At 69.6% G+C, this 57,336-nt stretch carries 47 protein-coding genes (1 of these 47 cut by a window edge); 23 read left to right on the top strand and 24 right to left on the bottom strand.

Annotation, left to right across the window (positions count from 1 at the left end):
- A protein-coding gene (locus tag AB5S17_RS18785; protein WP_369242232.1) for a F0F1 ATP synthase subunit gamma crosses the window boundary here: on the top strand, nt 1-737 show its 3' portion. 118 nt of this gene lie to the left of the window's left edge; 737 of the gene's 855 nt are visible here — the last part of the coding sequence; its start codon lies beyond the left edge, outside the window; it ends in the stop codon at nt 735-737.
- A gap of 65 nt (nt 738-802) precedes the next feature.
- Here AB5S17_RS18785 and AB5S17_RS18780 read toward each other — a convergent pair whose 3' ends face one another.
- Entirely contained in the window at nt 803-2,464 is a 1,662-nt protein-coding gene (locus AB5S17_RS18780) for a PHA/PHB synthase family protein (RefSeq protein ID WP_369242230.1), read from the bottom strand.
- Between the two features lie 221 nt (nt 2,465-2,685).
- A complete protein-coding gene (locus tag AB5S17_RS18775; protein WP_369242228.1) occupies nt 2,686-3,699 on the bottom strand; it encodes an ABC transporter transmembrane domain-containing protein in 1,014 nt (337 codons plus the stop codon).
- A 296-nt stretch (nt 3,700-3,995) separates the two neighbouring features.
- Here AB5S17_RS18775 and AB5S17_RS18770 point away from each other — a divergent pair, with 296 nt between their 5' ends.
- The gene (locus AB5S17_RS18770; RefSeq protein WP_369242226.1) at nt 3,996-5,705 is read left to right on the top strand and encodes an HAD-IIB family hydrolase; all 1,710 of its coding nucleotides are present in this window, start codon (nt 3,996-3,998) and stop codon (nt 5,703-5,705) included.
- On the opposite strand, the gene AB5S17_RS18765 is transcribed toward AB5S17_RS18770, so the two are convergent.
- From AB5S17_RS18765 to AB5S17_RS18740, 6 genes are all read right to left on the bottom strand, one after another.
- The gene (locus tag AB5S17_RS18765) at nt 5,681-6,862 is read right to left on the bottom strand and encodes a Gfo/Idh/MocA family protein (RefSeq protein WP_369242224.1); all 1,182 of its coding nucleotides are present in this window, start codon (nt 6,860-6,862) and stop codon (nt 5,681-5,683) included. The genes AB5S17_RS18770 and AB5S17_RS18765 overlap by 25 nt on opposite strands.
- A gap of 17 nt (nt 6,863-6,879) precedes the next feature.
- Complete coding sequence (locus tag AB5S17_RS18760; protein WP_369242222.1) at nt 6,880-7,644, bottom strand: sugar phosphate isomerase/epimerase family protein; 765 nt, start codon at nt 7,642-7,644, stop codon at nt 6,880-6,882.
- A gap of 32 nt (nt 7,645-7,676) precedes the next feature.
- A complete protein-coding gene (locus AB5S17_RS18755) occupies nt 7,677-8,789 on the bottom strand; it encodes an ABC transporter ATP-binding protein (RefSeq protein WP_369242220.1) in 1,113 nt (370 codons plus the stop codon).
- 5 nt (nt 8,790-8,794) lie between these two features.
- Nucleotides 8,795-9,742, bottom strand: a complete 948-nt coding sequence (locus tag AB5S17_RS18750) for a carbohydrate ABC transporter permease (protein ID WP_369242218.1) — start codon at nt 9,740-9,742, stop codon at nt 8,795-8,797.
- Complete coding sequence (locus tag AB5S17_RS18745) at nt 9,739-10,602, bottom strand: carbohydrate ABC transporter permease (protein ID WP_369242216.1); 864 nt, start codon at nt 10,600-10,602, stop codon at nt 9,739-9,741. The genes AB5S17_RS18750 and AB5S17_RS18745 overlap by 4 nt, the downstream gene beginning before the upstream one ends.
- Before the next feature lie 103 nt (nt 10,603-10,705).
- A complete protein-coding gene (locus AB5S17_RS18740) occupies nt 10,706-11,950 on the bottom strand; it encodes an ABC transporter substrate-binding protein (protein WP_369242214.1) in 1,245 nt (414 codons plus the stop codon).
- Between the two features lie 116 nt (nt 11,951-12,066).
- On the opposite strand from AB5S17_RS18740, the gene AB5S17_RS18735 reads away from it, so the two are divergent.
- Nucleotides 12,067-13,101 (top strand): LacI family DNA-binding transcriptional regulator, encoded by a 1,035-nt coding sequence (locus AB5S17_RS18735; RefSeq protein ID WP_369242212.1) that lies wholly within the window; start codon nt 12,067-12,069, stop codon nt 13,099-13,101.
- A 303-nt stretch (nt 13,102-13,404) separates the two neighbouring features.
- Nucleotides 13,405-14,421, top strand: a complete 1,017-nt coding sequence (locus AB5S17_RS18730; RefSeq protein WP_369242210.1) for an LLM class flavin-dependent oxidoreductase — start codon at nt 13,405-13,407, stop codon at nt 14,419-14,421.
- 138 nt (nt 14,422-14,559) lie between these two features.
- Here the strand turns inward: AB5S17_RS18730 and AB5S17_RS18725 are convergent, their stop codons facing one another.
- On the bottom strand, nt 14,560-16,089 hold the full coding sequence (locus AB5S17_RS18725) for a DUF2235 domain-containing protein (RefSeq protein ID WP_369242208.1): 1,530 nt from the start codon (nt 16,087-16,089) through the stop codon (nt 14,560-14,562).
- A gap of 177 nt (nt 16,090-16,266) precedes the next feature.
- Nucleotides 16,267-18,159, bottom strand: a complete 1,893-nt coding sequence (locus AB5S17_RS18720; RefSeq protein WP_369242206.1) for a methyl-accepting chemotaxis protein — start codon at nt 18,157-18,159, stop codon at nt 16,267-16,269.
- A gap of 546 nt (nt 18,160-18,705) precedes the next feature.
- Between AB5S17_RS18720 and AB5S17_RS18715 the strand changes: the two genes are divergently transcribed.
- The 13 genes from AB5S17_RS18715 to AB5S17_RS18655 all read left to right on the top strand — a co-directional run bounded on the left by AB5S17_RS18715 (nt 18,706) and on the right by AB5S17_RS18655 (nt 34,320).
- Nucleotides 18,706-19,488, top strand: coding sequence for an ImuA family protein (locus AB5S17_RS18715; protein ID WP_369242204.1), 783 nt, complete (start codon nt 18,706-18,708; stop codon nt 19,486-19,488).
- Complete coding sequence (locus AB5S17_RS18710; protein WP_369242368.1) at nt 19,451-21,133, top strand: DNA polymerase Y family protein; 1,683 nt, start codon at nt 19,451-19,453, stop codon at nt 21,131-21,133. The genes AB5S17_RS18715 and AB5S17_RS18710 overlap by 38 nt, the downstream gene beginning before the upstream one ends.
- Complete coding sequence (locus AB5S17_RS18705) at nt 21,130-24,648, top strand: error-prone DNA polymerase (RefSeq protein WP_369242202.1); 3,519 nt, start codon at nt 21,130-21,132, stop codon at nt 24,646-24,648. Before AB5S17_RS18710 ends, AB5S17_RS18705 begins: the two co-directional genes overlap by 4 nt.
- Nucleotides 24,649-24,815: 167 nt before the next feature.
- Nucleotides 24,816-25,202 carry a metallopeptidase family protein gene (locus tag AB5S17_RS18700; protein ID WP_369242200.1) on the top strand — a complete coding sequence of 129 codons (387 nt, stop codon included), beginning with the start codon at nt 24,816-24,818 and terminating at the stop codon, nt 25,200-25,202.
- A gap of 189 nt (nt 25,203-25,391) precedes the next feature.
- Complete coding sequence (locus AB5S17_RS18695) at nt 25,392-25,970, top strand: NnrU family protein (RefSeq protein ID WP_369242198.1); 579 nt, start codon at nt 25,392-25,394, stop codon at nt 25,968-25,970.
- A gap of 126 nt (nt 25,971-26,096) precedes the next feature.
- Nucleotides 26,097-27,305 (top strand): tetratricopeptide repeat protein, encoded by a 1,209-nt coding sequence (locus tag AB5S17_RS18690; RefSeq protein ID WP_369242196.1) that lies wholly within the window; start codon nt 26,097-26,099, stop codon nt 27,303-27,305.
- Between the two features lie 47 nt (nt 27,306-27,352).
- Complete coding sequence (gene der / locus AB5S17_RS18685; protein WP_369242194.1) at nt 27,353-28,774, top strand: ribosome biogenesis GTPase Der; 1,422 nt, start codon at nt 27,353-27,355, stop codon at nt 28,772-28,774.
- A gap of 158 nt (nt 28,775-28,932) precedes the next feature.
- A complete protein-coding gene (locus AB5S17_RS18680; protein ID WP_369242192.1) occupies nt 28,933-30,075 on the top strand; it encodes a cell wall hydrolase in 1,143 nt (380 codons plus the stop codon).
- 134 nt (nt 30,076-30,209) lie between these two features.
- Nucleotides 30,210-30,854, top strand: coding sequence for a bifunctional 4-hydroxy-2-oxoglutarate aldolase/2-dehydro-3-deoxy-phosphogluconate aldolase (locus AB5S17_RS18675; RefSeq protein WP_369242190.1), 645 nt, complete (start codon nt 30,210-30,212; stop codon nt 30,852-30,854).
- Nucleotides 30,855-30,998: 144 nt separating this feature from the next.
- Nucleotides 30,999-31,142 carry an aa3-type cytochrome c oxidase subunit IV gene (locus AB5S17_RS18670; RefSeq protein ID WP_369242188.1) on the top strand — a complete coding sequence of 48 codons (144 nt, stop codon included), beginning with the start codon at nt 30,999-31,001 and terminating at the stop codon, nt 31,140-31,142.
- A gap of 156 nt (nt 31,143-31,298) precedes the next feature.
- Nucleotides 31,299-32,486, top strand: a complete 1,188-nt coding sequence (locus AB5S17_RS18665) for a Re/Si-specific NAD(P)(+) transhydrogenase subunit alpha (protein WP_369242186.1) — start codon at nt 31,299-31,301, stop codon at nt 32,484-32,486.
- The gene (locus AB5S17_RS18660) at nt 32,486-32,905 is read left to right on the top strand and encodes a proton-translocating transhydrogenase family protein (protein WP_369242184.1); all 420 of its coding nucleotides are present in this window, start codon (nt 32,486-32,488) and stop codon (nt 32,903-32,905) included. Before AB5S17_RS18665 ends, AB5S17_RS18660 begins: the two co-directional genes overlap by 1 nt.
- Before the next feature lie 14 nt (nt 32,906-32,919).
- On the top strand, nt 32,920-34,320 hold the full coding sequence (locus tag AB5S17_RS18655; RefSeq protein WP_369242182.1) for an NAD(P)(+) transhydrogenase (Re/Si-specific) subunit beta: 1,401 nt from the start codon (nt 32,920-32,922) through the stop codon (nt 34,318-34,320).
- A 121-nt stretch (nt 34,321-34,441) separates the two neighbouring features.
- On the opposite strand, the gene AB5S17_RS18650 is transcribed toward AB5S17_RS18655, so the two are convergent.
- From AB5S17_RS18650 to AB5S17_RS18635, 4 genes are all read right to left on the bottom strand, one after another.
- Nucleotides 34,442-34,993 carry a DUF992 domain-containing protein gene (locus AB5S17_RS18650; RefSeq protein ID WP_369242180.1) on the bottom strand — a complete coding sequence of 184 codons (552 nt, stop codon included), beginning with the start codon at nt 34,991-34,993 and terminating at the stop codon, nt 34,442-34,444.
- Nucleotides 34,994-35,180: 187 nt separating this feature from the next.
- The gene (locus tag AB5S17_RS18645; RefSeq protein ID WP_369242178.1) at nt 35,181-36,092 is read right to left on the bottom strand and encodes a tetratricopeptide repeat protein; all 912 of its coding nucleotides are present in this window, start codon (nt 36,090-36,092) and stop codon (nt 35,181-35,183) included.
- A 190-nt stretch (nt 36,093-36,282) separates the two neighbouring features.
- Nucleotides 36,283-36,510: a 30S ribosomal protein S21 gene (gene rpsU / locus AB5S17_RS18640; RefSeq protein WP_369242366.1), complete on the bottom strand. Its 228-nt coding sequence runs from the start codon at nt 36,508-36,510 to the stop codon at nt 36,283-36,285.
- A 225-nt stretch (nt 36,511-36,735) separates the two neighbouring features.
- Nucleotides 36,736-38,739 (bottom strand): FUSC family protein, encoded by a 2,004-nt coding sequence (locus AB5S17_RS18635; protein WP_369242176.1) that lies wholly within the window; start codon nt 38,737-38,739, stop codon nt 36,736-36,738.
- A gap of 257 nt (nt 38,740-38,996) precedes the next feature.
- On the opposite strand from AB5S17_RS18635, the gene AB5S17_RS18630 reads away from it, so the two are divergent.
- A complete protein-coding gene (locus tag AB5S17_RS18630) occupies nt 38,997-39,905 on the top strand; it encodes a hypothetical protein (protein WP_369242174.1) in 909 nt (302 codons plus the stop codon).
- A gap of 73 nt (nt 39,906-39,978) precedes the next feature.
- Here AB5S17_RS18630 and AB5S17_RS18625 read toward each other — a convergent pair whose 3' ends face one another.
- From AB5S17_RS18625 to AB5S17_RS18610, 4 genes are all read right to left on the bottom strand, one after another.
- Nucleotides 39,979-40,302 (bottom strand): YciI family protein, encoded by a 324-nt coding sequence (locus AB5S17_RS18625; protein ID WP_369242172.1) that lies wholly within the window; start codon nt 40,300-40,302, stop codon nt 39,979-39,981.
- 2 nt (nt 40,303-40,304) lie between these two features.
- Nucleotides 40,305-40,916: a glutathione S-transferase family protein gene (locus AB5S17_RS18620; RefSeq protein WP_369242170.1), complete on the bottom strand. Its 612-nt coding sequence runs from the start codon at nt 40,914-40,916 to the stop codon at nt 40,305-40,307.
- 167 nt (nt 40,917-41,083) lie between these two features.
- On the bottom strand, nt 41,084-42,253 hold the full coding sequence (locus AB5S17_RS18615) for a GTP-binding protein (RefSeq protein WP_369242168.1): 1,170 nt from the start codon (nt 42,251-42,253) through the stop codon (nt 41,084-41,086).
- A 93-nt stretch (nt 42,254-42,346) separates the two neighbouring features.
- Entirely contained in the window at nt 42,347-43,768 is a 1,422-nt protein-coding gene (locus tag AB5S17_RS18610; protein ID WP_369242166.1) for a D-alanyl-D-alanine carboxypeptidase family protein, read from the bottom strand.
- Between the two features lie 316 nt (nt 43,769-44,084).
- On the opposite strand from AB5S17_RS18610, the gene AB5S17_RS18605 reads away from it, so the two are divergent.
- Nucleotides 44,085-45,254 carry a M20 aminoacylase family protein gene (locus AB5S17_RS18605; RefSeq protein WP_369242164.1) on the top strand — a complete coding sequence of 390 codons (1,170 nt, stop codon included), beginning with the start codon at nt 44,085-44,087 and terminating at the stop codon, nt 45,252-45,254.
- Nucleotides 45,255-45,261: 7 nt separating this feature from the next.
- Here the strand turns inward: AB5S17_RS18605 and AB5S17_RS18600 are convergent, their stop codons facing one another.
- Nucleotides 45,262-46,422, bottom strand: a complete 1,161-nt coding sequence (locus AB5S17_RS18600; protein ID WP_369242162.1) for a GGDEF domain-containing protein — start codon at nt 46,420-46,422, stop codon at nt 45,262-45,264.
- A gap of 260 nt (nt 46,423-46,682) precedes the next feature.
- On the opposite strand from AB5S17_RS18600, the gene AB5S17_RS18595 reads away from it, so the two are divergent.
- Both AB5S17_RS18595 and AB5S17_RS18590 read left to right on the top strand, forming a co-directional pair.
- Nucleotides 46,683-47,471, top strand: coding sequence for a Crp/Fnr family transcriptional regulator (locus AB5S17_RS18595; protein WP_369242160.1), 789 nt, complete (start codon nt 46,683-46,685; stop codon nt 47,469-47,471).
- 130 nt (nt 47,472-47,601) lie between these two features.
- Nucleotides 47,602-48,261 (top strand): response regulator transcription factor, encoded by a 660-nt coding sequence (locus AB5S17_RS18590; RefSeq protein ID WP_369242158.1) that lies wholly within the window; start codon nt 47,602-47,604, stop codon nt 48,259-48,261.
- 31 nt (nt 48,262-48,292) lie between these two features.
- On the opposite strand, the gene AB5S17_RS18585 is transcribed toward AB5S17_RS18590, so the two are convergent.
- Nucleotides 48,293-51,763, bottom strand: a complete 3,471-nt coding sequence (locus AB5S17_RS18585; protein WP_369242156.1) for a NahK/ErcS family hybrid sensor histidine kinase/response regulator — start codon at nt 51,761-51,763, stop codon at nt 48,293-48,295.
- Nucleotides 51,764-51,923: 160 nt separating this feature from the next.
- Here AB5S17_RS18585 and mscL point away from each other — a divergent pair, with 160 nt between their 5' ends.
- On the top strand, nt 51,924-52,361 hold the full coding sequence (mscL, locus tag AB5S17_RS18580; protein WP_369242154.1) for a large conductance mechanosensitive channel protein MscL: 438 nt from the start codon (nt 51,924-51,926) through the stop codon (nt 52,359-52,361).
- A gap of 152 nt (nt 52,362-52,513) precedes the next feature.
- On the top strand, nt 52,514-53,689 hold the full coding sequence (locus tag AB5S17_RS18575; protein WP_369242152.1) for a pyridoxal phosphate-dependent aminotransferase: 1,176 nt from the start codon (nt 52,514-52,516) through the stop codon (nt 53,687-53,689).
- Nucleotides 53,690-53,975: 286 nt separating this feature from the next.
- On the opposite strand, the gene AB5S17_RS18570 is transcribed toward AB5S17_RS18575, so the two are convergent.
- The 4 genes from AB5S17_RS18570 to AB5S17_RS18555 form a co-directional block, all read right to left on the bottom strand.
- Nucleotides 53,976-54,398, bottom strand: coding sequence for a hypothetical protein (locus AB5S17_RS18570; RefSeq protein WP_369242150.1), 423 nt, complete (start codon nt 54,396-54,398; stop codon nt 53,976-53,978).
- A gap of 120 nt (nt 54,399-54,518) precedes the next feature.
- A complete protein-coding gene (locus tag AB5S17_RS18565; protein WP_369242148.1) occupies nt 54,519-55,736 on the bottom strand; it encodes a YihY/virulence factor BrkB family protein in 1,218 nt (405 codons plus the stop codon).
- Between the two features lie 122 nt (nt 55,737-55,858).
- On the bottom strand, nt 55,859-56,284 hold the full coding sequence (locus AB5S17_RS18560) for a DUF2794 domain-containing protein (RefSeq protein WP_369242146.1): 426 nt from the start codon (nt 56,282-56,284) through the stop codon (nt 55,859-55,861).
- A gap of 101 nt (nt 56,285-56,385) precedes the next feature.
- The gene (locus tag AB5S17_RS18555) at nt 56,386-57,156 is read right to left on the bottom strand and encodes a DUF1223 domain-containing protein (protein ID WP_369242144.1); all 771 of its coding nucleotides are present in this window, start codon (nt 57,154-57,156) and stop codon (nt 56,386-56,388) included.
- Between the last annotated feature and the right edge of the window lie 180 nt (nt 57,157-57,336).

Genomic DNA, 57,336 nt, shown 5'->3' with positions numbered 1-57,336 from the left:
TGGCGGCCGTCGACGCCTATGCCGGGACGATCGCCGAAAGCCTCGGCCGCGTGCTCGCCATGGCGCCGGCCGCCGGTTCTCCCGCCGGGCGGACCGAACGCTGCGCGCGCGTCGTCTTCTGTGCCGAACAGGGCTTTGCCGGCGCCTTCAGCGAGCGTGTGCTCGAAGCGATCGCCGGCGACACCGATCATGCCACGCTGCTGCTGATCGGGACGCGCGGCGCCGCGCTTGCCGCCGAGCGCGGCATCGGGGCCGACTACACCGCGGCGATGCCCTCGCATTCGGCCGGCGTGCCGAAGCTTGCGAGCGACATCGTCGACGCGCTGGCGGAGCGGATCGCGAGGGGCCACATCGACCGCGTCGAGGCGGTGTACGCCGAGACCGCCGGTGCGGCCGCGCCGGCCGTCGTGCGTCGCCCGCTCCTGCCGCTCGACCCGGCGACCTTTTCGCGGGCGGCGAAGGCGGAGCCGGCGATCCTGAACCTGACGGTGGGCGATCTCCTCGCCGGCCTAACGCTCGAATATCTCCACGCCCTCGTCTGCGAGGCGGCCCTTCACGCCTTCGCGGCGGAGAACCAGGCGCGGATGAATGCGATGGCCGCGGCGCACCGCGAGATCGACCGGCAGCTCGGCGTGCTCCAGGCGCGCTACCGTCAGGTTCGCCAGGAGCAGATCACCGCCGAGATCGTCGAACTCGCCGGCGGCGCGGCGGCGAGCCGGAGGGCCGCGGGGAGCTAGGGGCGGCGCTCCGGCCGGGCGGGCGCCACCGGCGCTTGCCGGCGGCCTCCCGCGGCGTCGGCGCCTCAATGCTCGTGAACGTAGCTGCCGGGCGCATCCTGAAGCGCGGGATAACGCGTCGACCCCATCGCCGGCGGCGCGACGCGGCTGCCGGACTGCCGGTCGAGCCATGCGAACCAGGCGGGCCACCAGGAGCCCTGCCGCTCCTCGGCTCCATGGAGCCATTCGTCCGGCCCGAGATAAAGCGCGTCCGCCGGCCGCTCGGCGATCTGGAAGTGCCGGTTGGGATGCCCGGGTTCGGAGACGATGCCGGCGTTATGGCCGCCGGAGGTCAGCACGAAGGTGAGGTCGGCATCGCTCAGGAGGTGGATCTTGTAGACCGAGCGCCAGGGCGCGACATGGTCGGTCTCGGTGCTGACGACGAACAGCGGCACGCGGATGTCGCGGACGGCGACGGGCCGGCCGCCGACGCGAAAGTGCCCCTCGGCGAGATCGTCGTCGAGGAAGAGGCTTCTGAGATATTCCGCATGCATCCGCGCCGGCATGCGCGTGCCGTCGGCATTCCACGTCATCAGATCGTTCGGATGCTCGCGTTCGCCGAGGAGGTAGCTGCGGACCAGCCGCGACCAGATCAGGTCGTTGGAGCGCAGGAGCTGGAAGGCGCCCGCCATCTGCCGGCTGTCGAGATAGCCCTGTTCGCGCATGACGTCGGACAGGAAGGCCAGCTGGTCCTCGGTGATGAAGAGCTGCAGTTCGCCTGCGTCGGAAAAATCGGTCTGGGCGCAGAGCAGCGTGACGCTGGCCAGGCGCGTGTCGCCGTCGCGGGCCATTGCCGCCGCGGCGATCGTCAGAAGCGTGCCGCCGAGGCAGTAGCCGCAGGCATGGACCCTGGCGCCGGCGCAGATGTCGGTGACGGCGTCGAGCGCCGCCATCACGCCCTTCTCGCGATAGTCGTCGAAGGCGGTGTCGCGGAACTCCGCGCCGGGATTGCGCCAGGAGATCGCGAAGACGGTATGGCCGGCGGCGACGAGGTGCCGGATCAGCGAGTTCTGCGGCGAAAGGTCGAGGATGTAGTATTTCATGATCCAGGCCGGCACGATCAGCACCGGCTCGCGGGCCACGGTCTCCGTCGTCGGCGCGTACTGGATCAGTTCGATGAGCGCGTTGCGGAAGACCACCTTGCCGGGGGTGACGGCCAGATCGCGCCCGACCACGTCGCCGCCGTGGCCGACCGGCCGGCCGCTCATCGTCTCCACCAGGTCGCTGGCGAAGTTGGCGGCGCCGTCGAGAAGATTTGCGCCGAGCGTCGAGAGGCTGGCCCGGATCACCTCCGGATTGAGGAACGGGTGATTGGTCGGCGAGGCCATGTCGACGAACTGACGCGCCGCGAAGGCAACGATCCGCTGGTGGCGCTTCTCGACGCCCGGCAACGGACCGGTGGCCTCGGCCCACCAGTCTTCCGCGAGCAGGAAGCCCTGCCGGAGAAGGTCGAAGGGCGGACGTTGCCAATCCTCTCCCGCGAAGCGATGGTCGCCGGGCGTCGGGCCGACGACGGTCTCCCCGGCCGCGGCACGAAGCAACCGCAGCCAGTGGACCCCGGCCGACTGCACGAGCTCCGCCTGGCGGGACGGCGCGTTGGCAAGGTGGACCGCCCAGTCGAGATAGGCGAGGCCGAGGCCGTAGGGCGAGAGGCCGGAGGTGAAGCGGCCTTCCAGCGCGTGCAGCAATCCGTCGCGGTCGGGGCCTGCCCCCGCTGCTCTCGCGGCGTCCTGCGCGCCCCACGACGGCCGCGACGGATCGGGGGCGCCGCCCGTAGCCGGGCTCTTCGCAGCAACACCGCCGGGCGGAGCCGGTTCGACGCGGCGATCGGCAGGCGGGCGGAGACGTGCGGGAGCCTTGGTCATGAGGGCATGATCGACCGCCGTCGCGGGCCGGTCCTTGATGGCGGTCAAGGCTGCTGCGAAACGGGGGCCTCGAGCGCCTCCAGGACGGTGGTGATCATCTGGTACTTCGTCCGGGTCACGCGCCATTCGCGGTACCAGTCGACGAGGTCGCCCCAGGGGGCGTTGATCTGCGCCAGGCCGGAGATGAAGGCGACGACCGTGCCGATCGCGATCACGCCCTCTACGACGTAGTAGCCGCCGAGCGCCAGCACCGCGACGACGCCGAGATGGTACATCAGGTTCATCAGGAAGTTCATCGAGAACTTCAGCTTGAACACGCCCATGTTCAGCCGGAACACCGTGTCGATCTCGCGGGCATAGGTACGCGCCGCCAGCGCCGCATCGTCCGGCTCCGCGATGATCTCGGCGCTGAGCAGGCGGAGCGTGGTGACGCGCTGGCTGACGCGGCGGTTGATGGCGTTCTGCATCAGCGGCACGAACACCGTCTGTGGCGAAAGGACGACGAGCGCGGCAAGCGCCATCATCGGTTCGAGAAAGGCGAGATAGCCGAAGGTCGAGACGAGGATGCCACCCTGCAGGAGCGGCTCCGACAGGCTGATCCCGACAAAGCTTCCGACCGGCTCCACCTCGCTGAGGATCAGCGACACTTCGACGCCCGGCGGGATCGCTCTCGCCTTGCCCGCCTGCGAGCGGCCGATGGCGCGCAGGATCGCGCCGCGCAGCCAGCGGACGGCGTTCTCGCTCACCTTGCCGCGATAGACGTTCATGCCGAGCTTCAGGAGGCCGAGCCCGACCGCCGTCAGGGCGTAGAGGCCCACCAGCCAGAGGATCTGCGGGAAGTCTCGCCGCTCGGCGGCGTCATTGACGATGCGCCGCTGCAGTTCGAGCGGCGCGATGTTGACGAGGAAGACGGAGACGGACAGGACGACGAGCCAGAGCTGCTCGAAGAAGCCGCAGCGCCAGACGATGCCGGACAGGTCCGCGGGGATGCGGACGCCGAAATCGCCGTCCCGGCAGTCCGAGACGTTGCTTTGAGAGTCGACCTCCGCTGCCGTCATCGCTCCCTTTCCACCGCCGGACGATGCGACAGGGGCTCCCATTGTTCCGAATCCGCGGAAACCCTGCGGCGGCAGTCGCGCGCGCGCCTTGACGTGCGTCAATCTCCGCAGGGCCCGCCGGCGGTCTGCGCAAGGTTGCGGACGGAAAAGGGGGCGGTCGAGCCGACGGCGGTCCGCGGCACCCTCCCTCTCGCGGAACGACGGGAGAGCGCGGCTTTGCCAAAGATCAAGGCAGTCGCGCGCAAGGCGAGACAGGCTCAGGGGAACGTCCCGATGATCCGCCGAGGTGTGGTCCCTTGTATTTCCTCGCTCTTGCCACCGATTTCGACGGCACTCTGGCGCATGACGGCGTGGTCGCGGCCGAGACCCTGGACGCGCTCCAGCAGCTGAAGGCGAGCGGCCGGCGACTGATCCTCGTGACCGGCCGCGAGCTTCCGGACCTTCGGCGGATCTTCCCGCAGATGGCGCTGTTCGACCGCGTCGTCGCCGAGAACGGCGCGCTCCTCTTCAACCCCGACACCGGCCTCGAGGAACTGCTCGCGCCGCCGCCGCCGGCCAGCTTCGTCGAAGCGCTGCGGCAGCGAGACGTCGGCCCGATCTCGGTCGGCCGCGGCATCGTCGCGACATGGGAGCCGCATCAGGGCGCCGTGCTCGATGCGATCCGCGAATCCGGGCTGGAACTGCAGATCGTCTTCAACAAGGGCGCGATCATGATCCTGCCGCCCGGCATCAACAAGGCTTCCGGCCTGCTCGCCGCGCTGCGCGACCTCGAACTCTCCGCGCACAACGTGGTGGCCGTCGGCGACGCCGAGAACGATCACGCGCTGTTTTCCGCCAGCGGCTGCGGCGCTGCCGTCGCGAACGCGGTGCCGGCGGTCAAGGAGAGCGCCGACCTCGTGCTCGCGGGCGACCACGGCGCCGGCGTCGCCGAACTCGCGGGCCGGATGATGCGCGACGACGCGGCGTTGGCGCCGATCCGGCGCCACGGCATCGTGCTTGGGACTGACCGGCAGGGGCGGGACGTGTGCCTGACGCCCTATTCCGGCAGCGTGCTGATCGTCGGCGGCTCGGGCTCCGGCAAGTCCAGCCTCGCCACCGCACTGACCGAACGGATGGCCGAGAAGCATTTCGAGTTCTGCGTGATCGACCCGGAGGGCGACTACATCGACCTCGACCATGCCGTCTTCATCGGCACGCTGCGCCTCGCGCCGCCGGCGGCGGAGGCGCTGAAGCTGCTCCACGACGATTCGGTCAACCTCGTGGTCAACACACAGGCGCTGCCGCTGCATGAGCGGCGATCGCTGTCGGCGGTGATGCTGACGCAGATCGCGCGCCTGCGCGCCCGCACCGGACGGCCGCACTGGCTGGTGGTCGACGAGGCCCACGAGACGTTCCCTGCGGGTGCCGAGGGCGAACGGGCCGCGGCGATGGAAGGCTCCGCGGGCACCATTCTCGTGACCGCCTATCCGCACGCTCTCGCGCACGATGCCCTGCGCCGGCTCGGCTCCGTCATCGTCTTGGGGCAGGACGTGAAGGACACGCTCGGCGCCGTCGCGGAAGCGCTCGGTGCGCCGCTGCCGGCCGAAATTCCGGCGGGCGGCGAGGGCGAGGTGCTCTACTGGCGCCCGGCCTCGGGCGAGCCGCCGGCCCGCGTGGCGGTGGCGGCGCCGGTTCAGATCCACCGCCGCCACCGGGGCAAATATGCCGTCGGCGATGTCGGCTCGTTCCGCAGCTTCTACTTCCGCGGCCCGCACAAGGCGATGAACCGACCGGCGCGCAACCTCTACCAGTTCCTCGACGTCGCGGCCGACGTCGACGATGCGACCTGGGACCATCACCTGCGGGCCGGCGACTATTCCGCCTGGTTCCGAAACGTGATCCGCGACGAGGACCTGGCGGTGGAAGCCGCCCGGATCGAAGGCGACAAGGCGCTGCCGCCGCAGGAGAGCCGCCGGCGCATGCGCAAGGCCGTCTGGCGGCGCTACGCGGCGCCGGCCGGGGCGTGACGGCCGTTCGGCGTGGCGGCCGGTTCCGCCAGCAGCGCGGCGGCGTCCGCCTGCGGGAGCGGCGCGGGCCTCTCGCAGCCTTCGGCGACGGCGACCGTGCGCCCCGTCGTCGCGGCCTCCAGGATGCCGGCCATCACCGCGAGGACGTGGAGGGCGACATCGCCATTGGCGCGGTGGGGCCGGCCCTCGCCGATCGCGCGGGCCATCTCGGCGAGGCCGGCGCCGCGGTAATTGGCGTGCTCCCGCCGTTCCGGGGGCCAGTTCGCGGCGCCGAGGACGCGATCCGCAACGTTTGTCTTCGTCCAGTCGCCGCGCTCGCGCGCCACTTCCAGTTCGCCGCCGAACCAGTTCGGATCGGGCACTCGCAGCGAGCCCTCGGTGCCGTGCAGTTCCATCGGGCGAAGGCCGTGGTTCCACACGTCCCAGCTGGCGAGGAAGGTCACCTGCGCCCCGCTCTTGAAGCTCAGCAGCGCCTGGACGGTGGTCAGCGTCTCGACCTTGATCGTCCGGCCCCGGATCGGCGATCCTTCGCTGGTCACCGTCCGTTCCGCAAAGCCCATCTGGCCCGTGGCCTGAATGCTTTCGACCGGGCCGAGGAGGTTGACCAGCGTCGACAGGTAATAGGGCCCCATGTCGAAGACCGGCCCGCCGCCCGGCTTGAAGAAGAAGGTCGGGTCCGGGTGCCAGTGCTCCATGCCGTGCGAGAGCACGGAGGCGAGGCCGAGGAGCGGCCTGCCGATCGCGCCGGTATCGATCAGCCGCCGCGCCTCCTGGATGGCGGCGCCGAGGACGGTATCGGGCGCACAGCCGACCCTAAGGTCCCGCTTGCGGGCGGCGTCGAGGATCGCGCGGCCGTCGGCGACGGAGGTTGCCAGCGGCTTTTCCGAGTAGACGTGCTTGCCGTTTTCGAGCGCGGCCAGCGACACCTCGGCATGCGCCGCCGGGACAGTCAGGTTGAGGACGATGTCGACATCGTCGCGGGCCAGCAACGCGTCGACGCTCGTCGCGGCGATCCCGTATTTCGCGGCCTGCCGCTCCGCCGCCTCGGTCTTGAGGTCGGCGCAGGCGACGAAGTCGATGTCGCGGAACCGCTCCGCGTTCAGAAGATAGATGTCGGAGATGTTGCCGCAGCCGATGAGGCCGATGCGCATGGACATGGGGAGGTTCTTCCTGTTCAGCCGTTCGCCGCGGCGAGGGCGGACATCTTCTTGGCGCTGACGCGGGCGAAGCGGGCGTAGTCCGACGGGTTGTCGTGTTCGGCGACCATCAGCGAGGCGCCGCAGCGAACCGAGAGCGGCCACAGCGCGTCCCAGTCGACGGTGCCTTCCCCGACATCGGCCCAGCCGTCCTCGGCGGCGTTTTCGCCGGCGGGCGCGATATCCTTCACATGCACCGCGACGATCCGGCTGGCATAGCGCGTGAGCCAGGTCGTGGGGGCGGCGCCGGCGCGCACGATCCAGGCGACATCGGCTTCCCACAGGACGCCGTCGGTCAGGATGTGCTCGATCGGCAGGCTCCCGTCGGGGAGGGGTTTGAACTCGAAGTCGTGATTGTGCCAGGCAAAGCGCAGGCCTTCGTCGGCGCAATTGGCGGCGAGGCCGGTAAGGCGCTCCCCCAGAGCCTCCCAGCCCCCCCGGTCCGTCGGCCGGTCCTCGGCCGGCAGGAAGGGCGCGACGACGATCTCGGTCCCGAGCGCCCGGCAGGTGGCGACGAGCCGGTCGAACTCGGTCTCGATCATCGCCAGCGAGAAGTGCCCGCTCCTGGCCGTCAGGCCGGCCTCGTCGAGGCGCCGGCGGAAGGCTTGGGGGTCCTCGTAGTTCGGCCCGAAGGTCTCGACATTGGTGTAGCCGGCGGCGGCGAGCGTGCCGAGGACGTCGGCATCCTCGGGCGCGTTGCGCGCCGAATAGAGCTGAAAGGAGAGGAGAGTGGTGAGTGCCATCGCGGAACAGGCCTTCGGTTGGAGCTGAAAGGTCAGAGACGGGCTTCGCTGGCCGCGTCGAACAGGCAGGCGGCGGCGGGGTCGAAGGAGAAGGTGATGGTATCGCCGGCGCGCACCCGGCTCTCGCCGTCAGTGCGGATGGTCAGCGGGTGGCCGGCATAGCGGGTCCAGACGATGGTGTCGGCGCCCATCGGCTCGACGATCTCCACCCGGCCGGTCGCCTCGACGTGCCCGGGGCGCGACTGCCCGATGGCGATGTGCTCCGGACGCAGACCGAAGGTCACCGGCCGGCCGGCTTCGACGGGCTCGGCAAAGGCATAGCGCTCGAGGTCGACCCGCTCGTCGGTGAGCGCGACGGCCAGCCCGTCTCCGGCCCGCACGATCTCGCCGTCGAAGAAGTTCATGCCGGGCGAGCCGATGAAGCCCGCGACAAAGCGGTTGACCGGGCGGCGATAGATCTCCTGCGGCGGCGCCAGCTGCTGGATCACGCCCGCCCGCATCACCGCGATCCGGTCCGCCAGCGTCATCGCCTCGACCTGGTCGTGGGTGACGTAGATCATCGTGTTGCCGAGCCGCTGGTGCAGCTTCTTCACCTCGACCCTCAGCTCGTTGCGCAGCTTGGCGTCGAGGTTCGACAGCGGCTCGTCGAACAGGAAGACGTCGACATTGCGCACCAGGGCCCGGCCGATCGCGACGCGCTGGCGCTGGCCGCCGGACAGCTCGGCCGGCTTGCGCTTCAGAAGCTCGGTGAGATGCAGGAGCGACGCCGCCTTCTCCACCCGCGCGGCGATCTCGGCTTTCGCCAGGCCGGCGATCTTCAGGCCGAAGGAGAGGTTCTGCTCCACCGACATGCGGGGGTAGAGCGCGTAGGACTGGAACACCATGCCGATGCCGCGGTCCTTCGGCTCGGCCCAGGTGACGTTCTCGCCGGAGATCCAGATCTCGCCGTCGGCGATGTCGATCAGCCCGGCGATGGCGTTCAGCAGCGTGGACTTGCCGCAGCCGGAGGGCCCGAGCAGGACCAGGAACTCGCCGCGGTCGATCGTGAGGTCGAGGCCGGAGATCACCTCGTGGGCGCCGAAGGCGATGGCGAGGTCGCGCACGGAGACGGAGGGCTCGGCGACGAACTGCTGCGTTGGGCTCATCTGGTTCATCCCTTGACGGCTCCCGCTGCGATGCCGCGCACGAACCAGCGGCCGGACACGAAGTAGACGGCGAGCGGCACCGCGGCGGTCAGCATGGTCGCCGCCATGTTGAGGTTGTAGGCCCGCACGCCGGTGGTGGAGTTGACCACGTTGTTGAGCTGCACCGTCATCGGCAGGTTCTCCCGGCCGGCGAAGACCAGGCCGAGGATGAAGTCGTTCCAGATGTTGGTGATCTGCAGGATCGCGGCGACGATCAGGATCGGCGTCGACATCGGCAGCATGACGCTCCAGAAGATCCGCCAGAAGCCGCCGCCGTCGACCCGCGCGGCGTTGAACAGTTCCAGCGGCAGGCCGGCATAGAAGTTGCGGAAGATCAGCGTCATGATCGGCAGGCCGAAGATGACGTGCACGGACACGATGCATCCGAGCGTGTTGTAGATGCCGAGGGTCGAGAAGGCCCGGACCATCGGATAGATGAAGATCTGATAGGGCAGGAAGGCACCGAGCAGGAGGATCGCGAAGAGGAGGTCGGCGCCGCGCACCCGCCAGAAGGACAGGGCGTAGCCGAGGATCGCCCCGGCGCCGATCGACAGCACCGTGCTCGGCAAGGTGATCGCGACGGAGTTCCAGAAGCCGACGCTGATGCCGCGGCAGTTGAGGCCGGTGCAGGCGCCGGACCAGGCCTTGATCCAGGCGGAGAGGTCGAAGCCGTGCGGCAGGGCGAAGATCGAGCCCTGGCGGATCTCGTCCATCGTCTTCAGCGAGGTCAGGATCATGATCACGGCGGGCAGCAGGAAGAAGGCCGCCGCGACCACGAGGAAGGCGTAGAGGCCGACCCGGCCGACGGTCAGCCGGGGCGGCCGCCGGCCGCGCGGGCCCGACTGCTCCCGGGTCGGATCGGAGAAGCGCGCTGCGGCCGGCAGAGCCTCGGCGGGCGTCGCATCAAGCGTCATGCGGTCCCCCTGGCGCGCGCCTTGCGGAAATATTCGGCGTAGATCCACGGCACGAGAACCGCGGCCACGGTGATCAGCATGACGGTGGCGGCAGCCGTCGCGAGGCCGATGTTCTGTCGCAGGAAGAGGTTGTCCATGATGAACTTCGCCGGCAGTTCCGTCGCGATGCCCGGCCCGCCATTGGTCAGCGCGACGACGAGGTCGTAGGCCTTGATGACGCTGATCGCGAGCAGCACGACCGCGGTGACGATCAGCGGCCGCAGCATCGGGACGATGACGAAGAGATAGACCCGCCAGGGCGGAATGCCGTCGACCCGCGACGCCTTCCAGATCTCCGGGTCGATGCCGCGCAGGCCCGCCAGCATCAGCGCCATGACGAGGCCGGAGGCCTGCCACAGGCCGGCCAGCACCAGGGCGTAGAGCGCCATGTCCCGGTCCACCACCCAGTCGAAGCGGAAGCTGGTGAAACCCCAGTCGTGGACGGCCTTCTGGATGCCGAGGGTCGGGTTCATCAGCCACTGCCAGATCAGCCCGGTGACGATGAAGGACATGGCGTAGGGATAGAGGAAGATCGTGCGCAGCGTGTTCTCGAAGCGCACATGCTGGTCGAGCGCGGCGGCGAGCAGGAAGCCGATGACCAGGCAGCCGCCGACGAACAGGACGCCGAAGATCGCGACGTTCTCCAGCGAGACGATCCACCGCGTGCTGGCGAACAGCCGCTCGTATTGGGCAAAACCGACATAGCGGTCGACCGGCAAGAGCTTCGAGGCGGTGAAGGAGATCTGCACGGTCCAGAGCATGGCGCCGACATAGGCGGCGAGCACCACCGCCCAGAACGGCAGGAGCACGAGCGTGGCCATGCGCAAACGCGGGGCGCGCGTCCTCATCGGGCGACCTTTCGACGGGATGGCTGAGACGCCGGGCGGGGCGCCCGGCGACAGCGGCAGAGCGGACGGGCGTGCGTCAGCCGTACATCTGGAAGGCGTCGACGAAGCCGTTGACGACCGCGTCCGGCTTGGCGTCCGGATTGTTCCAGAACTGCGTCAGGACGTCGTCGACGGCGCCGACCAGGCTGGCGCTGATCAGGATGTCGAAGACCGGTACCTGGCGGTCCTTGTCGTGCAGGAGCTTCAGGCCCTTCTGCGCGCAGGCGTCGAACGAGCTGGTGTCGACGTCGCTGCGGATCGGCATCGATCCCTTGGCGCGGTTGAAGGCGATCTGCGCCTCCGGCGAGATCATCGTCTCGGCCAGAAGATCCTGGGCCTTCTTCTTGGCGGGGTCGTCGACCTTCGGGAAGACGAAGACGTCGCCGCCGACCATCAGCATCTTGTCGGCAAGGCCGATCGTGCAGCCATAGTCCTTGCCGGGCGTCTTGCCGGCATTGGTGAACTCGCCCTTCGCCCAGTCGCCCATCACCTGGATGGCGGCCTTGTCGGTGATCAGGAGGTTGGTCGCGTCGTTCCAGTTGCGGCCGGGCGAGCCGGCATCGACGAGACCGCGCAGCTTGCCGAACACCTCGACCGCCTTGCGGAAGCCGTCGGAGCGGACGGCCTTCTCGTCCTTGTCGCGGTAGACCTTCAGGTAGAGGTCCTTGCCGCCGACCGACAGGAGGATCGAGTTGAACAGGACGTGCTCCTGCCAGGGCTGCCCGCCGAGCGCCAGCGGCGTGAAGCCCGCCTGCTTGATCTTCTGCAGCGCCGGGATGAGATCGTCCCAGTTGTCCGGCAGCTTGTCGATGCCGGCCTTCGCCAGGACGTCCTTGGAATAGAAGGTCCAGTTCTGGCCGTGGACGTCGATCGGCAGGGCGTAGAGCTTGCCGTCGCGGCTCGCTGCAGCCACCAGGGACGGCGGCATCTTGTCCTTCCAGCCACCCTTCTCGGCGAGATCCTCGATCGGCCGGATCAGCCCCTGGCTGACGAGATCGTCGAACTGCTTGCCGGTGTTGAACTGCGCCGCCGTCGGCGGATTGCCGCCGATCATGCGGTTGATCGCCGCCGCGCGGGAATTCTCGCCGCCGGCCGTCGCGTCGTCGACCCACACGCCGCCGGCCTTCTGATAGGCCTGCGCGAAGGTCTTGATCGCCGCGGCCTCGCCACCGGAGGTCCACCAGTGCATGACCTCGGCTTTGGGCTTGTCCTGTGCCAGGCCGGGGCCTGCCATCAGGCAGAGCGCGGTCCCCGCAAGAATTGCTTGCATGAACGTCTTCATGATTTCCTCCACGATCGGATCTTGGCGATCTCTGTAATCGATTACATGGATGGTACGACAGAAGGTAATCGATTACAAGACCCTTCAACCTGCCATCGTGCCGAAAGTCGTGAGAGATGAACCAGATCAGGCGCTTGCCCCGAATCGGCGATGTCGCCGAGGCGGCGGGCGTGTCCGTTGCGACCGTCAGCCGCGCCCTCTCTGCGCCCGAGAAGCTGCGCGAGGAAACCCGCGCCCGCGTCATGGAAGCTGTCAAGACGCTCGGCTACACGCCGAACTCCGTCGCCCGGCAGCTGCGGGCGGGCAATTCGCAGCTCGTCCTGGTGATCGTGCCGCGGCGTTCGAACCCGCCGTTCTTCTCGGAAGTGCTGCACGGCATCGACGTCACGCTCGCCGAGGCGGGCTACGTGCTGATCACCGGCTATATGGAAGGCGTCGACCGCGACCTCAGGCTGATCGAGCTTGCGACCTCGGGCCATCTCGCGGGCCTGCTGACGACGTCCGGGCAGCTCCCGCAGGTCGCCGGCCGCTCGATCCTCGACGCCGGCCTGCCGGCTGTCGCGATCTGCGCCGACCCTCAGGTGCCCGGCCTGCCGCCGGTCCTCCTCGACGACGTCGGCGCGGCCAGGATGCAGGTGGAGCATCTCCTGGACCTCGGGCATCGGCGGATCTTCTATCTCTCCGGGCCGACCGGCAACTACAACGAGACGATGCGCCATCGCGGCATCGTCGACGCCATGCGCGATGCGGGGCTGGGCGAAGACGCGCTGGTGGAGCATCCGGGCGATTACGTCTTTTCCGGCGGCGTCGCCGGAGCGAAGGCCTATCTCGGCCTCGCGGACCGGCCGACGGGCGTGATCTGCGGCAATGACGAGAGCGCCATCGCCTTCGTGAAGACGGTGAGGAGCGCCGGCGTGAAAGTGCCGGGCGACCTGTCGGTGGTCGGCTTCGACGGCATCGAATTCGCGGACTACTGCGAGCCGACGCTGACGACGATCGCCCAGCCACGCTTCGAACTCGGCGCCGCCGGGGCGAAGCTGCTCGTCGACCTCCTTGCGGGCGGCCGGCTCACCGATCTCCTCGGCGGGCGCGACCGGATGCTGATGCAGGGGCGCTTGCTGGTGCGCGACAGCACCGCCGCGCCGCGCTAGCGTCGCCGCGGGAAAGGGCGCTGCCGCTTCGCGGGACGTCGCCTGCGCGTAGACGGCCTGTCTTCCGTCGCCCGCGTCGACCGGCCCGGCCCGGCACCGTACATGAAAGGCGGCCGTTCGGCCGCGGACAGGGCTGCAACGGCGAATTCCTGTCCGGGACGTCGGACCGGCGTCCGGCTCGGCTGGCGGTGGCGGGCGGGGCGAAATTGCCCCGCGTGTCGCGGTAGCGCCGCCGATATTTCGAACCCGCATGTCCGACGCGCCGTGCCCCTGCCGGCAAGACCATCTGCAAAGGATCGCCCCATGAAGAAGATCGGCTTTCTCTCCTTCGGCCACTGGTCGCCCTCGCCGAACTCGGGCACCCGTTCGGCCGGCGACGCGCTGCTGCAGTCGATCGACCTCGCCGTCGCGGCCGAGGAACTCGGCGCCGACGGCGCCTATTTCCGCGTCCACCACTTCGCCCGCCAGCTCGCCTCGCCCTTTCCGCTGCTCGCCGCGGTCGGTGCGAAGACGCGCCGCATCGAGATCGGCACCGGCGTCATCGACATGCGCTACGAGAACCCGCTCTACATGGCCGAGGACGCCGGCGCCGCCGACCTCATCTCCGGCGGACGGCTGCAGCTCGGCATCTCGCGCGGCTCGCCCGAGCAGGTGATCGAAGGCTGGCGCTATTTCGGCTATCAGCCGCAGGAGGGGCAGAGCGACGCCGACATGGGGCGCCGCCATGCCGAGGTCTTCCTCGACGTCCTCAAGGGGGAGGGCTTCGCTCAGCCGAACCCGCGCCCGATGTTCCCGAACCCGCCGGGCCTGCTGCGCCTCGAGCCGCATTCCGAGGGGCTGCGGGAGCGCATCTGGTGGGGCTCCGGCGCCAATGCGACGGCAGCCTGGGCAGCAAAGCTCGGCATGAACCTGCAGAGCTCGACCCTGAAGGAGGACGAGACCGGCGAGCCCTTCCACGTCCAGCAGGCGCGGCAGATCCGGCACTACCGGGAGGCCTGGAAGGCGGCGGGACACGCCCGCGAGCCGCGCGTGTCGGTCTCGCGCTCGATCTTCGCGCTGGTGAATGATGAGGACCGGGCCTATTTCGGCCGCGGCAAGGACAGCGACCAGATCGGCGTCATCGACAACATGCGGGCGATCTTCGGCCGCTCCTACGCTGCCGAGCCCGACCGGCTGGTCGAGGAGCTGAAGCGCGACGAGGCGATCGCGGAAGCCGACACGCTGCTCCTCACCGTGCCGAACCAGCTGGGCGTCGCCTACAACGCCCATGTCATCGAAGCCATCCTGACGCATGTCGCGCCGGCCCTCGGTTGGCGCTGACGCGGCGATGACGGCAGGCCGGATCGCTGCGTCCGGCATCTCCGCCCGGCCCTGCGGCCGGGCAGGAGCTTCTGGACTGGCCGTTGCCTGTGAGCCGGCCGCGGCAGCCGCCGGCCAGTACTTGCAGGAGGTCGGCGTCTAGGAGCGCGAAACCGTCAGCGATACGCTGCCGCGGTTGTTCGCATAGGTCTGCCAGGTGTCGTTGGCATAGCAGTAGAGATAGCCGGATCGTTTCGGGGTGACGGTCGTGCCGGTGCCGATCAAAAAGGCCTCGTGCTCGACTTCGGTCCCGTCCTCCTCTGTGTAGCCGTTGGCGACGACGCCGATGAGCGCGAACCAGCGTTCGTCGTCGTTTCGGCGGGTCCACCAGACCTCTGCGCTCTGATTGCCGGTCACGCTCCGATACGCCTTTTCGAGATAGCTCAACCCGGCCGAAGCGAGATGCACGGCCTCGCGGAGCTCGAACCTGCCATCGTCCAACCCGTCCGGTCCGCACTTCATCGAGCCGTCGACCCACTGGCCCGTCGCCGAGAATTTGTAGCCCTGACCGGCCCTGAGATAGATGCCGGTGTCGTTCCAGGTCTGCCGCGCGAAGATGTCGACCTTTCGCCCGCTCGGCGTCTGCAGGGAATCCGTCGGCCAGTAGGGGTGTTGGGTCAGCGGCGGGTCCTGCTGGCGCCTCAGCGCGCTTTCGTGGAGGACGCCGGCCTCACGTGACGCTTCGCTGATTTCCGGCGTGCTGCGCGGCCGGGTCTCGAGCGACTTGAAGACGCCGGTGAGGGAATCGTGGAGGACGCCGAGAGGATCGGGCGCGATCTGAGGCTTAGCGTTGCCCCGGATCGCCAGACCCTGTGCCTCGGCCTCGCCGATCATCCAGAGGAGCGCGCCGTCCGACAGGCCGGTGCGGCTGTAGCCGCCGCCGACATCCGAATGAACCCCCGGAAACCACACCTGCCGGGCGTCCGCGTGGCTGTCGACGTTCGACCACAGCGCCGGCCGGAAACTCGATCGGATCTCGTCAAGTGCCACGGCATGGCGTGCATGAAGCACCTGGCTGTTCAGCCTGGTGTCGTGGAACTGGTACTTCCGGGGACTGTCGAGGAGGTTCAGGAGGGCGAGGTCGTCGGGAATGCCGAGCGCACCGACGGTGTCCCAGACGCCGAGGAAATGGATCGGCACCGCGCCGGGGCCATCGCCGTGGTAGGTTCCCTGGAGATTGTTCGGGGCCTGCTTGTTGCGATAGGCATCGAAGACTTTGCGAACATCTCTCCAGGCAACGTCATGGTCGAGCGCCGGATCGCGGAGATCGAGCAGGCCGCATCGCGCGATCATGCCGGCGACGCTGCGCACGGTGTAGGCTCCGCGACTGAAGCCGATGAGGTAGATCCTGTCGTCCGGCTGGTATTCGACGCACAGCCAGCGGTAGGCGCTCATGATGTTCTGGTCGAGGCCCTCCCCGGTGCCGCCGCCGACGAGGCGATCGACAAGACCGCCGTCTGTTCCGACGCCGGGATGGTAGTATTTCTTCTGGGCCGCGCCGTCGGCGTCGGTCTCCGCCAGCGCGTTGTACATGCGCACGACATTTGTCGGAGCAGGCACGCCCTGATCGAGATCGTCCGGCGTGTTCCAGGTTCCATCGCAGAAGACGGCAAGGTTGGTCATCGCCATCGGACCTCGGTCGGTTCAGATGGCGACGATTTATATTCCCTTAGGGAAAATCCGGCAAGATTTCTCGCGCTGCAGATGTATTGCAGGTGCAGGACGGGCGGGCCATCCCTTTCCGGGATTGCGGGAAGCGGGCGTCGCCGAGGTGGTTTTTCCGGCTTCGGCGGACCGCCCGCCGTCTCAGAATTCCGCCCACGTCTCCTCGTCGGAGGCGACGGCGGCGGCGCGCACGGCACCCCAGGCGCCGCTCGCCTTCATCTGCACCACCGGCCGCGCCGCCGGCTTCTCCGCCTCGGACGATCCGCCGGTCGTCTTGAACTGCGCCACCAGCTCGACGAGTTCCTCGGTTTCCTTCGACAGAGTCTGGCTGGCGGCCGTCGCCTGTTCCACCATCGCGGCGTTCTGCTGCGTGACCTTGTCCATCTGGTCGGCGGCCGCGGCGACCTCGCGCAGATTGGTCGCTTGCTCGCCGGTGCTTTCGGCGATCCGGGCGATGATCTCGGCCGTCTCGCCGACCCGTGCGACGATGTCCTGCAGCGACTGGCCCGAGGCGGTGACCCGGTCGACGCCGGTCGCCACTTCGTGGCGCGAGGCGCTGATCAGTTCCTTGATCTCCTTGGCGGCTTCCGCCGAGCGCTGGGCGAGGCCCCGCACCTCCTGGGCGACGACGGCAAAGCCCTTGCCGGCTTCGCCCGCACGGGCCGCCTCCACCCCGGCGTTGAGCGCCAGGAGGTTGGTCTGGAAGGCGATCTCGTCGATCACCGAGATGATCTGGTTGATCTCCTCGGAGGACTTCTCGATCCGCCCCATCGCCGCGACGGCCTCGGCGACGATCGTGCCGCCCTTTTCGGCGTCACGGCGCGCCTCGCTCGCCGAGGCTTGGGCGCGGCCGGCGCCCGCCGCCGTCTCGTTGACCGCGCTGGTGATCTCGGAGAGCGCTGCGACGGTCTCCTCGATGGAGGCGGCCTGCTGCTCGGTGCGGTGGGCGAGGTCGCCGGAGGCGGTGTTGATCTCGGACAGGCCGATGCGGATCTGGCCGGTGGCGGTGACCACCTGTCCGATCGCGTTCTCCAGCTTCACGACGCTGTCGTTGAACTTGGCGCGGATCGGCTCGAATTCCGGCGCGACGGTCTGCGACATGCGCACCGTCAGGTCGCCGCCGGACAGTCGGTCGAAGCCCGCCTCCACGAGGCCGACGAAGGCCCGGAGGTCCTCGGCCTTGGCGTTGTCGAGGGCTGCCTGCCGCGACTTTGCCGCTTCCTGGTCGATGCGGGCGGCCTCGGCCTCGGCTTCGAGCCGGTCCTTCTCGATGGCGGCCTGCTTGAAGGTCTCGACCGCGCCGGCCATCCGGCCGACCTCGTCGCGGCGGCCCATCGCCGGAATGCTCACCGTCTTGTCGCCGTCGGCGAGGCGCCGCATGGCTGCGGTCATGGCCATCAGCGGGCGCGCGATCGAGCGCGACAACAGGAAGCCCATCAGCGCCGCGATGAGCAGCGCAAGGCCGCCGCCGGCGAGCAGCGTCAGCGTCGCGGAGGTGCTGGCAGTGCGGCGCTCGGCGATCCGCTCGTCGATGAGCGCGCGTTCGGTCTTGTTGATCGCGGCGAGAATGGTCTGTGCGTCGGTGAGCGGCACCTGTCCCAGCATGCCGGCGGACAGTTCGCGGGTCGCCGGATCGCCGGCGAGCTGGATGCGCAGGTCGGCCGAGTTGGTCTGCCAGTTCTCGATCTGGTTCTTCAGCTCGACGATGCGGTCCTTCTGTTCCTTCGAGACGGTGTTCTGCTGGAAGGCCTGGAATTCCTTGTCGAAGGCCGCCTTGGCGTCCTTATACTGCTGGAGATAGGCATCATCCGGCTTGAGCATGTAGCCGCGCACGGCGCTCTGCTGCTGGTAGACAGACTGCATCATCCGGGCGAGGCCGAGATTGAGCTCGAAGCTCTGGTCGTTGCCGTCCGAGCTCCGGTTGATCGCCTTGAGGGATCCATAGAGCAGGGCATTGGCCAGGAGCGATGTGGCGATGACGGCCACGAACGCCAGAATCAGCTTTCTGGATGTCGCAAGATCGTTCCAACGCATGTGGAGGGCGTCCCTTCCCGATAAACCGGGGAGACTTATGAAGGTCGTTCTCTTAAAAAAGATGCCATACCCCACGGGAAAATCCCTCACGGGTAGCGGAAGAGCGTCAGGAATGCGATCTCATTGCAGGCTTCTTCCGATGCCATTGACTCTGCCGATCCGCTCTGGAATCTATCGGAACAAATAGCGAACAATTCCGGTTCGGATGCGATGACGGCCCCGCAATAGGTGCGGCCGAAGGAGCTTGGCATGGCTGCACGATCCTTGTTGCCGACATCTGATACGCCCCGACGCTCCGGACATTCTGCGGCGTGGGAGGGGCGAGACCATAGGAATCGAACCCTTGCGGATCTGCGCGCACAAATTGCCGCCATCGAGGGCGAGCCGGCCTGCCGGCTGGAGATGCCGCATCGCGATGCTGCGGCACCCGCCGCGGCGCAGGATTCGGCAGAGGCGGGCCGGCGCGCGGCAGCCGGTCCTCTCCAGAGCGGGGATGGGCGATCCGGGACGGGTCCGTCGCAGGATCTGAGGCCTTCCGAGGCCGCTGTGCCGAAACTGCGGCAGGGAGCCTTGCGGCGGATCTCGCTCGGCTCGGCGGAGGCGGACGCCGCGCTCGGCGGAGGGCTGCCGGCCCGCGGTCTGACCGAGATCCATCTCGACGAGGCGCGCGACGGCGGCACGCTCGCCGGCTTCGCCTTGGGCCTCGCGATCCGCCTCGGCGCTGCGCGGGCCCGCCCGCTCCTGTGGATCGCCGACGGCGCCGCCTTCGCCGAGGCGGGGCTGCCCTACGGGCCGGGGCTGGCGGGCTTCGGCCTCGACCCTGCGGCGCTCGTCCTGGTGCGGGCGCGGCGCCTTGCCGACGCCGCCTGGGCGGCGGAGGAGGCGGCGGCCTGCGCGGCGCTCGCGGCGGCGATCCTCGAGGTGCGCGGCAATCCCGCGCGGCTCGAACTCGAAGGCACGCGCCGGCTGCATCTTCGGGCCCGCGAGGCCGGCGTGCCGCTCCTGCTCCTGCGCCAGAGTGCGCGCCCACAGGCGACCGCGGCGCCGATGCGGCTGCGCATCCGGCCGGGTCCGGCCGCGCCGGTCGAGGATCTTCCCGGTGCGGCCCGGCTGATCGGCCGCCCGGTCTTCGACGTCGCGGTGGAGAAGTCCCGCGACGGCCGTCCGCAGAACTGTCGTCTGGAGTGGAACAGCGATGAGCGACGTTTCGGTCTCGTCCGCCCGGCCCGTGCCGAGCCGCTATCTCGCCGTCCACCTGCCGCGTCTGTCGACGGACCGGATCCGGCGCGAGATGCTGGGCCGGTCCTGGCGCTGCGCCGCGCCTCCTGAGCCCGCCGGGGCGGTGGAGGGCGGTAACGGTCTGGCGGAAGCCGGGGCCGGCTTTGCCGCAGCCTTCGCGCCGCCGAACCGGGCGCGCTACGAGCCGTGCGGCGGCGGTGGTTCGGGCGGTCCGCCCGCCGGCCAGCCGTCGCAGGTGGCGCCGCTGGCGCTCTATGAAAGCCTCGGCGGAGCGAACCGCATCGCCGCCCTCTGCGAGCAGGCGGAGGCGGCGGGGCTTGCCTGCGGCACCGGCCTTGCCGAGGCGAAGGCGCGCTTTCCCCATCTCGACACCCGCCCGAGCGAGCCGGATGCCGACCGGCGGCTGCTGGAGGCGATCGCCGACTGGTGCGACCGCTACACGCCGCTCGTCGCGCTCGACCTGCCGGACGGGCTCGTCCTCGACATTTCCGGCTGCGCGCATCTCTTCGGCGGCGAGGCGGCGCTGATGGACGATCTCCTCGCGCGCCTGTTCCATCAGGGTTTTGCCGCCGCCGCCGCGCTGGCGAGCGAGGCGGGGACGGCGATGGCGCTGGTGCGCGGGCCGCAGCGGACGGCGGCCGAGCGCATCGTGCCGGCCGGCAAGGAGGAGCGGGCGGTGGCGCGGCTGCCCGTGCGCGCGCTGCGGCTCGAAGCTGAGATGGCCGCCATGCTGGACAGGCTCGGGCTGAAGAGCGTCGGCGCGGTGCTCGCCCTGCCGCGGGCGGGGCTCGCCCGGCGGTTCGGCAAGCATCTCGTCCTCAGGCTCGACGAGGCGTCGGGCCGGGCGCGCCGGCCGATCAGCCCGCGCCGCCCGGTGCCGGACCTTGCCGCCGAGCGCCGGCTGTTCGAGCCGATCAGCCTGATCGAGGACATCGAGCGCGTGCTCCTCCTCCTCGCGGCCCGGCTGGAGACCGATCTCGAGAAGCGTGGGGCGGGGGCGCGCCGGCTGGAACTCTCGCTGTTCCGGGTCGACGGCGTGGTGAGCCGGATCCTTGCCGGCACGGCGCGACCGCTGCGCCGGCCGGAGCGCATCGGCCGGCTGTTCCGCGAGCGGCTGAAGAGCGTCGGCGACGAACTCGACGCCGGCTTCGGGTACGACCTCGTCAAGCTCGCCGCCTTCGCGCTGGAGCCGATGCCGGACGTCCAGACCGACCTCTCCGGCGAGGACGACGCGGCGGACGCCTTCATCGGCCTCGTCGACCGGCTCGGCGCCCGGCTCGGCCGCGCCCAGGTGCTGAAAGTCGCATCCGTCGAGAGCCATCGGCCGGAGCGGGTCGAATGCTGGCGCCCGGTCGGCATGGATGCGGCGCGAGAGAGCGCGCGCGGGGCGGCCGCGGCGGCCTTTGCGCCGGCCGCCTTCGCGCCGCGGCCGGTGCGGCTTCTCGCCGTGCCCGAGCGGGTCGAGGCGAGCTTCGTCGTGCCGGACGGCGCGCCGATTTCCTTTCGCTGGCGCCGCGCGCTCTACCGCGTGCGCCGGGCCGAAGGGCCGGAACGCATCGGCGCAGACTGGTGGCGCGACCCCGGGGCGGCGATGCGCGACTATTTCCGCGTCGAGGACGAGGAGGGCCGGCGCTACTGGCTGTTTCGCGAGGGCCGCTCTGATCCCGATCTCGATCCCGAACTGCAGCTCCCGAACCCGCAGCCGAGCTGGTATCTGCACGGGGTCTTCGCATGAGGACCGCTCCCGCTTCGCCGCGCTTTCCCGAGATCGGCGTCGCCAGCTGTTTCTCCTTCCTGCGCGGCGCTTCGCAGCCGGAGGAGCTGGTCGTCACCGCGCACCGGCTGGGGCTTGCCGGCATCGGCCTTGCCGACCGCAACACGCTCGCCGGCGTGGTGCGCGCCTATCAGGCGGCGGAGGAGGCGGGTCTCGCCTTCGCGCCGGGCGCGCGGCTGGTGTTCGCCGACGCGACGCCGGACGTCCTCGCCTATCCCCGCGACCGCGCCGGCTGGGGGCGGCTCTGCCGGCTCCTCAGCCGCGGCAATCTGCGGACCGAAAAGGGCGACTGCCGGCTGTTTCTCGACGACCTTCTGGAATGGGGCGAGGGGCTGAATCTGGCCGTCCTCGCGCCGCCGGCGCTGGGGGCGGGCGAGGGGGATGGCGTGGCCGGGCTCGAAGCGGGGCTGGCGGCGACGCTGCAGTCGCTGCAGGACGCCTTTCCCGGCCGTGTCCGCCTCGCCGCGGCGCCGGCCTATGACGGGCGCGACCAGCGGCGGCTGGCGCGGGCGGCGCGGCTCGCCCGGCGCTGCCGCACGCCCTTGCTTGCGACCAACGACGCCTTCTATCACGCGCCGGCGCGCCGCCGGCTGCAGGACGTCATGACCGCGATCCGCGAGCACGTGCCGCTGGAGGCGGCCGGGCACCGCCTGTCGCCGAACGCCGAGCGCTTCCTGAAGCCGGCCGAGGAGATGGCGCGGCTGTTCTCCGCCCATCCCGAGGCGATCGAGGCCGCCGACCGGTTCTTTGCCGAACTCGCCTTCGATCTGAAATCGCTGCGCTACGAATATCCGACCGAAGAGCTGAAGCTCGGGTCAACGCCCGCCGAGGAATTGCGGCTGCTCGCCGAGGCGGGGGCCAGGTGGCGCTATCCGAACGGCGTGCCGGACAGCGTGAAGGCCACGATCGCGCACGAACTCGCGATCATCGGCGAGCTCGAATACGAGCCCTATTTCCTCACCGTCCACCATATCGTCGAGTTCGCCCGCTCGAAGGGCATCCTCTGCCAGGGCCGCGGCTCGGCGGCGAACTCCATCGTCTGCTACTGCATCGGCGTGACTGAGGTCTCGCCGGAGCGCGCGGGCCTGCTCTTCGAGCGCTTCATCTCGTCCGACCGGCGCGAGCCGCCGGACATCGACATCGACTTCGAGCACGAGCGCCGCGAGGAGGTGATCCAGTACATCTTCGAGCATTACGGGCGAAACAACGCCGCCCTCGCGGCGACCGTCATCACCTATCGCGCCCGTTCGGCGGCGCGCGAGGTCGGCAAAGCCTTCGGCCTGTCGGAGGATGCGGTCGCGGCGCTGTCCGGCTCGGTCTGGGGCTATTCCGCCTCCGACATGGGCGAGCGCGAGGCCGCCGCCGCGGGCCTCTCCACCGCCGATCCGACCACCGCCAACGTCCTGCACTATGCCGCCGAACTCGCCGGCTTTCCCCGCCACCTGTCGCAGCATGTCGGCGGCTTCGTCATCACGCGCGGCCGTATCGACGAGGTCGTGCCGATCCTCAACAGCGCCATGGAGGGGCGCACCATCGTCGAATGGGACAAGGACGACCTCGACGCGCTGGGGATCCTGAAGATCGACGTGCTGGCGCTCGGCATGCTGTCGTGCCTGCGCCGCGCCTTCGCGCTGCTCGGGGATCACTACGGGGAGCACGTGACGCTCGCGCAGCTCTCCGAGGCGCAGGACGACAGGGCGACCTACAAGATGACGCAGCGGGCCGACACGCTCGGCGTCTTCCAGATCGAGAGCCGGGCGCAGATGACCATGCTGCCGAAGCTGAAGCCCGAGAAGTTCTACGATCTCGTCATCGAGGTCGCGATCGTGCGCCCCGGGCCGATCCAGGGCGACATGGTGCATCCCTTCCTGCGCCGGAAGATGGGGCTGGAGCCGGAAACCTATCCGCGCGAGGAGCTGCGCGAGGTGCTCGGCCGCACGCTCGGCGTGCCGCTGTTCCAGGAACAGGCGATGCGCATCGCCATCGTCGCGGCGGGCTTCACGCCGAACGAGGCGGACCGCCTGCGCCGCGCCATGGCGACCTTCCGCCGGGTCGGCACCATCCATACCTTCCACAAGAAGATGGTCGAGGGCATGGTGGAGCGGGGCTATGAGCGGGAATTCGCCGAGCGCTGCTTCAAGCAGATCGAGGGCTTCGGCGAATACGGCTTTCCCGAAAGCCACGCCGCCTCCTTCGCGCTGCTGGTCTACGCCTCCTGCTGGCTGAAATGCCATTATCCCGACGTCTTCGCGGCAGCGCTCCTCAACGCCCAGCCGATGGGCTTCTACGCCCCGGCGCAGATCGTGCGCGACGCCCGCGAGCACGGCGTCGACGTCCGGCCCGTCGACGTCAACGCCTCGCAATGGGACCAGACGCTGGAGGAGGGCGGCTTCGACCCGGCGCGCATCAAGCCGCGGCACCTGGAGATGGCGCCCGAGATCCGCACGCGCTTTGCCGTGCGGCTCGGCTTTCGGCAGGTGAAGGGGCTCGCCGAGGCGGAGATGGCGGCGCTGATTTCGGCGCGGGGGGCGGGCTACGATTCCGTCCGCGACCTCTGGCTGCGCTCGGGCCTCAAGCGCTCCACCATTGAACGCCTCGCCGATGCCGACGCCTTCGCCTCGCTCGGCCTGACCCGCCGCGACGCGCTCTGGGCCTGCCGGGCGCTCGACCCCAACGGCGCAGCCGAGCGCCTGCCGCTGTTCGAGGGGGCGGCTGCGGCGGCGCGCGATCTGCAGGCCGAGCCGGACGCGCAGCTGCCGCCGATGCTGCCGGGCGAGGAGGTGATCAACGACTACCGCTTCCTGTCGCTGTCCCTGAAGGCGCACCCGGTCTCCTTCGTGCGCGGCCTGCTGGAGCGGCGGCGGATGATCCGGACCGAGGCGCTGGAGCGCCTGCGCTCGGGAACCCGCGTCACCGTCGCCGGTCTGGTGCTGATCCGCCAGCGGCCGGGCTCGGCGCGCGGGGTCATCTTCATGACCATCGAGGACGAGACGGGCGTTGCCAACATCATCGTCTGGCCGAAGATGTTCGAGCGCTTCCGTCCGCTGGTGCTCGGCGCCCGCTTCGTCGCGGTGACCGGACGCATGCAGTCCGACCACGGCGTCATCCATGTCGTCGCCGACCATCTGGAGGACCTGACGCCGATGCTCAGCCCCCTTGCCGCGGGCGAGGACTTCAGCGCCGGCGCGATCGCGCCCGGCGACCACGTGCGGGCGCCGCTGCGCCGGCCCTCCAACGCCCGGGTGCCGACGGTCTCGCAGGACGAGATCGCGCAGTCGCTGGAAGCCGCGGCCTCGCTCGGCGCGGCGCTGGCGCGGGCCGACGAGATCCGCCGCCCGGTGGACGAGGCCCGCAGCCTCGGCCGGCTGCTCGACCGGCAGAGGCGCATGGCCGCCGCCGCCAATCTCTCCGCTTCCGCACGACCCGCCGACGCGGCAATGCGCCAGGTTCTGCCCAAGGGGCGGAACTTCCAGTGAGTGCTCATCGCAGGGAAGCGTATGGCAACGGCCGCTCGGACGAAGACCGACGCCTGCACCTGCGGATTGGCCGGCCGTGCGGACGACGGCTTCAACCGGCGCGCCCGCGACCATAGATAGGCGGCGACGCCGCGCCGCGGCGGGCAAGGACAGGAACGGCGGGACCCATGCGCGCACCGACACTGGAAGACATCGAGACCCTGGCGGTCGAGGCCTACAAGGACCTGCCGGAGGAGTTCCGGGCGCTGTGCGGGGAGATCCGCTTCATCGTCGCCGACTTCGCCGAGGACGAGGTGCTGGACCATCTCGGCATCGAGGACCCGTTCGACCTCCTCGGCCTGTTCGAGGGCCGGCCGATCGGCGACCTGGGCGTGCCGATCACCGGCGCGATGACCAACCGCATCCTGCTCTACCGCCGGCCGATCATCGACTACTGGGCCGAGCACGAGGACACCCTGTCCGACATCGTCAAGCATGTGCTCGTCCACGAGATCGGCCACCACTTCGGCCTTTCCGACGCCGACATGGAGGCGCTGGAGGCCGAGGCCGACTGACGTTGCCGACCGCCGCCCACGGCGCCGCACGCATGCAGGGCCCGCTTGCGGCAGCCACCTGCCGTCCGCCGCGGCACGAGGCCACATTGCCGGCACCGGCGCATGCCGTCATCTGCCCGCAATCTTGCGATGATCTTGAGTCGGCACTCCGATGGGAGCCGGGATCGTCGGCGGAGGAAGGGTGCGGGCATGGACATTCTGGTCGCCGGGCTGATCGTCTTCCTCGGCTTGCATTCGCTGCGGATCTTCTTTGAAGGCGGCCGCGCCACAGCTCTGGCGCGCCTCGGCGAGGCCCGCTTCAAGGGCGCCTACTCCGTCCTCTCGCTGATCGGCCTCGTCCTTCTCGTCTACGGCTACGGCGTCGCGCGCGACAATGCGGTCGCGCTCTACGACCCGCCGACCGGCCTGCGCCACCTGACCCTGGCCCTCGTGCCGATCGCCTTCATCCTCGTCGCCTCCGCCTACGGCCCGATCGGCCACATCAAGGCGGCGGTCCGCCATCCGATGGTGCTCGGCGTCGCGCTCTGGGCCTTCGGCCACCTCCTGTCCAACGGGACCAGCGCCGACGTCGTCCTCTTCGGCGCCTCTTTCGTCTGGGCGCTCCTCGACTATGCGAGTTCGCTGAGGCGCACCGCCCGGGAGGGCACCGAGCCGGTGGCGAAAGGCGTTCGCGGCGATATCGGCGCGGTGGTGATCGGCCTCGTCCTTGCCGGCATCTTCGTCGGCGGACTGCACCGGTGGCTGTTCGGCGTCTCGCCTCTGCCGTGAGACCGCCGTCGTCTGCCCTTTCAACCGCGCGAAAAATCGTTAGAAGACGCGGGATGACTGGCGCGACGACCCATTGCCGGGGCGACGGCGCCGATTTTCCCGAGACGGTCGGCACGAGTTGATGGCATGAGCGACGATACCTTTTTCCGCGAGGTCAGCGAGGAACTGCGCCAGGATCGCGTGCGGTCCCTGTGGACGCGGTTCGGCATCTATGTCCTCGCCGCGGCCGTTCTCGTCATCCTGATCACCGCCGGCGTCATCGGCTGGGAACACTATCGCGCCGAACAGGCGAACGCGGCGGGCGATCGTTATCTCGCAGCGCTCGATCTCGCGCAGAACGGCAAGAAGGACGCGGCGATCGCGGCGCTGCAGAAGATTTCCGCCGATAACACCGGACCCTATCCGGACCTCGCGCGCATGAGCATCGGCTCGGTGCTCTCCGACGAGGGCAAGAAGGCGGAGGCGGTCGCCGCCTTCGACAAGGTGGCGAAGGATCCGAACGCGCCGCAGGCCTTGCGCGACATGGCCGACATCAGGGCCGCCTACATCCTCGTTGACACCGGGTCGCTCGCCGATGTCCGCAGCCGTGTCGAGCGCCTGACCGGCGACAGCGATCCGCTGCGGTTTCCCGCGCGCGAGGCGCTGGCGCTCGCCGCCTGGAAGGCCGGCGACATCGACACCGCGAAGCCGCTCTTCGAACAGCTCGCCGACGACACCGGCACCCCGCACGGCATGGCGACCCGCGCCCGGCTGATGCTCGACCTCATTTCCGGCGCCAAGCCGGCGGCGGCGGCCGGCGCTCAGCCGAAGGCTCCCGCGAAGGGCGCTGCGACGGCTCCGGCGGCGGGCGCGTCCAGCGCGCCCGCGCAGGTCGCGCCGACGACCAAGGCTGCGGGAACGGCCGGGACCCCTGCGTCGACGGTACCGGCCGCGCCTGCCGCTGCGGATCAGACGGCACCGACGACGCCCACCATGGAGCTTGGCCAGACCGGTGGTTCCGTGCCCGGCACGGCCGCTCCGCAAGCCGAGACCGCGCCCGCCGCCGCCAGCCAGCAGACCGCACCGGCCTCGGGCGCCGCCGACGCGGCGGCGAAGCCACAGCCGGCGGTCGCGCCCCAGTCCTCGTCGCCGGCTCCTGCCGCGACGGCCGGCTCTTCCGACGGAACCGCGGACAAGCCGGCGGCGCCGGTCAATCCCGCACCTGCACCGGCTTCGAACAACGGCGGCGCGGCTGCGCGGTCGACGACGAGCGGTGCGGCGACGACTCCGGCCGCGCCCGGCCAGACCGCGCCCCCGCAAGCCGCTGGCGCTTCGCCCGCGCCCGCCGCACAATAACGAACGAGGTGCCCGACGAACGGGCCCCGCAAGCCCCGAGGTCCGGCATGGTCACCATCGCCATCATCGGCCGGCCGAATGTCGGCAAGTCGACCCTGTTCAACCGTCTCGTCGGGCGGCGCCTGGCGCTGGTCGACGATCGGCCCGGCGTTACCCGCGACCGGCGCCCCGGCGAAGCCAAGCTGATGGACCTCGCCTTCGAGATCGTCGATACGGCGGGCCTCGAGGAGGCCGCCGCCGACACGCTCGAAGGCCGCATGCGGGCGCAGACCGAGGCGGCGATCGACGCCGCCGACCTGTCGCTGTTCCTCGTCGACGCCAAGCACGGACTCACTCCGCAGGACGCGGCCTTCGCCGATCTGTTGCGCCGCAAGGGCGGCAAGGTCGTGCTCGTCGCCAACAAGGCGGAGGCGCGCGGCGCAGCGGCCGGACTGATCGATGCCTACTCGCTCGGTCTCGGCGAGCCCGTCGGCATCTCGGCCGAGCACGGCGAGGGGATGGGCGAACTGCGCGACGCCATCGTCGAGGCGCTGGGCCCCGAAGCCTTTGCGGACGAGGACGAGGATGAGGCCGACGACCCGGCCGCCGGGGCAGCGCCGACCGCTGCCGAGGGCGAGGCGCCGGAGCCCGTCTATGATCCGACGAAGCCGCTCAGGATCGCCATCGTCGGGCGCCCGAACGCGGGAAAGTCGACGCTGATCAACCGCTTCCTCGGTGAAGACCGGATGCTGACCGGGCCGGAGGCCGGCATTACCCGCGATTCCATCTCGGTCGAATGGGAGTGGCGCGGGCGCAAGGTCAAGGTCTTCGACACCGCCGGCCTAAGGCGCAAGGCGCGCATCCAGGAGAAGCTGGAGAAGCTCTCGGTCGCCGACGCGCTGCGCGCCATCCGCTTTGCCGAGGTGGTGGTGATCGTCCTCGACGTCACCATCCCCTTCGAGCGCCAGGACCTGTCGATCGTCGATCTCATCGAGCGCGAGGGGCGGGCGCCGGTGATCGCCTTCAACAAATGGGACCTCGTCGAGGACCGACAGGCGCTGCTCGCCGATCTGCGCGAGAAGACCGGGCGCCTCCTGCCGCAGATCCGGGGGGTCAAGGCGGTCACGGTGTCCGGCGAGACCGGCGAGGGGATCGACCGGCTGATGCGCGCCGTCGCCGACACGCACGAGATCTGGAACAAGCGAATCACCACCGCCAAGCTCAACCAGTGGCTGGACAAGATGGTGGCGCATCATCCGCCCCCGGCCGTCGCGGGCCGGCGCGTGAACGTCAAATACATGACGCAAGTCAAGTCGCGGCCACCGACCTTCATCGTCTCGACCTCGCGCCCGGAAGCGCTGGGCTCGGCCTATACCCGCTATCTCGTCAACGGTTTACGCGACAGCTTCGGGCTCGTCGGCGTGCCGATCCGGCTCAACCTGCGCAAGTCGGACAATCCCTTTGCATCCAGACGCAAGCGCCCGTCTTGAAATGACCACACTCTGTTAACCAAAGAACAAGGTTAATGGGGGATCGTCATTGACAGATTTGGGATTTGAATGACAGGCGCGGGGGCGTAATGACGGCAGAGGGGCCGGTAGTGGGACGCCGAACGGGGCGACGTCCAGGATCGAAAGCATGGGCGCGGGTGTCGATCGTCGGGGCTTGCGGTCTCGCCGTCGTGGCGATGTCCACGACGCGGATTGCCCAGCGGGACTTTTCGTCCGAGGGCGTTCGTCTCGGCGTTGAACGCGCCGAGGCGTCCACGGTTCCGGGTCTTGCCCATCTGCCTGTCGCCGAGCAGATCGCCGCGGCCTCCAACGCCCATGCGGCGGTCGTCGCATCGGCGGATGTCTCGGGCGTCCGCGTCGTCGCACCGCCGGCTGCGATCCCGCAGGCGACGCATGTGGCGCGGGACGGCAAGGGCGGCCGCGTGCTCGCCGCCTCTCCCGACAGCCGGCTGCCGCCGCGCGGCTTCTCCGCCGGTTCGATCCTCGAGCGCCAGAGCCTTCTCGGCCCGCGCGTCGTCGGCGGCGAGGCGCGCATTCGCACTGCCTTCGCCAAGGTCACGCAGTCGACCAAGGACGCGATGACCGTCGCGATGAACTTCCAGCTGGTCGGCACGCCGCGCGACCTGCAGCCGCACAAGAAGCCGCTGAACGGCGACGACGCCGTGATGATGGCGTCGCTGAAGCCCGGCGTCTCCGCCACGCCGGCCAGCGTCGAGGGCACCAACGCGCTCGGATATGCCGAGGCCGGGCCGGAGACGCACACGTCCTCGCTGTTCGAGAAGATCCTGAAGCAGCAGCCGCAGGCCTTCATCCCGCCGGTGACCGGGGCCGACCACGACTGGGCGGCGACGCCGCTGCCGGAAAGCGCCTTCACCGCCAAGGAGCAGACCTGCCTCGCCAGCGGCATCTATTTCGAGGCGCGGGGCGAATCCTCGATGGGTCAGGCCGCGGTCGGCCAGGTGATCCTCAACCGCGTGCGCAATCCGGCCTTCCCGGACACGATCTGCGGCGTCGTCTACCAGAACAAGAACTGGCACAATCGCTGCCAGTTCTCCTTCGCCTGCGACGGTTCGCGCGACAAGATCCGCGACGCCGACGCCTGGGCCAAGGCGCAGCGCATCGCCGACGCGGTGACGAAGGGCGAGATCTGGGTCAACGAGGTCGGCTCGGCGACGCACTACCATGCAGACTACGTGCGTCCGCGCTGGGCGAGCGCCATGGAAGAGGTCGACAAGATCGGCAAGCACGTCTTCTACCGGACCTATGACGGCGGCTGGTAAGCCGCCCGTTCCCCCGCAGCGGCCGCGCACCGCTTCGCCTGCCGCCGGGGATTCCGGCCCGTCCGGGATTTCCCCCTCCGCCGGAATAGGCTAGAGCCCGCGTCGATGACAGACGTTGAAGGCGGGCGAAGCTCATGGCGCAGAACAAGACGCGACTCCTCGAAATCCTGAAGGGCCAGCCGGTGGTGCCGGTGGTCGCGGTCGAAACCGCCGAGGAGGGCGTCCAGCTCGCCCGCGCGCTCGCGGCCGGCGGCCTGCGGTCGATCGAGGTGACGCTGCGCACGCCCGCGGCGCTGGAGGCGATCGCGGCGATCTGCGACGAAGTGCCAGAGGCGATCTGCGGCGCCGGCACCATCCTGACGCCGAAGCAGTTCGAGGCGGTCGAGCGGATCGGCGTGCAGTACGTCGTCTCGCCCGGCGCGACGATGGAGCTGCTCGACGCGGCGAAGGATTCCGACGTGCCCTTCCTGCCGGGCGCGGCGACCCCGAGCGAGATGATGGCGATGATGCAGGAAGGCTACGAGGTCCTGAAGTTCTTTCCGGCCGAGCAGGTCGGAGGTGCCAAGCTCCTGAAGTCGATCGCCCCGGTCTTCCCCGCGCTGCGCTTCTGCCCGACCGGCGGCATCTCGATGGACAATGTCGGGTCCTATTTCGCGCTCCCGAACGTCGTCTGCGTCGGCGGCTCCTGGGTCGCGCCGAAGGACATGGTCGCTTCCGGCGACTGGGCCGGCATCACCCAGCTCGCCAAGGAGGCGAGCGCCCTGCAGCGCAAGGGCTGAGCGCGGGCGCATCCTCGGCCCCCGCGCGGGACGACGCGGTTTCCTCGCGGCACCCATTCCGCAACGACAGCGACATTGCCACCGCGGCAAGGATACGCTTATGTGGCGGAACGGAGAACACGTGGGGGGACTGCCGTGGCCGGAGTGACTGAATTCGATACCTCGCATGCCGCCGAGATGGACTATCCGGAGCATGAGAAGACCTACAGCCTGTTTCTCGGTCTGGTGAAATGGGGCGCCGTCGGCGTCGTCATCATCCTGATCGGCATGGCGATCTTCCTGCTCTAGCGGTCGCGGCGCCCTGCGCGCGGCAACGCGCCGGCAGTCGTCGACCCTGTCGACCTTCAGGAAAATCTTCGGAGCGGGAGGCGAGCGGCAGGGCCGCTTCCGCTCCGGGCGCGGGCTGCGGTGGGCACCGGCGGACTGCGGGAACCGAGGGAGGCGGTGCCGTTGAAGCTGTTCGTTCCGAAAGAGCGTGATCCCGTCGAGACGCGGGTTGCGGCCTCGCCGGACACGGTGAAGCGTCTGGCCGGCCGTGGCATCGCCGTCGTCGTCGAGAGCGGAGCGGGCGATGCCTCGCGCATCACGGACGCCGCATTCGAGGCGGCGGGCGCGGCGATCGGCTCGTCCGGCGATGCCGGCGACGCGGATGTCGTCCTGAAGGTGCGCCGGCCGACTGCCGACGAGATTTCCGCCTACAAGCGCGGCGCCGTCGTCATCGCCACGATGGATCCGTACGGTCAGGACGAGGCGGTGAGGTCCATGGCCGAGGCCGGCATCCTCGCCTTCGCGATGGAGTTCATGCCGCGCATCACCCGCGCGCAGGTCATGGACGTCCTCTCCTCGCAGGCCAACCTGGCGGGCTATCAGGCGGTGATCGACGCCGCCGCCGAATACGATCGTGCCTTCCCGATGATGATGACCGCGGCCGGCACCGTGCCGGCGGCCCGCGTCTTCGTCATGGGCGCCGGCGTCGCCGGTCTGCAGGCGATCGCGACGGCGAAGCGCCTCGGCGCCGTCGTCACCGCGACCGACGTCAGGCCCGCCGCCAAGGAGCAGGTCGAGTCGCTCGGCGCCAAGTTCATCGCCGTCGAGGACGACGAGTTCCGGGCGGCCGAGACCGCCGGCGGCTACGCCAAGGAGATGTCGAAGGAGTACCAGGCCAAGCAGGCCGATCTCGTCGCCTCGCACATCGCCAAGCAGGACGTCGTCATCACCACGGCGCTGATCCCGGGCCGCCCGGCGCCGCGGCTCGTGACCAAGGCGATGGTCGAATCGATGAAGCCGGGCTCGATCCTCGTTGATCTCGCCGTCGAGCGCGGCGGCAATGTCGAGGGCGCCGTGCCCGGCGAGATCGCCACGGTCGGCCCCGCCCGCATCATCGGCCACCTCAACGTGCCGGGCCGGATCGCCGCCTCGGCCTCGCTGCTCTACGCCAAGAACCTCCTCGCCTTCCTGGAGACGATGCTCGACAAGGAGAGCGGGGCGCTGACGATCGACTTCGACGACCAGCTGGTGAAGGCGACGCTTCTGACCCGCGACGGCAAGGTCGTGCATCCGGCCTTCGCCAAGGACGAGCCGGCACCGGCCGCGGCGGGCGCCGGGCCGCAAACCGAAGGGGGAGCCGCCTGATGGACCAGGATACCGCCCACCAGACGCTGCAGCGGCTGAACGATGCCGGCGCGGCGATCCGCGACGCGCGCCTCGGCGTCGAACAGATGATCGGCAGCCATGCCGTCCGTTCGGCGGGCGAGGCGGTCGCCGCCGTCGATCCCTTCGTCTTCCACTTCGCGATCTTCGTGCTCGCGATCTTCGTCGGCTACTACGTCGTCTGGTCCGTGACGCCGGCCCTGCACACTCCGCTGATGAGCGTCACCAATGCGATCTCCTCGGTGATCATCGTCGGGGCGCTGCTCGCCGTCGGCCTGTCGGCCTCGGGTCTGGCGACCGGGTTCGGCTTCGTCGCGCTGATCCTCGCCTCGGTGAACATCTTCGGCGGCTTTCTCGTCACCCAGCGCATGCTGGCGATGTACAAGAAAAAAGAGAAGTGAGGCGGTAGCGAGAGATGTCCGAAAGCACCGCCGCCTTCCTCTATCTCGTCTCCGGCGTCCTGTTCATCCTGGCGCTGAGGGGCCTGTCGCACCCGACGACCAGCCGGCAGGGCAACATCTTCGGCATGGTCGGCATGGCGCTCGCCATCCTGACGACGCTGTTCCTGGCGCAGCCGTCCTTCGGCGGGATCATCCTGATCGTCATCGGCATCGCCATCGGCGGCACTGCCGGGGCGGTCATCGCGCGGCGCATCGCGATGACGGCGATGCCGCAGCTCGTCGCCGCCTTCCATTCGCTCGTCGGTCTTGCCGCCGTCATGGTGGCGGCCGCCGCGCTCTACGCGCCGGAGGCCATCGGCATCGGCACCGTCGGGGCGATCCGCGGCGAGGCGCTGGTCGAGATGTCGATCGGCGTCGCCATCGGCGCGATCACCTTCACCGGCTCGATCATCGCCTTCCTGAAGCTCGACGGGCGGATGAGCGGCAAGCCGATCATGCTGCCCGCGCGCCACCTCATCAACATCGCGCTCGGCGTGGTCCTGATCGCGCTGATCGTCGGCTTCGCCACCAGCCAGAGCCATGCGCTCTTCTGGCTGATCGTCCTTTGCGCCCTGGCCCTCGGCGTCCTCCTGATCATCCCGATCGGCGGCGCCGACATGCCGGTCGTCGTCTCGATGCTGAACTCCTATTCCGGCTGGGCGGCCGCGGGCATCGGCTTCACCCTGCAGAACCTCGCGCTGATCATCACCGGCGCGCTGGTCGGCTCGTCCGGCGCGATCCTCTCCTACATCATGTGCAAGGGGATGAACCGCTCCTTCATTTCGGTGATCCTCGGCGGCTTCGGCGGCGAGAGCGGCCCGGCGGGGGGCGCCGATCTCGGCGACCGGACGATCAAGCAGGGCTCGGCCGAGGACGCCGCCTATCTCATGGCGAACGCCTCGAAGGTGATCATCGTGCCGGGCTACGGCATGGCGGTGGCGCAGGCCCAGCATGCGCTGCGCGAGATGGCCGACAAGCTGAAGGCCGAAGGCGTCGAGGTGAAATACGCCATTCACCCCGTCGCCGGCCGCATGCCCGGCCACATGAACGTGCTGCTGGCGGAGGCGAACGTTCCCTATGACGACGTCTTCGAACTCGAGGACATCAATTCCGAGTTTGCCCAGTCGGACGTCGCCTTCGTCATCGGGGCCAACGACGTCACCAATCCGGCCGCGCGGGACGACAAGTCCTCGCCGATCTACGGCATGCCGATCCTCAACGTCGACCAGGCGAAGACCTGCCTGTTCGTCAAGCGCTCGCTCGGCTCGGGCTATGCCGGCATCGACAACACCTTGTTCTACAAGGACAACACGATGATGCTGCTGGCCGACGCCAAGAAGATGGTCGAGGACATCGTCAAGGCGCTCGGCGACTGATCGCGGGCTGCGGCGGGCTCTCGGCGCGGAAAGGCCCGGCGGATCGTTTCCGCCGGGCCTTCCTCGTCTCGGACCAGGATCGGCGCACCGGGCCGCTTGCCCCGGCCGCCGCAGGTCACGCTTACTTCGGAACGACCGCGCCGCGACCGACCGGCGTCGCCGGGACGGCGACGGCCTTTTCCGGCGTCGGCACCGGCACCGCGGCCTTCAGTGTCAGCTTCGACACGCCGATGGCCGCGTTGATGCCTTCCTGCTCCTGGATGCTGATCGGCTGCAGCGTGTAGCCGTTGTCACCGCCGACGAGCACGTTCGCGCCGCCGCCGACGATCGCCGAGGCATTGGCCGTCGCGCCAGTATACACGCCTGCCATGGCCGCCGGCTTGAACGGGCTCGTGCCGGTCTCCAGCACCGCCCACTGCATGGTGGTGCGGCCGGTGACGCCGACGTCGAGGCCGAAGGTGTTGAGCGTGCCGGCATAGACCCGGCGTTTGCCGCCATTCGCCGGCGTGAACTCGCAGATCAGCTTCTTCGACGAGCCGATGATGAAGCCGGTCGAGCCCTTGCTGTGGCAGCCGAGCAGCCCGAGCTTGGTCGCGGCGGAGGCCTGTCCGGCGAACATCGGGACGGCGGCGAGCGCGGCCGAAAGAGCGATGGCGGAAAGCGCGGTTTTCATGGGGAAGATCCTTCTCAACTGTGACCACTTCGGCGGGGAAACAGGAGAAGGGGCCGGGAGGTTCCGACCGATCCCGGCCGCCGCCCGATTTGTGGCTCGGGCGCAACGGCTTGAATTTGTTTAAATCTTCCGATGCGGAAGGTCCGCGGGCGATGCGCGCCGGCATCGATGGACGCCGGCGGCTCGGTCAGCTGCTGGCGCTGGTGCGGGTCATGCCTTCCTTGGCGGGCTTGTAGTTCGGATCCAGCGAGACGGCATGGGCGTAGGAGGCGAACGCCTTGCTCTTCTCTCCGCGCCGCTCGTAGACGAGCGCCTGGTTGGTCCAGTACTCGGCCTTCGAGCCGTCGAGCCGGATCGCGGTGTTGAAATCGGAGAAGGCGTTGTCAAGGTCGCCGAGCGCCAGATAGGAGACGCCGCGGCCGGAATAGGGCTCGGGGGCCTTCGGATCGAGCGAGATCGCGGTCGAGAAGTCCTCGATCGCCTGCTTGTGCTGGCCGTCGATCTGATAGAGCAGGCCGCGATTGTGGTAGGCCCTGGGATCGGCGGTGTTGAGGTCGATCGCCCGCTGGAAGTCGGCCAGCGCCTCGCGGTAACGGCCCGCCACGCGATAGACGTTGCCGCGCCCGATATAGGCGGAATCGTATTTCGGGTTGATGGCGAGCGCGCGGTTATAGTCGGCGACCGCCTTGGCCGGATCGTTGATCTGCCGATACACCAGGGCGCGGTTGGCATAGGCCTGGTAGAAGTTCGGATCGAGCGTCACCGCCGTGGTGAAGTCCTTGATCGCGGCCTGATAGTCCCCGGCGCGGCCGTAGGCGGTGCCGCGCACATTGTAGCCCTCCGGGTTCTTCGGATCGGCGTTCACCGTGCGGGTCAGCGATTCGATGTTCTGCTCGGTGCCCTGGTTGCGGTCGAGCGAGATCGCCTGGACGGTCGGAAGCTCCGTGGTCTGGCAGGCGCCGAGCGTCGCGGCCGCCGCGAGCCCCGAAAGCGCCGCGAGGCTGGTGCGCCAGGAGCGGCGACGCGCCGCGCGGGCCGGACGGACCGGCGAGGCTTCGCTTGCGGGTCGGAGGGAAACGATGGTGTCGCTCTGGCGCATCGGCGAAAGGCTCTCCTCGGGTCGAAAGGGCGCATCGGCGGCGGGTCGCCGCGCAAGGCCGGGTGCATCGTCGCCTTGTCCCAGCGTCACGCGGGCAGCGTACACAACCGCTTCCGGCCATGCAAAAAGGCGGCGGGCTGATCGCCCGGCCGCCTCCGCTAGACTGCGATTCCGTCGAAAGAACGGCGACTTAGTGAGCCGTCCGGCCGCCGCCGACGAGGCCTTCGCGCTGCGCCCGCTTGCGGGCCAGCTTGCGCGCCCGGCGCACCGCTTCCGCCTTCTCGCGGGCCCGCTTTTCCGACGGCTTCTCATAGAAGTTCCGCATCTTCATCTCGCGGAAGATGCCTTCGCGCTGCATCTTCTTCTTGAGCGCGCGGAGAGCCTGATCGACGTTGTTGTCGCGGACGAGTACCTGCACCGGGTGTTCCGTTTCTAGGGTTTGCGAGGGGAGGGTGACAAACCTTACTCCTCTCGCGAAGACCGATCTTCGAAAGTGAAAACGCCGATAGCAGATCGGAGGGACGTTGTCGAGCGGGATCGGCAGGCTGTTCGCGCGCTCGCGGCAGCGCGGCGGCATTCGCTGCGCGACGGCGGTCACGCCCGTCGATCCGCCGGCTTGGCGCCGCCGCAGCCTCGCCGATCCTCAGGACGCTCCGGCAGCCTGGCGATGGTCCGCCTGCGCCGCCGCATCCCGCTCGTCCGCCTTGCGGCGGCGGGCGCGCGAGCCGGTGTCGAAGATGTGGTTCATCACCGCAAGGGCGAAGCGCGGGTCGGCCCGGTCCTCGGGAATGTCCCAGGCGTCCGGCGTGGTGGCGGGCGGCTGTCCGAGGCTGACCATCTCGGCTCCGAAGAAGGTGCCGCTGTCGGCCTTGGCCGCAGCCACCTTGGCGCGGAGTGCGGCGATGCGCGCGCCGAGATCGGACGGCAGCGGCTCGCCGGAGATGATCATGGCCCGCAGGGCGTCGGCGAAGACATGCGCCCAGTGCGCGCAGCCGCGAAAGCGGATGAGCGTCCGCCTCACCCGCCCCGGACGGCGCACCAGCTGCCAGTTCGAGCCGAGCGGCCGGGCAGCGGTCGCCAGTTCGTCGAAGCGCATGTCGATCTGGCGCGCGGTACGCAGGAGCTTCACGTCGCGCTCGCCTTCCGCGACGCGCTCGGCCGTCTCAAGGAGATCGTCGAGGGCCGCAAAGAAGCTCTCGACCGACTGCCGCGCCACCGAACTCGTGGAGCGCGAGAACAGCGAGAAGCTGACGAGGATTCCGGCCGCCGCGCCGATCAGCGTCTCCTCGAGCCGCAGCACCAGGAGCTGCGGCGTGAACTGGCCGAGCAGGCCGTAGAGCAGCGACACGACCAGCGTGATGAAGAAGGTCATCGTCGCATAGGAGACCTGGAGATAGTAGAAGGCGGCGAAGAGGAAGACGACGATCAGCCCGATCGAGAGATAGGTGTCGCCGGAGACCGCCGTCGCCAGTCCGATCCCGACGATGATCCCGAACAGCGTGCCGAGCGCGCGCGCCAGCCCGCGCATCGCGGCGTCGCCGCGCGACTGGGTGTTGGTGAAGACCAGGAAGGCGGTGAGGATCGCCCAGAACCAGCGCCGTTCGGAGATCCAGATGCCGCCGGTCATGGCGATTGCGGAGGCGAGCGTCACCTGGATCGCGGTGCGCACGGCGGGGTCGGAGAGGAAGCCGAAGCGCTGTCCGGCCGCACCGGCCGCCGGCGGTTTCGCGGCGTCGGGGCGAAAGGTCGACGGGGGGATGTCCCGCATGCTCGCCCGCAAGGTGGCTAGCGCCCGGTCGATGCGCCGCTCCCCGGCCGTCGCCTCGCTGCCGCGCGGCTGCCCCGTGCGGTCGTCGAAGGTGACGAAGAAGCGGGTCTCGGCGGCGAGCTGCAGATCGAACAGCGCGATGGCGAGGTCTTTGCGGCGTGCCTCGCCGGCCGCATCGGCGGACTTCTGCGGCAGGAAGCCCTCGGCGGTGATGATCATGTCCTTCAGCCGCGCCTCGAGCTTGACGATCTCGCGTGCGGTGGCGGGATCGATCGGGCCGCGGTCTTGAGCCTGGGCCAGCGCCCGGCGCAGCTCCGCCAGCCGGTCCTCGACCGCGGCGACGGCGACGGCGAAGTCCCAGGCGGGCCGTTCCGGCAGGACGGTGTTGCGCACGATGTGGGCGGCGGCGCTGGAGACGGCGATGGCGAGCGCCACGCCGCCGAGGTCGCCGAGGCCGGCATGCAGGTAGGCGCTGAGGAACGTCGCCATGAAGGTCGCCATGCCGACGGCGTTCCAGCGCGGGCCGAAGCGGCGGAGCCAGACGACGACGAAGATGACGACCAGGAACCAGGCGTCCACGAGATGCGGATGCGCGATCAGGCTGACCACCGTCACCGCCGAAAAGGCCGACAGGCCCGCATAGAGGCGCGACACCGCCCGCGCCTTGGCCCCGACATCGCGGATCGCCAGCGACCCGATGAAGGCGGTGATGATCCCGATGCCGTAGGCGGCGATGGTCAGCGGATAGACGAAATGCAGCCCCGCGAGGCACAGGGCGACCGCGACGATCGTCAGCGTGCCGCGCAGCGCCATTCTCAGCCGGGCAAGGCCCGGATCGGAGGCGGCCATGGTGGCAAAGGGTCGGATGCGCGGCAGCATGAGGCGGGGCGTCGATCTGCAAGTGGGCCGGCGAAGGTCGGGCGACGCCGTGATCTTGCCATCTATGGCCGAATTCCGGCCCGGCGACATCCCATGGGGATTGACCGGCGGCTCCGGACCGCCAAAACCTCGGGTCGAGGGACGAGTGGAGAGAGGGGCCGGACAAGAGCACAGGAGTCGGTGACGGAGACGGCGCGGTGCGCCGCGTCGGCCGGCTCTCGTCGCGGTGCCCACCCGATATGAGGCTGAAGGATCAGATGAGCGAATTGAGGCGAGACAGGACCGCTGCGGTCGTCGGCAGCATCCGGCGAATCTCCTGGGGGGCGATCGTCGCAGGGACGCTGCTCGCGCTGGCGATCCAGTTCATGCTCGGCCTCCTGGGGCTCGGCATCGGCCTCGTCACCATCAATGCGGGGGCCGACATCACCGCCAGCGCCACCGCCTTCGCCTCGACAGCGGGCCTTTGGACCGTCGCCGTGGCGCTCGTCGGCCTGTTCTTCGGCGCCTATGCCTGCGGCCGCCTCGCCGGCAGTCCGGACCGGACCGATGCGCTCCTGCACGGCGTCATCACCTGGGCGACCGCCACCCTCGTCGTCATCGTGCTCCTGATCTCCAGCAGTTCGGCGATGATCGGCGGGGCATTCGGCGCCGTCGGCAATTCCATCCAGGGCCTGACGCAGGCGGCGGAAGCCACCGCGCCGCGGCTCGGCGTCCTGCCGCCGTCCGTGCGCAACGCCGCCGAGGCGATATTCAGCCAGGCTCCGGCGACCGTCTCCGGCACGGCCAGCCCCACCGGCCAGGACGCGGGCGGCAATCCGGCGCCCGCCGGAGCGGCGCCCGCCGCACAGTCGCCGGACGCCGCGCTCGCCGCACTCGCGGCCGGCCTTTCGGAGACCGCGACGCCCGATCAGCGGCAGGCGGCGGTCGCGGTGCTGGAGAAGTTCGGCGGGCTCAGCCAGACCGCAGCCGAGGAGCGTCTGCAGGCCCTCCAGCAGCAATATGATCAGGCGATGCGCCAGGCGCGGCAGGCCGCGGCCGCGGCGGCCAATGCGGTCTCGGCCGGTGCCTTCGGCGCGTTCGTGTCGCTGCTTCTCGGGCTTCTCGTCGGTGCCCTCGGCGGCATCGCCGGACGGCCGCGCTCGACGATCGTCACCTCGCATGGCTGAGGCGGGCGAAGCATAGGTCGCCTGGGACGGGGCGAGCGGGCGGAACGTGCCTCCGGCCCGCCCCGCAGCAGCATCAGGCCGCGACGATCCCGTTCAGGAAGGGCAGCCGCTCGTAGGAAAAGCCGAGGCCCGAGACGATGGCGGGGTCGCCGGAGAGGAAGCTGTCGACCTCGGCCTCGCTGGCGAGCCGCAGGATCCCGAGGCCCCAGACGCCGGCGGGATCCGCGATCGGGCCGTAGACCACGACCGTGCCGCGCCGCATGGCCGCCTGCCAATAGGCGGCATGCGCGCCCATCGCCGCCCGCTCGTCCTGGCTCATGTCGCCGGCAAAGCCCGGCCGCGGCGGGATCAGCCGGCAGAACCAGAGGCTCGCGGGCGGATGCGCCGGGGCCTCCATCGTCAGTCCTCCTGTGCGCGGCGCCGAGCCTCCCGGTCGGTGATGCGCTCGACATATTCCTGGATCAGCGTGCTTTCGGAGATGCGGGGCGCGCCGAACATCGCCAGCCAGGCAAGCGTCGAGCCGATCATCAGGTCGGCGGCGCTGAAGCGTTCGCCGAGGAGATAGGGGCCCTGGCCGAGCGCGCCCTCGAGCGTATCGACGACGTCGTCGTAGCTGCCCCAGCCGACGCTGACCTTCGGGAGCGGCGCTGCGTCCTTGCGCATCAGCTTCTCGATCGCGGCCGGCTCGAGGCAGGACCCGTTGAACATCAGCCAGCGATAGTAGCGCCCGCGCGCCGGCGAGCCGACCGGCGGCGCGAGGCCGGCGTCGGGGAAGGCGTCGGCCAGCCAGGCGACGATCGCCGGCGTTTCGGTGAGGACGGTGCCGTCCTCCAGCACCAGCGTCGGCAGCTTCCCCATGGGATTGACCGCGAGGAAATCCGGCTTGCGGTTCTCGCCGGCCTCGAAGTCCAGATGGACGAGGTCGTAGCGCGCGCCCACCTCCTCCAGCATCCAGCGGGCGGTCGCCGCGCGGCTTTTCGGATTGTAGTAGAGCCTCATCTGGCCGGCCATCGCGTCATCCTCCTCGCATCGCCCTGCGGAGATTGTGCACGAAACATGGCCGGCTGACGACAGCCTTCGAAGCAGGAAAGGGCGCTGCTGGGGAGGGCCATGGCGTCGCCCGAAGTCCCCGACGCCTGCCCCGTCGCGGGGCCCGGTAGACGCCGGAGGGCGGCGGCTCAGCCGAAGCGGTGGCCGGGCACGGCGAGCGGATTGGCTTCGACGGCAGCCCGATCCGGCGCATCGGTGCGGACGGCGCCGGTGAAGGCGGCGAAGAGGTCGCCGAGATAATCCTCCGACAGGCCGCGCGCGATCACCACGATCAGCGTCTCGCGCCTCGCCCCTTGCGGCCAGGCTGCGAGCCTTGCCGGCGGATGCAGGAAGCCGCGCACGCCATGCAGGACCACGGGCTGGTCGGGCAACTCCTTCAGATCGACGACGCCCTTCATTCTCAGGATGCGGTCGCCGGCGGTGCCGGACAGGATCTCCAGGAAGGCCGCGACGGCATCCCATGTCACCGGTTCGCTGTGGCGGAGCGACACCGAACGGATGCCCGTATGGGAATGGGCGTGCCCGTCATGGTGATGGTGATGCGCATGGGCGTGCCTGGGCGCGTCGTCGTTCTGGTAATCGTCCGAACGCGCCGCAGCCGTTCCGCCGCCGGCCTCGCCCTCCGCCGTCCTGGCACCGAGCCAGGTCGCCAGGCGCGCGGCATCGACGCTGCCGGACAGGCCGGCGCCGAGCAGCCGCTCGGCGAGCGATCCGGTGTCGGAGGCAAGGACATGGACCGCGCGCGGGTTCAGCCGCGCCACCGCCTCCGCCGTGGCCTTCGCCGGCTTCGCGCCTGCAAGGTCCGTCTTGGTGAGGACGATGCGGTCGGCGACGGCGACCTGCTGGCGGGCTTCCTCCTGATCGGCGAGATTGCGCGCGCCCGACAGCGCGTCGACCACCGTCACCACGCCGTCCAGCGCATAGGCCTCGACGAGCCCCGGATGGCTCATCAGCGCGGCGAGGATGGGACCGGGATCGGCGAGACCCGTCGTCTCGACGATGACCCGATCCAGCGGCGCTGCGCCGCTGCGGGCCGGTCCTTCCGCAAGGCCAAGCAGCGTTTCGACGAGCTCGCCGCGGACGCTGCAGCACAGGCAGCCGTCGGAGAGCGCCAGCACGCCGTCGCTGACGGCCGTCTCGACCAGCAGCGGGTCGATCGCCGCCTCCCCGAACTCGTTGACCACCACGGCCGTGTTCGTCACCGCCGGATCACGGAGCAGCCGGTTCAAGAGCGTTGTCTTGCCGGCGCCGAGAAAGCCGGTGAGGAGCGTCAGGCGGATCGGTTCGCGTCGCGGCATGAGCGTGGTCCGCTCCCTCTAAGCTGTCGTATTGTCTTGTCCCCGACCGCTCCGGCCGCGGCAGGCATCGTGCGGCCGATCGGGTCGGCCGTGTCATTCGCCCTCGATGGTGATCCGCGGGCCCTTCGCCGCCTCGGGGCTCGGGCCGGGTCCCGGCCGGAAGCCGTTCGCCTCGGCCACCGCGTGACGGGTCATCGACACCGGCTGCACGGCCGAAGCGGCGGCCGTGTCGGCCTCGGCGTGATCGCCGGTGGGCGGCACCTCGGCCGTCGGGGCCGTCGGGGCCGGCGGCGCCGTCGCCGTGTCCGGGTCGGGGCGCGGCGACGGGATCGGGATGCCGTAGGCCTCGATCAGCGAGATCCCGGGCGCCGCAATCGCATTGCCGGCCGCACCGCCGAGGCTCACCTGCACGGTGACCGGCGGATGGTCCATCGGGTGCATGTAGGGCGAGCCGAACACCTCGGTGTCGTCGCCCTCGTCCTCGCCGGCCTTGCGCTTGTGCTCGGCGATGCGGTCGTTGGCGCGGATCGACCGGCCCTTCCGGCCACAGATGAAATCGCCGATGTCGAGCGGAGCGCCCGAGGAGGTCGGCAGGTCCCAGACCTTGGTCTCCACCGTCTTCGGATCGGCGGCGAAGCCCTTTTCGATGAGTTCGGCCGAATGGCGCTCGCGCTCGATCGTGCCGTTCGCGCCCATCACCACCGCGATGACCGTGCGCCCGTTCCGCGTCGCCGAGGAGACGAGGTTGAAGCCCGCCTGGCAGGTATAGCCGGTCTTCATGCCGTCGGCCCCGTCGAACCGGCCGAGCAGCTTGTTGCCGTTCTTGATCAGAGACCTGCCGTTGGAGATCGCCTCGGTGCCGAAATAGTCGGAGAAGGCGGGAAAGTCGCGGCGGATGGCGATCGCCAGGATCGCAAGGTCCTTGGCGCTCTGGTACTGGCCGTCCTGCGGCAGGCCGTTCGGGTTGACGTAGTGAGTGTCCTTCATGCCGAGGTCGGCTGCGGCCGCGTTCATCTTGTCGACGAAGGCCTCCATCGAGCCGCCGCCCAGCATTTGGCCGATCGCATAGGCGACGTCGTTCGCCGACTTCACCAGCATCATCCGCAGCGCCATGTCGAGGCGCATCACCGAGCCCGGCTCGAAGCCCATCTTGCTCGGCGGCTCCGCCGCGGCGCGGCGCGTCATGATCACCGGACTGTCGAGGCCGACTTCCTCGGCCCTCAGCGCCTTCAGCGCGAGATAGGCGGTCATCAGCTTGGTGGTGGAGGCGGCGTAGCGCCGCTCGGTCGCGTTCTCCTGGGAGAGGACCTTGCCGGTATCGAGATCGACGACGATGGAGGAGACGGGATAGCCGACGACGGCCGGATCCTTCGCCGCGGCAGGCGCTGCAGAGGTGTGGGAGGCGTGCGCCTTGGGCGCTTTGGCGAAGGCCGGCCCGGAAAGGGGAGCGACGGGTGCGGCCAGCAGGCAGAAGGCCAAAAGCGTCGAGATAGTGAAAAGGGCAGGCGTCTTCACGCGGATATCCTTCGATCGGTCGATCAGCCATGTTGCGGAGCGGCAAAACTCCGGTAACGTGCGGCGGCTATGCGAAGCGCGTCGTTTCAGACGTCGAGTGATAAGGCAAAGCTCTTCGACGCGAAACCGGGGCAGACCCGACGGTTGCAAGCTGCGGCGTCCCGCGCCGGGCCTCAGCCGGGTCTGCCGGACCGGCACGCTTCGGCCGGATAAGGCCGTCCTGTGACGCGAGCATGGCGAAGCGTGGTGCGCGGCCCTGCAAGGGCCGCCGCGACGTCAGCCGACCAACGAAATTCCAGCCAGCGAAAGCCGCCTCATGCCCGTCAACAACCGCATCGCCGAATCGCAAGCCGAAATCGCCGGCTGGCGCCGGCACCTGCACAGCCGTCCCGAGCTTCTCTACGACGTCGCCGAGACGGCCGCCTTCGTCGCCGACAAGCTGACCGAATTCGGCTGCGACGAGGTGCTGACCGGCATCGGGCGGACGGGCGTCGTCGGCGTGATTCACGGCCGGGGCGGGGCAGGCGGCCGGATGGTCGGCCTGCGCGCCGACATGGACGCGCTGCCGATCGTCGAGGAGACCGGAGCCGAATACGAGTCGCAAAATCCCGGTGTGATGCACGCCTGCGGCCATGACGGCCACACCGCGATGCTCCTTGGCGCGGCGCGCAGCCTCTGCGAGACGCGCGGCTTCGACGGCACGGTGGCGGTGATCTTCCAGCCGGCCGAGGAGGGCGGCGCCGGCGGCAAGGCGATGATCGACGACGGCCTGTTCGAAAGGCTGCCGATCGAGAAGGTCTACGGCATGCACAACCTGCCGGGGCTCCCCGTCGGCCAGTTCGGCATGCGCCCCGGCGCGATCATGGCCTCGACCGACGAGTTCAAGATCACCATTCGGGGCCAGGGCGGCCACGCCGCCATCCCGCACCGGACCGCCGACCCGATCCTCATCGGCGCCGCGATCGTGCAGGGGGTGCAGGCGATCGTCGCGCGCAACGCCGACCCGCTGAAGTCGCTGGTCGTCTCGGTCACCGAGTTCCATGCCGGCTTCGCCCACAACGTCATTCCCGACACCGCGGTCGTCTCGGGCACGGTCCGCTCCCTCGACGCCGGCCACCGCGACCTCGCCGAGCGGCGCATCCGGGCCATCGCCGCGAGCATCGCGGAGGCGCACGAGGCCTCCGTCGAAATCGACTGGGACCGCAACTATCCCGTCACGGTCAACGACCCGGACGAGAGCGATTTCTGCGCCGAGGTCGCGCGCGAGATCGTCGGGCCGGAGAAGGTCGACCCGAACGCGCCGCCGCTGATGGCGGGCGAGGACTTCTCCTACATGCTGGAGGAAAAGCCGGGCGCCTACGTCTTCATCGGCAACGGCGACACGTCGGGCCTGCACACGCCGACCTACGACTTTTCCGACGAGTCGATCGCCTTCGGGGCGAGCTTCTGGGTGCGGCTGGCGGAACGCGCGCTGGGCGCGCGCTGAGAGCGGCTCAGGCAGTCGCGGCACCGGCGAGCGCGCCCAGCGGGACGCCGCCGGGTTCCGGCTGCTCGGCCGTGGGCGAGCCGTCCGCGGCGACGAACACCCGGTCGCGGCCGGCGCGCTTGGCGGCGTAGAGGGCGGCATCGGCGGCAGCGTGCAGCGAGTCCGGCGTGCTGCCCGCCGCGGCCGCCGCCACTCCGATGCTGACCGTCAGCCGCAGCGCGGCCGGCGTCGCCGGCATCTCCGCGTCCCGCACCAGCGTCCGGATGCGCTCGGCGGTCCTGCCGCCGGCGACGAGGCTCGTGTTGGGCAGAACGACGCAGAACTCCTCGCCGCCATGGCGGCAGACGACGTCGCCCTCTCGCAGGCCGGAGCGCAGGAGCGCGCCGACCGCCTCGAGCACGGCATCCCCCGCCGCGTGCCCATAGCTGTCGTTGACGCGCTTGAAGTGGTCGATGTCGACGACGAGGAGAACGAGGCCGCTGCCCCGCTCGCGCGCCCGCAAGAGTTCCCGCGAGAGAACGGCGCGGAAGGCGCGGCGGTTGGCGAGCCCGGTCAGCGGGTCGGTCAGCGCCTCCATCTCCAGCGCCTGTTCCCGCAGGATCGCCTGCGCCTCCCGTTGCATCATGGACCCCATGACGAGTGTTGCGCCGAAATACATCGGGATCATCACTGCCATGGTTCCGATCGTCAGGCTCAGCGGGTGGTCGGCGGGCAGCCAGGGGAAGGCCAGGAAATGCAGCGACACCAGCGCCCCGAGGAACAGGAGCCGGCGCGGCGTCGCCTGGCGTCCGAAGTCGGTGCGATAGCCCCAGAACAGACCGACGGTCGCCGCGAGGAGGATGCCGATCACGCCGATCGTCGTTCCGGCGCCGCCGATATGCAGGCGGAACGCGGCGGCAGCCGCCGCGGTGACGAGCGCCGCCGGCCAGCCGGCGAAGGCCCCGGACATCGCCACGGTCACGCAACGCGCGTCGAGAACGATGCCGAAGCCGATATGGGCGGGCGACATCATGGTGCCGATCGCCCCGGCGGCGAACAGCACGCCTTCGACCCATGCGCGCCAGCGCCGGCCGGGCCATAGTCGCTCGACAGTCCCGAAGGTCAGCGCGACGAGGGCCATCAGGCCGGCGCCGAAGATCAGGGAGTGGATGACGTTGGGGTAATCCAAGGGACGCCAACTTCAGCAAGCAGTTCCAGTAGAATTGCAAAAGCATTTTGGCGTCGAATGGATTACGAAGCAGTTTAAGCCAAGCGTAAGGTTGGACCGATCTATCGCGCGCCGAAATGCCGCGGATCGTCAGGCGGCGGCAGACGCCTCTGGCATCGGCGCGGAGAAGGCCCTACGCTGCGACGAGGGATGTTTGTCGATCGGGCGAGGGAGCGGTCGAACCGGTCCAGGCGGGGATGCCACGGACCGGACACGCGGCGATGGCCGGCGATGCGGGGAAGACGATCGTGATGCTCGATGCCCACACGGTGCTGATCAGGCGGCTCCGGTTGGTCTCCGACATCGAGGCCGAGGACGAGGCCGTCCTGTCTTCGTTGCCGGTGACCATGCGCGAGGTCGCGGCCGGGACCGACATCGTCAGCGAGGGCGAGACGGTGCGGCAGTGCTGCATCCTGGTGGAAGGCTTCACCTATCGCTACCGCCATACCTTCGAAGGCAAGCGCCAGATCATCGCCTTCCACGTGCCCGGCGACATTCCGGACCTGCACAGCCTGCACATCAACCGGATGGACCATTCCTTCGCGGCGACGACGCGCTGCCGGATCGGTTTCGTCTCCCACGAGGCCGTCTGGGCGGCCTGCATGGAACGGCCGCGGATCGCGGCGGCGCTGTGGCTGGAGACGCTGATCGACGGCTCGATCTTCCGCGAATGGATCGTCGGCCTCGGGCGGCTGTCCGGCGCGAGTCGCACCGCCCACCTCCTGTGCGAACTCGCCATGCGCCTGCGCGCCGTCGGTCTTGCGCCCGACAACGTCTACCGCCTGCCGCTGACCCAGAACGAGCTCGCCGATGCGCTGGGGCTGACCGTGGTGACGGTGAACCGGGTGCTGCGGGACTTCCGCGTCGACGGGCTGATCGACCGCGACCGGTCCCGGCTGATGATCAAGGACTGGCCGGCCCTCGCCCGGGTCGGCGAATTCGATCCGAAATACCTGCATCTCCGGGTCCCGGTCGACATGCGCGCCGATCTGCGCGCGCCCGGCGGCTGACCCGGCGGCTGCCCGGAGGGCCTGTCGGTTTCCGCCGGGCTGGGCTATGGGTGGGCTGAGCGGGGGAGGACCGCTCGTTCGAAGGTTTCCGTGTCGGACCGCAAGGCCCGGCGCGGCGGGAGGAGCATCGATGCGCCATGTCTTCATCGTGGCGGACGACCATCCGTTGTTTCGCGGCGCGCTGAAGGAAATCCTGTCATCGCGCCCGGACGGCGCCGAGATCGTCGAGGCGGCCGATTTCGACGAGGCGGCGGCGGCGCTCGCCGCCAATCCGGATGCCGACCTCATGCTGCTCGATCTCGCCATGCCGGGGACCAGCGGCCTCACCGGCCTTGCTCTGTTGCGCGCCGATCATCCGACGGTGCCGATCGCCATCGTCTCGGCGACGGAGGAGGCGGGGGTCATCGCCCGTGCGCTCGACCTCGGCGCCGCCGGCTTCATTCCGAAATCCGCCGGCTTCGAGGAGATCCGACGCGCGATCGCGGCGCTCCTGTCGGGCGAAACCTGGCTTCCGGCGGATTTCGTGCTGGGCGAGCGGGCCGACCCGGAGACGGCGGACCTGATCCAGCGCATCCGCACGCTGACCCCGCAACAGACGCGCGTCCTGACGATGCTGGCCCGCGGGCTCCTCAACAAGCAGATCGCCTACGAGCTCGGCATTTCCGAGGCGACGATCAAGGCCCATGTCTCGGCCGTCCTGACCAAGCTCGGCGTCGACAGCCGCACCCAGGCGGTGATCCGCCTGTCGAAGCTGGGCCTCGATCCGGAACGCGGCATCACCGCCGGCTGACCGGGAGGCGCCGTCGGGCCTCCGGTTCCGCCTATTCCGCGGCCTCCGGCTGCGGCACGCGGGCCGACATGGCCGCGCGCAGCGAGGCGGGCTTCAGCGGCTTCGCCAGCACCTGGACGCCGAGCGCGGCGGCGGCTTCCCGGACCGCCGGCGACCGGTCGGCCGTCACGAGGATCGCCGGCAGGTCGCGGCCGAGGCGTGCGCGGAGCGCGGTGACGGCGTCGAGGCCGCTCGTTCCCCCGTCGAGGTGATAGTCGACCAGCGCGACGTCCGGCGCCCTCTCTGCCTGTTCCAGGACGTCCAGCGCCTCTGACGCCGAGGCGAAGGCGGCGACGCTGCAGCCCCAACCCTCGAGCAGCACGCGCATGCCGTCCCGGATCGCCGCCTCGTTGTCGATGCACAGGACGTGAAGGTCGGTGAGGGCGAGGCCGCCGCGCGCCGGCAGCGACACCGGATCCGGCGCGGCGGCCGGCTGGCGCCGGGCGGCCGACAGGCCGACCCTGAAGCGCGTGCCGCGGCCGTGGCTGGAGGTGACCTCGACGGGCAGGTCGAGGACCCGTGCGATCCGGTCGACGATGGAGAGGCCGAGGCCGAGCCCGCGGGCCGTCCGGGTGCCTTCGTCGAGGCGGACGAATTCCTGGTAGATCGTGTCCAGCTTGTCGGCGGGGATGCCGATGCCGCTGTCGGCGACCTCGAGATCGATCCGGCCGTTCGCCCGGTGCCGCACCCCGACGACGATCTTGCCGGTCCGGGTGTATTTGACGGCGTTGGAGACGAGGTTCTGGACGAGGCGGCGGAGAAGGTTCCGGTCCGTGCGCACCACGGCGCGGGTCGGCACGAAGCTGAGTGACAGGCCCTTTTCGGCCGCGAGCGGCCGCATGTCCGTCTCGACCTGCTTCAGGAGCGGGCCAAGGGCGAAATCTTCGAACTTCGGCTGCATCGCGCCGGCGTCGAGCCGCGAGATGTCGAGCACGGCGCCGATGATGGCTTCCACCGCCTCCAGCGACGAGCCGATGCTGGCGGTCAGGTCGGCGTCCGGCCCGCGGCCCTTGTGCCGGTCTTCGAGCGCGGAGACGTAGAGGCGGGCCGCATTCAGCGGCTGCAGGATGTCGTGTCCGGCGGCGGCGAGGAACCGCGTCTTGCCGAGATTGGCGGCTTCCGCCGCCCGCCGCGCCTCGGCGAGTTCGCCGTTGGCGGCAACGAGTTCGCCGGTCCGCAGCCGGACCCGCTCTTCCAGCGTCTCGTTCATCTCGCGCAGCGCCGCCGCTCGGCGCACGCGCTCGGTCATGTCGGACACGGTGGCGACGAGGCCGCCGTCCGGCATGGCGTTGACTCGAAACTCCAGGACGCGGCCGGAGCGCTTCAGGCCGATCTGGCGCTCCGCCGGCGGTCGGGTCAGCTGGTCGAACGCTTCGGCGGATTCGCGCCGATCGATCTCCCCGGCCCGCATCAGCTCCTCGAAGACGACGGGGAGCGGCGTGCCGATCCGGCCGAACTCCGGCGACAGGCCCACGAGGTCGCGGAACTGACGGTTCCAGAAGGTCAGGCGGAAGTCTCCGTCGAAGACCGCGAGCCCCTGGTCGACCTGGTCGAGAGCGATGCGCAGGAGATCGCGGTTGTATTGCAGGGCCTCCGAGGCGTCGTCGAGAAGCTGCAGCGCCGAGCGCGGGGAATCGGCGTGACGCTGGAAGAGCAGCGACAGGACGAGGCGGGAGGAGGCGGAGCCGATGGCGGAGGCGAGCAGCTGTTCGGAAAAGCGGATCGTCGCGCTGTCGGCCGGCGCGTCCTCGGCGAGCGTGCGTCCCTCCGTCTCGGCAAAGCTCGCGAACGAGCGCTCCGTGCGCTCCGGGCCGAGATAGCGGCCGATCGTCGCCTTCAGCTCCGCGACGCCGACATTTGCCCGCACCCGCCGCGCCCCCGCTGCCTGACCCGGCTCGCCGTCGGAGAAGATCGCCGCCTGGATGCGCTCGTGCGGCGTCGCCTCGCGGCTGAGGGAGCCGAGGACGAGGCCGGCAAGGTTGGCGACGAGGCTGACGAGGCAGCCGAACAGCAGCGGGTCCATCAGGCCGCCGGCGCGGCCGAGGCCGTCTCCCGCCGCGGCGTATGGCCCCTGGATCGCCGGCCAGAGCAGCGTTACGCCCCAGGCGAGGATGCCGGCGGCCATGCCGGCCACCGCGCCGCGGGCGTTGGCTCGCTTCCAGTAGAGGCCGGCGAAGAGCGGCGGCGCGAGCTGGGCGATGGCGGCGAAGGAGAGGAGGCCGATCGAGGCGAGGCCGCTCCCGGTCCCGGCGAAGCGGTAATAGGCGTAGCCGAGGAAGACGACGACGAGGATGGCCGAGCGGCGGACCTTCAGGATCAGCCGCGTCTCGTCGCTCGCGCCGGTGCCCGCGTCCTGCGGCGCGCTGCGCTTCAGCAGGAACGGCAGGACGAGGTCGTTGGAGATCATGATCGACAGGGCGACGCTCGCGACGATCACCATGGCGGTGGCGGCCGAGAGGCCGCCGGTGAAGGCGACGAGCGCCAGGATGTCCGAGCCCGACAGGAGCGGCAGCGACAGGACGTAGAGATCGGCATCGACCGAGGGACCGATCCTCAGGATCCCGGCGGCGGCGATCGGCACGACGAAGAGGTTTATCGCCACGAGATACAGCGGAAACAGCCAGCGGGCGCGGCCGATCTCCTCCTGCGTGCGGTTCTCGACAACCGCCATGTGGAACTGGCGTGGCAGGAGCAGGATGACGAGCGCGCTGAGGCCGAGGCTGGCGACGAAGGCGCCGCCGATCCGGCTGGAGAAGGCGCCGGTGACGGCCGGGCTCGCCAGCGCCTCCTTGAGGAGCGTGCCGGGATCGAACAGCACGAAGGTGGTCCAGATGCCGATCGCCAGGAACGCGCCGAGCTTGATCAGCGATTCCATCGCGACGGCGAGGACGAGACCGTTCTGGTGCTCGGTGGCGTCGGCATGGCGGGTGCCGAAGAGGATCGCGAAGACGCCGAGCAGCGCCGCGACGAGCAGCGCCAGGTCGCCGAACAGCGGCGGCACGTCGAGGGCGGGGCGATAGTGGAAGACGAGGGTGGCGACCGAGGTCGAGATCGCTTTCAGCTGCAGCGCGATATAGGGCACCGTGCCGACGATCGCGATCAGGGTCGCGAGCGCAGCGACGGACGGATTCTTGCCGTAGCGCGAGCCGATGAAGTCGGCGACGGTGGTGATGCGCTCGGCCTTGGCGTGCCGGACGATGCGGGCGATCAGCCGCGGCGCGAACAGGAAGACCAGGATCGGCCCGAGATAGATCGCGAGGAAGGAGAAGCCTTCGCGGGCGGCGACGCCGACCGAGCCGAGAAACGTCCAGGAGGTGCAGTAGACCGCGAGGCTGAGGGCGTAGACCGCGGGATGGCTTCGCTGCGCCGGACGCCTGGCCGCGCGCCGGTCGCCCCACCAGGCGACGGTGAAGAGCGCCAGGAGGTAGACGACGGCGGTGACGACGATGAGGCCCGAATGCAAGGCCGGCTTCCTCCCGAGACCGGGCACGGCCCGGGTGCCGCCCGATCCGGCCAGACAAGCATCGGCGCCGGGACAAGTCCAGCGCGAGGCGGAGCCCGATTGTCAGGACCGGGCGCCGCCCTATGATCCTTGCCCGGCAAAGGACCGCGGCGAGAGGACGATGCTGAAGGAATTCCGGGAGTTCGCCCTGCGGGGCAACATGGTCGATCTGGCGATCGGCATCATCATCGGCACGGCGTTTACCGGTCTCGTCAATTCGATCGTCCAGGATCTCTTCATGCCGGCCGTCGGCGTGATCACCGGCGGCGTCGATTTCACCAACAAGTTCATTCCCTTGTCGGCCAAGGTCACCGCGACGGGACTCGACGCGGCGCGGGCGCAGGGGCCGGTGATCGCCTACGGGCGCTTCCTGACGCTCTCCATCAACTTCCTGATCGTCGCCTTCATCCTGTTCCTGATCGTCAAGGTGATGAACCGGCTGAAGCAGCTCGAGGACAAGAAGCCGCCGGAAGTCGCCAAGGAGCCGCGCGACCAGAAGCTCCTGGAAGAGATCCGCGACATCCTGGCGGAGAATTCGGGAAAGACGACGCGGGTCTGACCGGTCCGGGTCATCGCCGCCACGAGCGGAAATGTGACGGGAACAGCGGGGGTGGTTGACTGCCGCGGGCGGAGGGTGGAGAGCGAGGCAAAGCCTCGGCGATCCGACCTCGCCCGCGCGATACACAGCAGTCTATCCGAAAGACCCGCTCCATGACCGACCTCTCCCGCCTTCGCCGCGAAGCCGTCGCGGCGCCGGAAAGCGGCATCGTCGCCGTGATGAATCATGCCCGCGCCGGCGGCCTCGACGGGCTGATCCCGCTCTGGGCCGGCGAGGGCGACCTTGCGACGCCCTCCTTCATCGCCGATGCCGCCGCCGCCAGCCTCGCCGCGGGCGAGACGTTCTACACTTGGCAGCGCGGCCTGCCGGAGCTGCGCCAGGCGCTGGCGGACTATACCGCCGGGCTGTACGGCGGCCCCGCCGACCCCAACCGCTTCTTCGTCGTCGGCTCGGGCATGCAGGCGATCCAGCTGAGCCTTGTGGCGCTCGCGGGGGCCGGCGACGAGGTGGTCTATCTCGGGCCGGCCTGGCCGAACTTCGCCGCTGCCGCCGGTCTTGCAGGCGCGATGCCGCGCGAAGTCGCGCTCGACTGGACCGACACCGGCTGGCGGCTGGATCCGAACCGGCTGCGGGACGCGGTCGGGCCGAAGACCCGGGCGCTCTTCGTCAACACGCCGGGAAACCCCACCGGCTGGACGGCCGACCGCGAGACGCTGTCTGCGATCCTCTCGATCGCCCGCGAGGCGGGCGTCGCGATCATCGCCGACGAGATCTACGCCCGCTTCTACTATGCCGGCGGGCGGGCCCCGTCCTTCCACGACGTGATGGAGGAGGGCGACGTGATCTTCTTCGTCAACTCCTTCTCGAAGAACTGGGCGATGACCGGCTGGCGGGTCGGCTGGATCGAGACCGATGCCGCCTTCGGTCAGGTGATCGAGAACCTGATCCAGTATTCGACCTCGGGCGTCGCCGCCTTCATGCAGCGCGGCGCGATTGCCGCGATCGAGAAGGGCGAGGCGTTCGTCGAGAGCCAGATCGCGCGGGCGCATCAGGCGCGCGACATCTTCACCGAGCGGCTCACCGCCACCAACCGCGTGTCGATGACGCCGCCGGAGGGGGCGTTCTACGCCTTCTTCGCGGTGGACGGCCTGGAGGACACGCGTGAGGCGGCCTTCCGCATCGTCGACGAGGCGCGCGTCGGTCTGGCGCCGGGCACCGCCTTCGGCCCGGCCGGCCCGCGCTTCATGCGGGCCTGCTTCCACCGGAGGCTCGACGAGGTCGAGATGGCGGCGGACCGCCTGGCAGCCTGGATCAGCAATACGCTGTGAGATGTAACGACGGTAGCCTGTGATCCGGGGCAGGATGAGGCACGCCGCGTTTGGGGCAGGCGTCTGTGACAGGACGGCATTCCGGGCGACCGCAAGGTCGTGAAAATCCCTGAGCCGCCTCGGCTGCCGACGAAGCTCGGGCTCGGAGTGGCCCGCCTGCTGGCAGTGGGCCAGTCGGTCGGACCGCTCCTCCATCCGGCGTTTGCTCTAAGACACGCCTGAGCTGCGCCCGGTGCTGCTGCGCCTTCTCTCCGATCGATGCCGGATCAGCTCGCTCTCGATCCGACTAACCCACCGGCGCGGGCGCAGCGGCTGGGTCTGCTACCGCGGTGCGAGGCGGTGGGGACGCCTGGCCACCCTGCGCGCGCACAGCGGTTTCAGTTTGCGGCAGGAACTTTTGCGCGAACCCCTCGATGAAGTCGGCACCTGCATAGCCGGCAGCTGCAAATCCGAGCAGCATGTCTCGACTTATATTGCCGATATCCAGGTCGGGGATAACTAGGACAGCCAACGCCCCCGCCACAAAAGCGATCAAGAGGCTAATGAGCAGCCGGGCTCCGGAGATCATTTCCTTCGTTGGCACATTCATCTGGCTGGCCTGATCCATCTGCTTCTTCAGGCCCACTATGATCCTCATGATCTGTCCCAAGACACCCATGCCGCCGCCAAGGACTAATAGGCTTAGCCAATCGATGACAGAGTGGTTCATCATAGCGCTCCAGTAGAAGACTGGATCAGAAATAACCTTCAGGCACAATATGGTCAATCACGGTTTTTACGTTAGGGAAATTAAAGCCTGCACCGTCGGATTCGCCGCTTAGACCCCCACCTACACTCGGCGTCTGTTTCGTCGCTGCAGATAGGCGAGCGTCAACGCGGCCGGCAGAGCGATCGCGAGGCGCCCGACGGACAGCTTGGGCGGCCGGCCGGCGCCGCGGCCCGGGTGGCGACGACCGGAGTCCGCGGGGCGGCCGTTGTCGCGTCCGCCCCCTTGGCGGGCGCGGCCGCTCCCGCCGCCCCGCTGCTGCGTCGCGCCGGTGCCGTCGGCGACCGTGTCGGCCATCAGCGCGCCGCGCTGGCCCATCGGCTGGGCCGGCCCGGTGGTCGTGTCGCGGGCCGTCTGATGCTCCATCTCCGAGTTCAGCTCGCCGCCGACGATCAGGATGATCATCGTCAGCCAGATCCAGGTCATGAAGCCGATCAGCGCGCCGAGCGAGCCGTAGGTCGCGTTGTAGGAGCCGAAGTTGGCCGTGTACCAGGAGAACAGCACCGAGACGATCGCGGTGACGGCCACGGTTAGGATCGTGCCCGGCGTGATCCAGCGCCACTGCGCCTGCTCGCGGCTCGGTCCCCAGCGATAGAGCGCGGCGATGCCGAACGAGACCACCACTAGCGTCGCGATGGCGCTGCCGGCGGAGATCGCCCATTTCATGCCGCTGCCGAGCCCCAGCGTGCCGAGGATGTTGGGCAGCACCACGGCGATCGCGACGAGCAGGATGGCCGCGAGGACCAGGCAGAGGGTGAACAGGAGCGAGGTCGCGTTGAGCTTCAGGAAGGAGCGCTTCTCCTCCTCGTCATAGGCGACGTTCATCGCCTCGAACAACGCCTTCACGCCGGAATTGGCGCTCCACAGCGAGATCGCCAGCGAGATGACGAGCGACAGGCCGAGGGTGGAATTGTTGGTCGAGGCGAGCCGGGTCAGCTGCTGCTTCAAGACGTCCATCGCCCCGCCGGGCAGGAAGCCGCCGAGCTGGCCGAGCTGGTCCGTCACGGTGGAGGCGTCGGCGAAGAGGCCGTAGATGGAGATGATCGCCGCCATCGCCGGAACAAGCGCGAGCAGCAGGTAGTAGGTGACGCCCGCCGCCACCAGCATCACCCGGTCGTCGCCGATCTCCGCATAGACGCGCCACAGGATGTCCTTCCAGCCGGCGGCGGGGATCTGCGTCGGCTTGACCGCCTCGCGGCCCGCTCCGCCCGCCCGTCCGGCGCCTCTTGCGCCCGGGCTGTTCGGGGCCTGGTTGGGCTTGCGCGTGCGTGATTTCGGCATCCGTCACCTCTTCCGATCTGCGGGGACGTAACGGAATGGGGCGCGGGTCGATCCATAGGCGCGACCGCGACCGCCGATTCTTGCTTAGCCGGCACGCGGACCGGACGGCAGCGCTGTCGCGCTCAGCCGCTCTTCTCGGCCTGCTTCAGCGCCTTGTCGAACACGCCGAGCACGGTCGCGAGGTCGCCGCCGCGCTTCATGATCAGCCCGCCGGCGGCAACGACCTGGTAGGCGCCCTGCTTGCGCGCGAGCTTCGGGTTCTTCTCCACCCGGTAGAGCGGCATCTCGCTGGTGCGGCGGAAGACGGAAAAGACGGCGCGATCCTTGAGCGTGTCGATGGCGTAGTCGCGCCATTCGCCGGCAGCGACCATGCGCCCGTAGACCTTCAGGATTTCCGAGAGTTCCCGCCGATCGAAGGAGACGTACGGCACGCGTGCCCGGTCGGCGGGGAACGGCACCAGATTGGCCGTCGCCTCGCCGTTGCTCGTCTGATTTGCCAAGTCGCTTCCTCGTCCCTCGCAGCCTGCCGGCCGCCCAGATGACGGCATGGTGACATGAATCTGGGGAGCCTGCAAAAGCCTTTCAAACCCAAAAGGCGACGGGACGCGCGCCGGTTCCGGCGGCCGCTCCGCCGGCTTGCACCGGAGGGCTACTCGCCGTCGAACTCGATCTGGGCTGCCGCCAGGATCGGGCCGGGCAGGCCGTCGGCGGTCACCGACTGGATGATCGCGGCGCAGCCATCCGTCCCGTTGCCCTTCTTGGTCAGGGTCGCGACGGGCAGTTCCACCTCGAGCGGCGAGCCCGACACCATGCCCATCAGCCGCCAGTCGCGCACGGCATGGGTGTTCACGACGGTCTTGCCGGCATTCTCGCCCCGGTCGACCCTGGTTTCCGACCGGTCGTCATAGGTGACGAGCATCAGGACCGGCGTGCGGCTGCCGCCGGAGGGCGGCGGCGTCCTGGCGCTGATGTGCAGCCGGTCTCCGACGACGCTGAGGGTCACCGAAGAGCCGCCGTCCTGCGGCAGCGCCATCGCCTTCATCATCTTGCGGATCTTCGCCTCGTGCGAGCCGACGACATCCTTGCGCCCGTTGATGACGAGTTCCGGCGTGTAGATCGTCGAGGTGTGGAAGGCCCGGGCATAGGCGCGCTGGCGCTCGGTGTTCTGCGGCGACCCGTAGGTGTCGCGCCAGCCGATATAGTCCCAGTAATCGACGTGATAGGACAAAGCGAGGACACCCGGGGTGTCCGCGAGCTTGGTCAGGATCCGGTCCGCCGGCGGGCAGGACGAGCAGCCCTGGCTGGTGAAGAGTTCCAGGACGTCGGTGATCTGGCCCTTGATCCGTTCGCCGCCGAAGCTCGTGCCGGCGCTCAGAAAGGCGGCCGCTGCGACGGCCAGAAGCATGACGGAGCGGAGCATCACCGGCTCGCACCACCGCGCACCGACCCGGCGGCCGCGCGGAGACGTCGCATGCCGGCGCTGCCGGTCCCGGCGTCGGAAGGAGCGCGCCGGCGGGGGCAGCCGGCGTTGCCACGGGCCTTTGCGGCACGGTGCCTGCGGGCCCGGCTCGGCCGTCCTGTCTCGGAAGATTTCATGGCC

The organism is Jiella sp. M17.18, from assembly GCF_041027365.1.
Classification (GTDB): Bacteria; Pseudomonadota; Alphaproteobacteria; order Rhizobiales; family Rhizobiaceae; genus VKMB-3413.
Note: the sequence above shows the minus strand (reverse complement) of the source record. Positions and strands in the feature narration are given on the sequence as shown.

What these genes read in the sequence shown, in the direction of transcription:
- AB5S17_RS18695 (WP_369242198.1), top strand. Translation starts at nt 25,392, where the DNA reads ATGGACATTCTGGTCGCCGGGCTGATCGTCTTCCTCGGCTTGCATTCG.
- AB5S17_RS18760 (WP_369242222.1), bottom strand. Translation starts at nt 7,644, where the DNA reads ATGGCACTCACCACTCTCCTCTCCTTTCAGCTCTATTCGGCGCGCAAC.
- AB5S17_RS18560 (WP_369242146.1), bottom strand. Translation starts at nt 56,284, where the DNA reads ATGCCGTCATCTGGGCGGCCGGCAGGCTGCGAGGGACGAGGAAGCGAC.
- AB5S17_RS18625 (WP_369242172.1), bottom strand. Translation starts at nt 40,302, where the DNA reads ATGGAGGCCCCGGCGCATCCGCCCGCGAGCCTCTGGTTCTGCCGGCTG.
- der (WP_369242194.1), top strand. Translation starts at nt 27,353, where the DNA reads ATGGTCACCATCGCCATCATCGGCCGGCCGAATGTCGGCAAGTCGACC.
- AB5S17_RS18595 (WP_369242160.1), top strand. Translation starts at nt 46,683, where the DNA reads ATGGCCGGCGATGCGGGGAAGACGATCGTGATGCTCGATGCCCACACG.
- AB5S17_RS18645 (WP_369242178.1), bottom strand. Translation starts at nt 36,092, where the DNA reads ATGCGCCAGAGCGACACCATCGTTTCCCTCCGACCCGCAAGCGAAGCC.
- AB5S17_RS18615 (WP_369242168.1), bottom strand. Translation starts at nt 42,253, where the DNA reads ATGCCGCGACGCGAACCGATCCGCCTGACGCTCCTCACCGGCTTTCTC.
- AB5S17_RS18700 (WP_369242200.1), top strand. Translation starts at nt 24,816, where the DNA reads ATGCGCGCACCGACACTGGAAGACATCGAGACCCTGGCGGTCGAGGCC.
- AB5S17_RS18705 (WP_369242202.1), top strand. Translation starts at nt 21,130, where the DNA reads ATGAGGACCGCTCCCGCTTCGCCGCGCTTTCCCGAGATCGGCGTCGCC.
- AB5S17_RS18575 (WP_369242152.1), top strand. Translation starts at nt 52,514, where the DNA reads ATGACCGACCTCTCCCGCCTTCGCCGCGAAGCCGTCGCGGCGCCGGAA.
- AB5S17_RS18650 (WP_369242180.1), bottom strand. Translation starts at nt 34,993, where the DNA reads ATGAAAACCGCGCTTTCCGCCATCGCTCTTTCGGCCGCGCTCGCCGCC.
- AB5S17_RS18630 (WP_369242174.1), top strand. Translation starts at nt 38,997, where the DNA reads ATGAGCGAATTGAGGCGAGACAGGACCGCTGCGGTCGTCGGCAGCATC.
- AB5S17_RS18565 (WP_369242148.1), bottom strand. Translation starts at nt 55,736, where the DNA reads ATGCCGAAATCACGCACGCGCAAGCCCAACCAGGCCCCGAACAGCCCG.
- AB5S17_RS18590 (WP_369242158.1), top strand. Translation starts at nt 47,602, where the DNA reads ATGCGCCATGTCTTCATCGTGGCGGACGACCATCCGTTGTTTCGCGGC.
- AB5S17_RS18775 (WP_369242228.1), bottom strand. Translation starts at nt 3,699, where the DNA reads ATGACGGCAGCGGAGGTCGACTCTCAAAGCAACGTCTCGGACTGCCGG.
- AB5S17_RS18660 (WP_369242184.1), top strand. Translation starts at nt 32,486, where the DNA reads ATGGACCAGGATACCGCCCACCAGACGCTGCAGCGGCTGAACGATGCC.
- AB5S17_RS18745 (WP_369242216.1), bottom strand. Translation starts at nt 10,602, where the DNA reads ATGGCCACGCTCGTGCTCCTGCCGTTCTGGGCGGTGGTGCTCGCCGCC.
- AB5S17_RS18690 (WP_369242196.1), top strand. Translation starts at nt 26,097, where the DNA reads ATGAGCGACGATACCTTTTTCCGCGAGGTCAGCGAGGAACTGCGCCAG.
- AB5S17_RS18675 (WP_369242190.1), top strand. Translation starts at nt 30,210, where the DNA reads ATGGCGCAGAACAAGACGCGACTCCTCGAAATCCTGAAGGGCCAGCCG.
- AB5S17_RS18620 (WP_369242170.1), bottom strand. Translation starts at nt 40,916, where the DNA reads ATGGCCGGCCAGATGAGGCTCTACTACAATCCGAAAAGCCGCGCGGCG.
- AB5S17_RS18710 (WP_369242368.1), top strand. Translation starts at nt 19,451, where the DNA reads ATGCTGGGCCGGTCCTGGCGCTGCGCCGCGCCTCCTGAGCCCGCCGGG.
- AB5S17_RS18555 (WP_369242144.1), bottom strand. Translation starts at nt 57,156, where the DNA reads ATGCTCCGCTCCGTCATGCTTCTGGCCGTCGCAGCGGCCGCCTTTCTG.
- AB5S17_RS18605 (WP_369242164.1), top strand. Translation starts at nt 44,085, where the DNA reads ATGCCCGTCAACAACCGCATCGCCGAATCGCAAGCCGAAATCGCCGGC.
- AB5S17_RS18755 (WP_369242220.1), bottom strand. Translation starts at nt 8,789, where the DNA reads ATGAGCCCAACGCAGCAGTTCGTCGCCGAGCCCTCCGTCTCCGTGCGC.
- AB5S17_RS18750 (WP_369242218.1), bottom strand. Translation starts at nt 9,742, where the DNA reads ATGACGCTTGATGCGACGCCCGCCGAGGCTCTGCCGGCCGCAGCGCGC.
- AB5S17_RS18730 (WP_369242210.1), top strand. Translation starts at nt 13,405, where the DNA reads ATGAAGAAGATCGGCTTTCTCTCCTTCGGCCACTGGTCGCCCTCGCCG.
- AB5S17_RS18720 (WP_369242206.1), bottom strand. Translation starts at nt 18,159, where the DNA reads ATGCGTTGGAACGATCTTGCGACATCCAGAAAGCTGATTCTGGCGTTC.
- AB5S17_RS18655 (WP_369242182.1), top strand. Translation starts at nt 32,920, where the DNA reads ATGTCCGAAAGCACCGCCGCCTTCCTCTATCTCGTCTCCGGCGTCCTG.
- AB5S17_RS18740 (WP_369242214.1), bottom strand. Translation starts at nt 11,950, where the DNA reads ATGAAGACGTTCATGCAAGCAATTCTTGCGGGGACCGCGCTCTGCCTG.
- AB5S17_RS18765 (WP_369242224.1), bottom strand. Translation starts at nt 6,862, where the DNA reads ATGTCCATGCGCATCGGCCTCATCGGCTGCGGCAACATCTCCGACATC.
- AB5S17_RS18570 (WP_369242150.1), bottom strand. Translation starts at nt 54,398, where the DNA reads ATGAACCACTCTGTCATCGATTGGCTAAGCCTATTAGTCCTTGGCGGC.
- AB5S17_RS18735 (WP_369242212.1), top strand. Translation starts at nt 12,067, where the DNA reads ATGAACCAGATCAGGCGCTTGCCCCGAATCGGCGATGTCGCCGAGGCG.
- AB5S17_RS18725 (WP_369242208.1), bottom strand. Translation starts at nt 16,089, where the DNA reads ATGGCGATGACCAACCTTGCCGTCTTCTGCGATGGAACCTGGAACACG.
- AB5S17_RS18635 (WP_369242176.1), bottom strand. Translation starts at nt 38,739, where the DNA reads ATGCTGCCGCGCATCCGACCCTTTGCCACCATGGCCGCCTCCGATCCG.
- mscL (WP_369242154.1), top strand. Translation starts at nt 51,924, where the DNA reads ATGCTGAAGGAATTCCGGGAGTTCGCCCTGCGGGGCAACATGGTCGAT.